Source organism: Georgenia sp. X1117, from assembly GCF_057784635.1.
In genome coordinates, this window is the sequence record NZ_CM173492.1 from 3,067,762 (window position 1) to 3,125,061 (window position 57,300).

Here is a 57,300-nt window from a genome sequence, read left to right on the forward strand (position 1 = left end):
CTTCGGTGAGGACGACATGGCGGTCTGCGACGCCGCCGGGATCCGCCCGGTCGTCCCCGTCGACGCCGGCGGGCGCTTCACCTCCGAGATCCCCGACTACGCCGGGCAGCAGGTCTTCGACGCCAACAGGGCGATCATCACCGACCTGCGCGACGGGACCGGGCCCCTGGCGGCGCGCCCCGACGCCGAGCGGGCGCTGCTCGTGCGCCGCGCCTCCTACGTGCACTCCTACCCGCACTGCTGGCGCTGCCGGCAGCCGCTCATCTACAAGGCCGTGACCAGCTGGTTCGTGCGGGTCACCGAGTTCCGCGACCGGATGGTCGAGCTCAACCAGGACATCACCTGGGTGCCCGAGCACATCAAGGACGGCATCTTCGGCAACTGGCTCGCCGGCGCCCGCGACTGGTCGATCTCCCGCAACCGCTACTGGGGCACGCCCATCCCCGTGTGGGTGAGCGACGACCCCGCCCACCCCCGCATCGACGTCTACGGCTCGCTCGCCGAGCTCGAGGCCGACTTCGGGCGCCTGCCGGTGGGCCCGGACGGGCAGCCGAACCTGCACCGGCCCTACATCGACGAGCTCACCCGCCCCAACCCCGACGACCCGAGCGGGGCGTCGACGATGCGGCGCATCCCCGACATCCTCGACGTCTGGTTCGACTCCGGGTCGATGCCCTTCGCCCAGGTGCACTACCCGTTCGAGAACGCCGAGTGGTTCGAGCACCACTACCCGGGCGACTTCATCGTGGAGTACATCGGGCAGACGCGCGGCTGGTTCTACACCCTGCACGTGCTGGCCACGGCGCTGTTCGACCGGCCCGCCTTCCGCACCTCGGTCAGCCACGGCATCGTGCTCGGCTCCGACGGGCGCAAGATGAGCAAGTCGCTGCGCAACTACCCCGACGTGTCCGAGGTGCTCGACCGCGACGGGGCCGACGCGATGCGCTGGTTCCTCATGGCCTCCCCGATCCTGCGCGGCGGCAACCTCGTGGTTACCGAGGAGGGCATCCGCGAGGTGGTGCGGCACGTGCACCTGCCGCTGTGGAACGCCTGGTACTTCTACGCGCTCTACGCGGGGACGGTCGACGGTGGGGCGGGCTACGTGTCCGACGGCGTGGACCTCGACGACCCGGCGGCGGTGGCGCGGTTGGACGTCATGGACCGCTACCTGCTGGCGCGGACCGGGACGCTGGCCGACGAGGTCGGCGCGGCGCTGGACGACTACGACGTCCCGCGCTCGTGCCAGCTCGTGCGCGAGCACCTCGACCTGCTGACCAACTGGTACGTGCGCACCTCGCGCGACCGGTTCTGGGCCGAGGACCGCGGCGCGTTCGACACGTTGCGCACCGCGCTCGAGGTGCTTACCCGGGTGATGGCGCCGCTCGCGCCGATGGTCGCCGAGGAGGTCTGGCGGGGCCTGACCGGCGGACGTTCGGTGCACCTCACCGACTGGCCGGAGCTGGGTGAGGCGGTCGCGGCGCCGGAGATCGTCGCGGCGATGGACGCCGTGCGGGAGGCGGTCTCTGCCGCGCACGCGCTGCGCAAGGCGGCGTCGATCCGCGTGCGTCAGCCGCTGCGCACGCTCACCGTGGCGGTGGCGGACCCGGGTGCGCTGGCGCCCTACGAGGCGCTCATCGCGCAGGAGGTCAACGTGCGCTCCGTCGAGCTCGTCGCGCCGGAGCAGACGGCGCTGCGGGTGCGTACCGAGCTGGCGGTCCTGCCGCGCGAGCTCCCGAAGGAGCTGCGCCGGCTCACCTCCCAGCTCTTCGCCGCGGCGAAGGCGGGTCAGTGGGACGAGGGCGAGTCCGATGGCGTGAGCTTCCCGGGCGTGGTGGTCCCGGACGGCCTTGAGGGTGCCGGGGAGCCCGTCGCGCTCGCGGCGCACCAGGTCGAGCGCACGACGACGGTCGACGTCGCCGAGGGTGCGGCCGGGGAGGTGGCCGCCGCCGTCCTGCCGGGCGGCGGGTTCGTCGCCCTCGACACGACGGTCGACGACGAGCTGGCGGCCGAGGGGTACGCCCGTGACGTCGTGCGCGCCGTCCAGGACGAGCGCAAGAACGCCGGCCTGCACGTGTCGGACCGGATCGCGCTGGACCTCGCCGTGCCGGAGTCGCGGGTGGCGGCGGTCGAGGCGCACCGCGAGCTCGTCATGGACGAGACGCTCTCGCTCGAGCTGACCGTGTCCGCCGGTGAGGGCGACGCGATCGTCCCGCAGGTGCGCAAGATCGGGTAGCGCCGGCGGCGGCCTCCGGGTCAGACCGTCAGGTCCAGGCCGATGTCGAGGACCGGTGCCGAGTGGGTCAGCCAGCCGGCTGACACCAGATCCACGCCGCTGGCGGCGACCGCCGGCGCGGTCTCGGCGGTGAGGCGACCGGAGGCTTCGGTGACCATCCGGCCGTCCACGAGCCCGACCGCCTCCGCCAGCTGGGCGGGCGTCATGTTGTCGAGCAGGACGGCGTCGACCGGCGTGGTGAGCAGCTCGCGGAGCTGATCGAGGGTGTCCACCTCCACCTCGATCGGCACGAGGTGGCCGGCCGCCTCGCGCACCCGGGCGACGGCGGCGCCGACGCCACCGGCCAGCGCGACGTGGTTGTCCTTGATGAGCACGGCGTCGTCCAGCCCTAAGCGGTGGTTGACGCCCCCGCCCGCGACCACGGCGTGCTTCTCCACCGTCCGCAGACCCGGGGTGGTCTTGCGGGTGCAGCACACCCGCGTGCCGGTCCCGTCGATCGCCTGGGCGATCTGGGCGGTCGCCGTCGCGACGCCGGAGAGGTGACCGAGGAAGTTCAGCGCCACCCGCTCGGCGGTCAGCAGCGCGCGGGCGGGACCGGTCACCGTGGCGATGCGGTCGCCGGGCGCGACGGCGGTCCCGTCGAGCCGCTCGACGTCGACGCTCACCCGCGGGTCGAGCAGACCGAAGGCGAGCACGACGATGTCTGTGCCGGCGACGACGCCGGGGTCGCGCGCCACGAGCTCCGCGGTGGCGACCCGGTCGGCGGGCACGACCCAGTCGGTGGTGACGTCGCCGGCGCGACCGAGGTCCTCGCGCAGGGCGTCGCGGACGAGCGGTTCGATCATCACGGTCGGCAGGTGCCTCATGCGGTGCTCCGTTCCAGGGCGTGGTCGTACGCGTCGGCCAGGGTGAGGTCCTGGTGGGCCGCCCGCGCGGGGGAGGGGTGATCGGTGCGGTGGTGCGCCCCGCGGCTCTCCTCGCGCCGCAGCGCGCCGGTGACGAGCAGGAGGGCGACGAGCGTGTCGTCGTCGGCGGGATCGGCGAGGTGGGCCGCGCGCAGCCGGTCCCGGGCGGCGGTCAGGGTAGGACCGTCCCGCACGACGCCGACGGCGGAGGACACGAGGTCGCGCACCTTCGCGAGACCGAGCGCGTCGGGAGTGTGCCGCACCGGTCCGCGATGCCCGAGATGGGGCGCGGTGAGCGGGAGTGTGGACGCCGGGCCCTCGATTCCCTCGGCAGGGGCGTGGTCGTTCCGGCCGGCACGGACCCGCGGATCCGCGCGTTCGCCACGGCTGCGCGCGACGTCGTCGGCCACCCAGCTCGAGCACACCGCCGCCTCGAGGAGCGAGTTCGAGGCGAGCCGGTTGGCGCCGTGCAGGCCGGTGCTCGCCACCTCACCGACCGCCCACAGCCCCGGCACCGTGCTGCGCCCGTGCTCGTCGACCGCGACGCCGCCCATCTGATAGTGCGCGGCAGGCCTGACGGGAAGCAGGTCGCGCGCCGGGTCGATCCCCGCCGCCCGGCACGCGGCGGTGACAGTCGGGAAGCGCTCGGCGACCTCCGGGACGTCGCGGGCGTCGAGGAAGACGCGCCGGCCTGCGGCCACGTGCGTCCACACCCGGCGAGCGACGACGTCGCGTGCGGCGAGCGGGTCTCCCGGCAGATCGCGGCCGGAGGCATCGACCAGGCGGGCTCCTGCGCCACGGAGCGCCTCGCTGACCAGAGGCATCGGACGGAGCTCGACGTCGAGCGCGGTGGGGTGGAACTGGACCATCTCCAGGTCCCGCAGCACCGCGCCGGCCCGCGCCGCGAGCGCGAGGCCCTGGCCGCGTGAGGAGGAGGGGTTGGTCGAGTGCGCGAACAGGCCGCCGATCCCACCGGTGGCGATGACGACCCGGTCGGTCGGGAGGATGGTGCGGCCACCGTCCCGCTCGATCTCGACGCCGCGGACGGCGCCGTCCTCGACGACGACCCGGATCGCCCGCGCGTGCTTGAGCACCGTGACCGAGGGGGCGTGGCGAACGGCGGCCGTCGCGGCCCGCAGCAGCTCGCGCCCGGTGGCGTCGCCGCCCGCGTGCGCGATGCGATGACGACTGTGGGCCCCCTCCAGGCCGAGCAGCAAGGCGCCGTCGTCGTCCCGGTCGAACGCGGCGCCGAGCCCCACGAGGTAGGTGAGGGCCTCGGCGGCCCCGACCGTCACGCGCTCGACGGCATCCCGCTCGCCGAGGCCCGTGCCCGCAGCCAGGGTGTCGAGGGCGTGGAGCGCCGGCGAGTCACCGGGCGCCACGGCCGCGGCGATCCCGCCCTGGGCGAGTCCGGTCGAGCTGTCCGCACCGAGCGGCCCGGCGCTGAGGACGAGGCACGGCGTCGGGGCCAGGCGCAGCGCGGTGAGAAGACCGGCGAGCCCGGCGCCGACGATGACCGGCCGGTCGCCGCTCCGTAGCCATTCGTCGCTCATCGGACCGCGAGCATGCGGTCGACGGCGGCGCGGGCGCGCACGGCGACGTCGGGGTCGATCGTCACCTCGTGGCGCATCTCCTCCAGGGCGAGGCGGATGTTGCCGAGGTTGTTGCGCTTCATGTGCGGGCACAGGTTGCACGGGCGGACGAACTCCACGCCGGGGGAGGCGGCCGCGATGTTGTCGCTCATCGAGCACTCGGTGATGAGCGCGACCTGGCGGGGGCGGCGGTCCTGGACGAAGTCGATCATCTGGGCGGTGGAGCCGGACATGTCGGAGACGTCGACGACGTCGGGCGGGCACTCCGGGTGGCTGACCACGACGACGCCGGGGTGGTCGCGGCGGACCTGGGCGATGTCGCCGGGCGTGAAACGCTCGTGGACCTCGCAGCGGCCGGCCCAGGTGATGACCTCGACGCCGGTCTGGCGGGCGATGTTCTGGGCGAGATACTCGTCGGGGATCATGATCACCCGGTCCACGCCGAGGGACTCGATGACCTTCACGGCGTTGCCGGACGTGCAGCAGATGTCGGACTCGGCCTTCACGTCCGCCGAGGTGTTGACGTAGGTGACGACGGGGACGCCCGGGTGCTGGGCCCGCAGGCTGCGGACGTCGGCGGCGGTGATGGACTCGGCCAGCGAGCAACCGGCGCGCAGGTCGGGCACGAGCACGGTCCGGGACGGGTTGAGCAGCTTCGCCGTCTCGGCCATGAAGTGGACGCCGGCCAGCACGATGACGTCGGCGTCGACGTCCTGCGCCTCCCGCGCCAGGGCGAGGGAGTCCCCGACGATGTCGGCCACCCCGTGGAAGATCTCCGGGGTCTGGTAGTTGTGCGCGAGGATCACCGCGTTGCGCTCGGCCTTGAGCCGCCAGATCGCCGCGACGTCGTCCTCCATCGTCGCCCACTCCACGCGCGGCACGGATCCACGGACCCGCTCGTAGAGGGCGTCGGTGCTGATGCTGACCGTCGTCATCGTGTCTTCCCTGCCTGGTCGTCGGTGACCGCTAGTGATGCTCGTGCTGAGCATAAGTGATGCTCACGATGAGCATAAAGAATGCTCGCGCTGAGCACAACTAGCGGGGCGGTGAGGGCACGTCCGCGTGAAGCGGCGCGGCGGGACGCTGCGGCAGCGAAGCTGTGGAGCGTGGGTGCTGTCGGGCGCCGGTGCGGGGTGGCGGCGTCGCCGGGCGTCAGCGCGAACGGACGATCGGGAGCTTCGTCCCCGCGGCCTCGCGCTCGTCGAGGACCGCGCGACGGAACCGGAACAGCTTCGCCGGGCGGCCGCCTGTGGAGTGGTCCAGCTGTCCGGTCTCCTCGACCAGCTCCTGGTGCTCGACGAGACGGCGGAAGTTCTGCTTGTGCAGATGGTGTCCGGCCACCGCCTCGACGGTGGCCTGCAGCCGACCGAGCGTGAACGACTCCGGGACGAGCTCGAAGATCACCGGCCGGTACTGGATCTTCGCGCGCAGCCGCCCGATCCCGGTGGCGAGGATGCGGCGGTGGTCGCGCTCCATCGCCCGCCCGGTCACCTCGGGGTCGGCGTCCGCCCCGGCCTCGGGGACCAGCCCGACCTCGTAGAGCAGCTCGTAGCGCTGGAGTGCCATCCCCGGCAGCCACGGCTGACCGTCCAGGCCGAAGGTGACGGCGCACCGCAGTCGCCGTCGCTCGGCCAGCTCCGGGTCCGCCGGCTCATCGGCCCAGCGGCCCAGCAGGGGTGCGAGGTGGTCCTCGACGAGGTCGGCTTCCGCGCGACGGTCCTCCCAGGGGAAGTACGCCAGCCAGCTCACCCACGCGTCGGTGGGGGAGGCGACCGTCGTGAGCCCGAGGTAGGAGATCTCCAGGGCCGGGTGGGGCGCGCGCCGACGGTCGGCGAACGTGTAGAGCTGCTCGACGTACCCGAGGTCGTGCCCGGTCTGCCGGGTCACCCACGAGCGCATCCCGGCCTGCATCGACCGGTGCTCGGTCTGCAGCGGTCCCGACGGCAGCCGTCGCCCGCCCTCGGTGGTCAGGGCCAGTGGTTCGCCGTCGTGGACCGCCGTGATGACGGCGACCAGCTCGGCCTCCACCTGCTCGGCCACCTCGGCCATGGACCCTCCCTTCTCGGACCAGGACCATCATGCCGCGTCACGCGACCGGGCCGTGGTGCTCCAGGCCTGGTCCTGCGCCGGTCGGCGGCGATCGGCGACGAACGACGTGCGCGCCGGGTGGGTGACGCCTCCCGAGAAGTCGCGGGTGGTCGCCACGACGCCCTGATCAGGGCAGAGTGACCTCATGAGCGACTGGAGCGAGCACGCGATCTGGTGGCATGTGTACCCGCTCGGGTTCACCGGTGCCCCGGTGCGGCCCACCGAGGACGAGCGCGCCGCCGTCGAGGCCGAGCCGGACCACCGCCTGGGGCACCTGACCGCCTGGCTGGACCACGTCGTCGGGCTCGGGGCGAACGGCCTGCTGCTGGGGCCGATCTTCGAGTCCGAGACCCACGGCTACGACACCCTCGACCACCTCCGTATCGACCCGCGCCTCGGGGACGACGCCGACCTCGACCACCTGGTGGCCGAGTGCCGCACGCGCGGGATCCGGGTCCTCCTCGACGGCGTGTTCAACCACGTCGGGGCCGGGCACCCGCTCTACCGCGCCGCGCTCGAGGGCGGGCCCGACAGCCCGGAGGCCGCCTACTTCCGCATCGACTACTCCGGGGAGGAGCCCGTCGCGGAGGACTTCGAGGGGCACGGCTCGCTCGTGGCGCTCGACCACGGGGCGCCGGAGGTCGAGGAGCTCGTCGTCGAGGTGATGTGCCACTGGCTCGAGCGCGGCGTGGACGGCTGGCGCCTCGACGCCGCCTACGCCGTCCCGATCGAGTTCTGGGCGCGCGTCCTGCCCCGCGTGCGCGAGCGGTTCCCGCAGGCCTGGTTCCTCGGGGAGGTCATCCACGGCGACTACGCCGAGATCGTCCGCGCCGGCACGCTCGACACCGTCACCGAGTACGAGCTGTGGAAGGCGACCTGGAGCTCGATCAAGGAGGCCAACTTCTTCGAGCTCGACTGGACGGTGCAGCGGCACAACGCGTTCCTCGACGCGTTCGTCCCGCAGACCTTCGTCGGCAACCACGACACCACCCGCATCGCCACGCAGGTCGGGGCCGACAGGGCGGCGCTCGCAGCTGTCGTGCTCCTCACCGTCGGCGGGATCCCCTCGATCTACGCCGGCGACGAGTACGCGTGGGAGGGGCTCAAGGAGGAAAGGCTCGGCGGCGACGACGAGGTGCGCCCGATCTTCCCGCCGACGCCGCCCGCGCCGGAGTCGCTGGAGCCTGCTGCTGCGGAGATGCTTCGGCTCCACCAGGACCTCATCGCGCTGCGCCGCCGGCACGCCTGGCTGACGCGCGCACGCACGGAGACGGTCGAGCTGACGAACACCCGCTACGTCTACGACGCCGTCGGGGAGGAGGGGCAGCGCCTGCGGGTCGAGCTCGACCTCGACGGCGAGCCGAGCGCCGTCGTGCGTGCGGGTGCCGGCGACGACGGCGGTAGCGGTGAGGTGCTGCTCGCCGTCGGGCTGTGACGGTCGGGCAGTGACGAGAGGCGCCAGGCCCCGTCGGGTGCGTCCCCGGCGCTCGCGTCAGGCGTCGGCGCTGCCCTCGCGGTAGATCTTCGCCCGGGAGATCCGCCCGGCGACCAGGTCGAACACGCTGACCAGGGCGGCGGTCTTCTCCTCGCCGTCGTGGGTCCAGGTCTCGATCATCTCGACGGCGACGGCATGTCCGCCGTCGATGATGCGGGTGAGCGTCAGGTGCGGGCGCAGCGAGCGCATCGCCTCCTCGAAGAACGGGCGCAGCTCGTGGCTGGGCACCGAGTACTCGCCGGTGACCCAGGTGGCCTCGGGGGCGAAGTCCGCGAGCAGGGCGTCGGCGTCGCCGCTGTTGAACGCCTCGACGTGGCGGCGGACGAGATCCTCGGCGATGCTCATCGACCCATCGTGCCGCAGCCCGGCCGTGGGCGGAACCGGCCTCCCCGCTCTCCCACGTGCTCGGCGGATCTGGGGGTGTGGGCGGGGCGTGGGAGGATCGGGAGGTGAGCACCCCCGGCGGAACACAGAGCCCCGACGACGCCGAGTCCGGCGACGACCCGGCCCTCGGCGCGTCCTTCCCGACGCTCGACGAGGCCATCGCCGCCGCCGACGAGCAGACTGACCCGGAGCTCGCCGAGCGGCTCGAGGTGGCCCGCGCGGAGGACGAGGAGCGCGAGTCCGACCTGCAGACCGTGCTCCGCTCGGGGCTGTTCGGCGGCCCGGACGACGACGTCGTGCGCGAGATCGCCGGCGAGGCCGGCCGCGACGCGGAGTTCGACGACGACTACGAGGAGCTCTTCGTCAGCGACGACGAGCGCATCGACCCTGACGGCGACCCCCGCGACCCCGACGATCTCGGCCGCGTCGACAGCGACCTCGACGACCTCGACCAGCCCGCCACCGACCCCTCCGGCCGCGGCACCGACGAGGAGGAGGCGGCGCTGGCCGAGCTCACCGCGCAGATCGTCGCGCGCGCCCCCGAGCACGACGTCCAGCCCAGCCTCGATCGCGTCGTCGAGGCCCTCGACCTGCTCGGCAACCCGCAGGACGCCTACCCGGTCATCCACCTCACCGGCACCAACGGCAAGTCCTCGACCGCCCGCATGATCGAGGCCCTCCTGCGCGAGCGCGGCCTGCGCACCGGCCGCTTCACCTCCCCGCACCTGCACACGATCCGCGAGCGCATCTCCGTCGACGGCGCCCCCATCAGGACGCCCGACTTCCTCGCCGGCTACCACGAGGTCGCCCCGTACATCGACCTCATCGACGAGCGGCACGTCGAGGCCGGCGGCAAGCGGCTCAGCTTCTTCGAGCTCCTCACCGTGCTCGGCTTCGCGGCCTTCGCGGACGCCCCGGTCGACGCCGCCGTCGTCGAGGTCGGGCTCGGCGGCCGGTGGGACGCCACCAACGTCGCCCGCGGCCAGGTCGCCGTCCTCACCACCGTCGAGCGCGACCACACCCGATGGCTCGGCAGCACGCTCGAGGAGATCGCCAACGAGAAGGTGGGGATCATCGAGGAGGGCGCCACCGTCGTCGCGGCGCGGCAGCACGAGGAGGTCGAGGGCATCCTCCTCAGCGCCGCGGCCGCCGCGGGTGCGCGCCTCGTCCGCGAGGGCGTCGACCTCGAGGTGATGGACCGCGAGCTCGCCGTCGGCGGGCAGGTCCTCACCCTGCGCACACCCGCCGGCGTCTACGAGGGACTCTTCCTGCCCCTGCACGGCGCCCACCAGGCGCGGAACGCGCTGCTCGCCCTGGCGGCGACCGAGTCCTTCTTCGGCGGCGGGGCGCTCGCCGGCGACGTCGTCGAGCAGGCCTTCGCAGGCGTCACCTCGCCCGGACGCCTCGACGTCGTGCGGGCCTCCCCGCTAGTCATCGTCGACGCCGCGCACAACCCCGCCGGCGTCGAGGCCTTCCGTGAGGGCCTGGCGGAGGCCTTCGACCTCGAGCACGTCGTCGGCGTCGTCGGGGTGATGTACGACAAGGAGGTCGAGGCGATCCTCGGCGAGCTCGAGCCGGTGCTCGACGAGATCGTCGTCACCGACGCCGGCACCGATCGGGCGATGCCCGCCGAGGAGCTGGCCGAGGTCGCCCGCGAGGTCTTCGGCGAGGACCGCGTGCACCTCGTACCCCGGCTGGACGAGGCCATCGACCGGGCCGCGACCCTGGCGGAGGCTGACCACGAGGAGCTGGTGACGAGGACCGCGGTCGTCGTCGTCGGGTCCGTCGTGCTCGCTGGACGTGCCCGCGAGGTCACCGGCCACACCCGCGGCTGAGAATCCGTCCACCGCGGGCGGACGGGCGTGACGCCGGACACCGCAGGCGGCAGGATGGTGCCACCAGCCATCGAGGGAGATGCCATGAAGAAGTTCCTCAACGACCCCGCCAGCTTCGTCGACGAGTCCGTCCAGGCCTTCGGCCTCGCCCACTCGGACATCCTCACCGTCAACGCGGACCCGCTGTACGTGGTGCGCCGCGACGCCCCGGTCGCCGGCCGGGTCGGTGTCATCTCCGGCGGCGGCTCGGGCCACGAGCCCATGCACGCCGGTTTCGTCGGTGAGGGTCTTCTCGACGCCGCCGTTCCCGGCCCCGTGTTCACCTCGCCCTCGCCGGACCCCATCGAGGCCGCCAGCCGGGCCGTCGACTCCGGCGCCGGGGTGCTGCACATCGTCAAGAACTACACCGGCGACGTGCTCAACTTCGAGACCGCCGCCGAGCTGGCCGACGACGTGGAGATCGCCACCGTCCTGGTCAACGACGACGTCGCCGTCGAGGACTCCCTCTACACCGCCGGGCGACGCGGGGTCGCCGGCACGATCCTCGTGGAGAAGATCGCCGGGGCCTCCGCGGCCCGCGGCGACGACCTCGCCACCGTCACCGCACTCGCCCAGCGCGCCGCCGACAACGTCCGCTCGATGGGCCTGGCCCTGGACTCCCCGGTCTCGCCGAGCACCGGTGAGCATTCCTTCGACCTGGGCGAGGACGAGGTTGAGATCGGCATCGGCATCCACGGCGAGCCGGGCCGCCGCCGCATCCCCATGACCACCTCCGACGAGCTCACCGACCAGCTTCTCGACCCGGTCGTGGAGGACCTGGGCCTGACCGGCGGCGAGAAGGTCGTCCTGCTCGTCAACGGCATGGGCGCCACCCCGGACTCCGAGCTCTACCTCATCTACGGTCGCGCCCGCGCGCGCCTCGAGGCGGCCGGCGTCGAGGTCGCCCGCTCGAAGGTGGGCAGCCTCGTGACCAGCCTGGACATGGCGGGCGCCTCCGTCACCGTCCTCCGGCTCGACGACGAGCTGCTCGGCCTGTACGACGCCCCGGCCCGCAGCGCGGCCTGGACGCAGGGCTGAGCGGGCCCGGAGCCCCCCGCACGCGAGAACCGATCGGACAAGGAGCACCATGAGCACGCTGGGTACGAGCTGGGCGCTGGACTGGGTGAGCAGGGCGGCGGCGACCATCGCCGAGCACCGCATCGAGCTCATCGACCTCGACCGGGCCATCGGCGACGCCGACCACGGCGAGAACCTCGACCGTGGGTTCTCGGCGATCGCCCCGCGCTTCGAGGCCACGCCGCCGACCACCGTCCCCGAGGTCCTCAAGGGGGTGGCCAGCACGCTGATGTCGGTCGTCGGCGGGGCGGCCGGCCCGCTGTACGGCACCGCGTTCCTCCGCGGCTCCAAGCAGATCGGTGAGGAGGTCGACGCCGCGGGCGTGGCCGCCTTCCTGCAGGCCGCCGTCGAGGGCGTCACCGCGCGTGGCCGGGCCACGCCGGGGGAGAAGACCATGGTCGACGCCCTCACCCCGGCGGTCGAGGCCGCACGGAAGGTCGCCGACGACGGCGGGGACGCCACCGCCGCGCTCGAGGCCGCCGCCACCGCCGCGCAGGAGGGGGCCGAGGCCACGGTCGAGCTCGTGGCCACCAAGGGGCGCGCCTCCTACCTGGGCGAGCGTTCGGCCGGGCACATGGACCCCGGCGCCCGCTCCACCGCGCTCATCCTCCGAGCCGCCGCCGACGCGGCCACCTCCCAGGGGTCCTGATGGGCAGGGTCGCGATCCTCGTCGTCTCCCACTCCGCCCGGCTCGCCGCCGGGCTCGTCGAGCTCGCCGGCCAGATGGCCGCCGACGTGCGCATCGAGGGCGTCGGCGGCACCGAGGACGGGCGCATCGGCACCAGCTTCGACGGTGTCGAGGCCGCCCTGACCGGCCTGCTCGCCGAGGACGGGGTCGACGGGGTCGTGCTCGTGGCCGACCTCGGCTCCGCGGCGATGACGATCGACTCCGTGCTCGAGCTGCACGACGACGAGCCCGTCCGGCACGCCGAGGGGCCGCTCGTGGAGGGCGTCGTCGCGGCCGCGGTCGCGGCCCAGGGCGGCGACGGTCTCGAGGACGTCGCCGCGGCCGTCACCGGGGCCGCGCGCAACCTCGCCGAGGCCGCCGTCGAGCCGGTCGGGACCGCGGTCCCGGTCCGGGGCGACGAGGCCGAGGCCGCCCCGGCGGAGACCGGGGCCGGCCAGGGTGGGCCGAGCGAGCGGCGCACGGTCGTCATCGACGACCCCATGGGTCTGCACGCCCGACCGGCGGCGAAGGTCGCCGGCGTCGCGGCGGGATTCACGGCGGCGGTGACGATCAACGGCGTCGACGCGCGCAGCGTGCTGGCGCTCATGGCGAAGAACTTTGGTGCCGGCTCCGAGCTGACCGTCGAGGCGTCCGGCGCCGACGCCGCCGAGGCGGTCGCCGCCGTGGTGGCCGAGATCGCCGCGGCGAAGGGCTGAGCACGAGGCCGTGACCGTCCCTGCACTCGTCGCCTTCGACCTCGACGACACCCTGGCCCCCTCCAAGCAGCCGCTGCCCGACGAGGTCGTCGCGGCCCTGGGCGGGCTGCTCGCCCGGGTGCCCGTGTGCGTGATCTCCGGCGGCGACGTCGGGCAGTTCCGCACCCAGGTCGTCGAGCGCATGACGGGCCTCGACCTCGCCGACCTGCACCTCATGCCCACCTGCGGGACCCGGTACCTGCGGGTCGTCGGCGGCGAGCTCGTCCAGTCCTACGCCCACGAGCTCTCCGCCGAGGACCGTGCGGCGGCGGCCGCCTCCCTCGAGCGGCGGGCCCGCGAGCTCGGCCTGTGGGAGAGCGAGACCTGGGGCGAGATCATCGAGGACCGCGGCACCCAGGTGACGTTCTCGGCCCTGGGGCAGCAGGCTCCCGTGGACGCGAAGAAGGCCTGGGACCCGACGGCGCAGAAGAAGGAGCGCCTGCGCGCCGCGGTGGCCGCCGACCTGCCGGGCCTCGAGGTGCGCTCGGGCGGCTCGACCTCGGTGGACATCACGGCCCCGGGCATCGACAAGGCCTACGGCATGCGCCGGCTCGCCGAGCAGACGGGGATCGACATGGCAGACATGCTTTTCGTCGGCGACCGCCTCGACGAGGGCGGCAACGACCGGCCCGTCCTCGACATGGGGGTGGCCTGCCGCGCGGTGGCCGGCTGGGAGGAGACCGCCGCCCTGGTCGGCGGCATCGTCGAGGAGATCGACGCCGCGCGGGCGACCGAGGCCTGAGCGCTACACCCCTCCCCGCGCGACGCCGGCCGCCCGACCACCTACCGTGGAGGGTCCTCGACCGGGAGGGGTGGCATGACCAGCACCGTCCGCACGACCCACCGCATCACCCGCCGCGCCGCAGCCGCCGCACTGGCCGCGACGCTCGCCCTGGCCGCCTGCGGCACCGCGAGCGACGAACCGGACACCGGAGGGACCGGCGACGGGAGCGAGGCACCGGAGGGCGGCGGCGACGCGCCCTCGAGCATCGCGCCCACCTCCTCGCTGGTGCTCGAGGGGGAGGGGACCGCCCGCTCGGTGGCGGCCTCGCAGACCTTCTTCGACTCCTCCCCGGTGGTCGTCCTCGCGCCCGACGGCGGACCTCGGGCCGTCGAGGCGGCCTCGGCCGGGGTGCATCTCGGCGTCCCGGTCATCGTCGACGGCGACGACGCCGCGGAGGCCGACGAGCTCGAACGCCTCGGTGCGGGCACCGTCGTGGCCGTCGGCGCGGTGAGCGTGCCAGCCGACGTCGAGGCCGAGGTCGCCGCGCCCGCCGACGCCGACGAGCTGGCCGGCCTCCTGGGCGGGGTCCAGCTCGCGCAGACCGACGGCGGCGACGCGCTGGCGGCGGTGACCTCCGGGGGTGAGGGGCTCGTCGTCGGGGACGTGGGCGAGACCGACGACGCGGCCGGCGGCGAGGCCGACGAATCGGCCTCCGCCGAGCCCGGGACCGGCGACGCAGGGGCTGCCGAGGCCGGGACCGGCGGGGCCGACCCCGCCGAGTCGTCCTCGCAGGACGCCGGCGCGGGCGATCCGGGCGATCCGGGCGGCACGAGCTACCCGGACGGCATGAGCCCGAGCGACGGCCCGGCGGACACCGGCGGGCACGAGGTCGTCACCGAGCTGCCGGAGACCGGCACGCCGGATCCGGCGGCGTCGTCGACCCTCGCGCTCGGCGGCGGCACGCCCGACGAGCTCGCGCCCGGGGCGACGGCCCGCGCGGCGGGGGCGACCGTCGTCGTCGCGAGCGGGGGAGACCCGCGCGCGAGCGCCGCGGGCGTCGAGGCCGTCCACCGCCTCGCGACCGACCTCGGCCTCGTGGCGGACGAGACAGCCACCGACGGTCCGGACAGCGGGGCCGCCACCGACGGCGCGGACGAGGAGTCCTCCTCCGACGGCGCCGGGAGCGCCGAGGCCGGCCTCGTCGTCGTCGGGCTCTCGCCCGATCTCGGCGACGCCGACCAGCTGACCAGCCGCGTCTCCTCCGCCACGACGGGCGCCCAGCTCCCGGCCGGCGGGCAGCTCGTCCTGCCCGAGGCCGACGGCGAGCAGGCCGGCGCCACCTACGTGGCCATGTACGGCAGCCCCGACTCACCGGCGCTGGGCGTGCTCGGTGAGCAGGGACCGGAGGACACGGTCGCGCGCGCCGAGTCGATCGCCGCCGAGTACGAGGGGCTGACGGACACGACCGTCGTGCCGACGCTGGAGATCATCGCCACCGTCGCCTCGGGCGCGCCGGGCGACGACGGCAACTACTCCAACGAGGCACCCGTCGAACGGATCCGGCCGCTCGTGGATCTGGCCGCCGAGCACGGCATGTACGTCATCCTCGACCTCCAGCCCGGCCGCTCCGACTTCGTCAGCCAGGCGCAGATCTACGAGGAGCTGCTGCTCGAGCCGCACGTCGGTCTCGCGCTCGACCCCGAGTGGCGGCTGGCCGAGGACCAGGTCCACCTCACCCAGATCGGGCAGGTCCCGGTCGAGGAGGTCAACGAGGTCGTCACCTACCTCGCCGACCTCACGGCCGAGCACTCCCTGCCGCAGAAGATGCTCGTGCTGCACATGTTCCAGGTGCGGATGATCCCGGGCGTGGACGACGTCGACCAGTCCCGCGACGAGGTGCGCGTGCTCATCCACGCCGACGGCCAGGGCGGGCAGGGCGACAAGCAGGCGACCTGGCGGACGCTGCTGGCCAACGCGCCGTCGGTGACCGCGTGGGGCTGGAAGAACTTCTACGACGAGGACACGCCGATGCTCGACCCCGCCGGCACGATGGCGGTCGACCCGGTGCCGGACCTCATCACCTATCAGTAGCCGCGCGGCCCACCACCGGGAGGCCACCGCCCGCCCGCGAGGAGTGGCTCAGACCGCGCCGTGCCCCTCCGTGACCTCCTCGCCCGCGGCCACCGGCCCCGGGGGAGTGCCGTCGCCGAACGGGCGACCGCCGAGCGCCTCGCGGCCGTGCGGCGTCAGCCAGCTCCACAGGTCCGGACCCTTCGGCACGATGCCGGACGGGTTGATGTCCGAGTGCACCACGTAGTAGTGCTCCTTGATCTGCACGAAGTCGATCGTGTCGCCGAAGCCCGGGGTCTGGAAGAGGTCGCGCGCGTAGCCCCAGAGCGCCGGCATCTCGCGCAGCAGGTTGCGGTTGCACTTGAAGTGCCCGTGGTAGACGGCGTCGAACCGCGCCAGGGTGGTGAACAGGCGGACGTCGGCCTCGGTGATCGTGTCGCCGACGAGGAAGCGCTGCTCGGTCAGCCGGTCCTCCAGCCAGTCCAGCGCGGTCCACAGCCGGTCGTAGGCGTCGTCGTAGGCCTGCTGGCTGCCGGCGAACCCGGCCCGGTACACGCCGTTGTTGACCTCGGTGTACACGCGGCGGGCGACGGCGTCGATCTCCTCGCGCAGGTGCTCGGGGTAGAGCTCGGGCGCACCCTCGCGGTGCAACGCGGTCCACTCGGTGGACAGGTCGAGGGTGAGGGTGGCGAAGTCGTTGGTCACCACCGCGCCGGTGGTCTCGTCGACCATCGCCGGGACGGTGATGCCGCGCGGGTAGTCGGGGTCGCGGCGGAGGTAGGCGTCCTTGAGGCGGGGGATGCCGAGCACCGGGTCGACGCCGCCGGGGTCGAGGTCGAAGGTCCACGAGTCGGCGTCGTGGGTGGGGCCGGGCTGGCCGAGCGAGATGACGCCCTCGAGGCCGAGGAGGCGCCGCACGATGACGGCCCGGTTGGCCCAGGGGCAGGCGCGCGCGGCGACGAGCCGGTAGCGGCCCGGCTCGACGGGGAAGTCGCCCGAGCCCGGCTCGGGGTCCGCGACGATGCGGGTGGAGATGTAGTTCGTGTCGCGGGAGAACTCCTTGCCCTTGACGGAGTACACGCCTCCGGTGGAGTGCTCGTCGCGCTGTTGGTCGGTGCCTGACTCGTCCATGGGCCGATGCTTCCAGGCCGCGCGGCCGTCGACCAGCCGCGACGGCGCTGCACCACCGCTGCCGGCAACCTCCCTGGGACGATTCATCGCCACTGTTTCTGGTACCCGCCACTCTTCCGGAGTCCAGGCAACCTGGGGACGTTGGTGCCACGAGTCGCCGTCACGTGGGGTGGGGGTCGGGCAGTCGACAGGAGCGGTGGTAGGTGGCGGGTTGGGCGATCCGGACGTCGAGCTAACGGGCCGCGATCTGCGCGGCCAGGTGCCCGGCACCGTACCCGTTGTCGATGTTGACGACGGCGACCCCGGGGGAGCAGGCGTTGAGCATGGCCAGCAGCGCGGCGACGCCGCCGAAGGCCGCGCCGTAGCCGACGGAGGTCGGCACGGCGACGACGGGGCAGGACACGAGCCCGGCGACGACGCTGGGCAGCGCCCCGTCCATGCCGGCCGCCACGACGATCGCGGCGGCCGAGCGGAGCAGCTCGAGACGACCGAGCACCCGGTGCAGGCCCGCCACACCGACGTCGACGACCAGCTCGGTGGGGCGGCCGAGGTACCGGGCCGTCAGCCGGGCCTCGAGGGCGACCGGCAGGTCCGAGGTGCCGGCGCTGAGCACGACGACCGTCCCGCCGGCCGGCTGGGGGGGATCGGGCGGCCAGGCCAGCAGGCCCGCCTGTTCGTGGTGGGCGGCGACGGGCAGTGCGTCGAGCACGGCGCGGGCGTGCTCGCGCCCGGCGCGGGTGAACAGGGTGGGGGCGCCGGCGCGGCCGACCTCGGCGGCGATCGCGCCGACCTGCTCCGGGGTCTTCGGCCCGCACAGGACGGCCTCGGGGTAGCCGCGCCGGGTGGTTCGGTCGTGGTCGAGGTGGGCGAGGGCCTCGAGCTCGGGGCCCGGCCGCCACTCGTCCCGCGGTCCGGTGCCCGCCTGCGGCTCACCGGGCACGAGAGGCCTCGACGAGGGGGAGGGTGAAGGCGCCGGACTGGATGCCGCGCAGGTCGAGCGCGGCGAACCGGAAGCCCGCGGCGGTGATCGCGGCGTGGACCTGCTCGGCCAGCCCGGCCGCGCGCACGATGTCCTCGGCGGGGAGCTCGATGCGGGCGACCTCTCCGTGGTGGCGCACGCGGCAGTCGCCGAAGCCGAGGGAGCGCAGGGCGCTCTCGGCGGTGTCGACCTGGCCGAGCTTGGTCGGGGTGACCTCCTCGAAGTGCGGGATCCGCGAGGCCAAGCATGGGGCGGCCGGCTTGTCGGCCACGGCGAGGCCGAGGTCGCGGGCGACGGCACGGACCGTCGCCTTGGTCATCGCGGCCTCGGCCAGGGGGCGCAGCACGCGGTGGTCGGTCGCAGCGCGGGCGCCGGGCCGGTCGGGGCGCAGCGCGTCGTCGGCGTTCTCGCCGTAGGCGACCGCCGCCAGACCCAGCTCGGCGACGAGGTGATCGTCGATCCGGGTGAACAACTCGTCCTTGCAGTGGAAGCACCGGTCGGGGCCGTTGGCGCGGTAGGCGGGGGAGTCGCCCTCGTGGGTCTCGATCTCGACGACCCGCGCCCCGATCTGGGCCGCGGTGGCGTGTGCGGCCGCCCGTTCGTCGCGCGCCAGGGAAGGAGAGACCCCGAGGATGGCCACGACGTCGTCGGCTCCCAGGGCGCGCACCGCGAGGGCGAGCAGCGTCGCGGAGTCCACCCCGCCGGAGTAGGCCACGCCGAGCGGCGCGTGCCCGGCGAGCAGCCCGGTGACCCGGGCGGCGGCCCGCTCGACCTGCCCGGGTGTGGCCAGGTCCACCGGGACCGCTCGCGTCGTCGTTCCACTGGTCATCTGGACTCTCCCTCGCAGGTTGTGCGCGGCCCTCGTCGACCGGTCACCTGTGGCCCATCGTGCGTCGTGACGCGGCGGACCGGGTGCTCGTTGCCACGGGTTGCCGTCGACGCTACCGGTAGCGTGGGGCCATGGGACCCCAGGAGCAGGCGCCCCGGATCCCCACGATCTACGACGTCGCCAAGGCGGCCGGCGTGTCGCCGTCGACGGTGTCGAGGGCACTGGCCCGCCCGGGGCGGGTCAGTGCGGAGACGGCCGAGCGTGTCCGTCAGGTCGCCGCCGAGATCGGCTACCGGCGGTCCGTGGTGGCTCCCGCGCTGGGAAACGTGCCGAGCAAGCTGTTGGCGATGGTGGTCGCCGACATCGGCAACCCGCTGTTCGTCGACGTCTTCCATGGCGCGGAGGCGGCCGCGCAGGACGCCGGCTACACGCTGCTGCTCTTCGACGCGCGCGAGGAGGAGTCGAGGGAGCGCGGAGCGGCGGAGAAGTTCCTCGACTTCGTCGAGGGCCTCATCCTGGCCAGCCCCCGGATGTCGGACTCGGGGCTGCTCAAGCTGGCCAAGCAGCGGCCGGTGGTCGTGCTCAACCGGGTGGTCAGCGGGCTGCCGAGCGTGCTCACCGACGGTGCGCGGGGCGTGCGTCGGGTCGCCGAGCACCTCGGCGAGCTCGGGCACCGCGAGGTGGCCTACATCGGCGGGCCGGAGGCGTCCTGGGCCGACGGCGTGCGGTGGCGCGGTCTGCAGGAGGCGGGGGAGGAGCTCGCGCTCAAGGTGCGCCGCGTCGGCCCCAACGAGCCGACCGTCAGCGGCGGCGAGTTCGCCGCCGGACGGTGGATCCGCACGCCCATGACGGCGGCCGTGGCCTTCAACGACATCATGGCGATCGGCTTCGTGCGAGGTCTGCGCGCCCGCGGGCTCTCGGTGCCCGGCGACGTCAGCGTGGTGGGTTTCGACAACAGCCGCACCGGGGCGCTCGCCACCCCGGCGCTGACCTCGGTGGCCTCCCCGCTGGCCCTGCAGGGCTCGACGGCGGTCGGCAACCTGCTGGCGATCGTGCGCGGGGCCCGGCCGCCGGAGCGGCCCGTGCTGCTGCCGGTGCGGCTCGTGCGCCGGGCGTCGACCGGTCCGGCGGCGCCGCGGCGCCCGCGGGCCTGACGGCTCGTCGTCCGGCGAGGGGTCGCCCACCGGTCGCCGGGTGGCGACCGGTACGTGGCAACAGGTGGCCACCCGTCACACCCGCGCCACCGATTGCCCATACTTGGCACAGGAACGTCACCCGGCAGTCGATGAAGGGACCTACGCATGCCGAACGAGAAGTCCACCGACCTGGCCCAGATCGGGGTGATCGGGCTCGCCGTCATGGGCAGCAACCTGGCCCGCAACCTCGCGCGCAACGGCTTCGCCGTGGCCCTCTACAACCGCACGACGGCGAAGACCGAGGCCCTGGTCGCCGAGCACAGCTCCGACGGGACCTTCCTGCCCTCGACCACCCTCGAGGAGTTCGTGGCCAGCCTCGAGCGGCCGCGGAAGATGATCATCATGGTCCAGGCCGGTGCCGGCACGGACGCGGTCATCGACTCCCTGGTCCCCCTCCTCGAGGAGGGTGACATCGTCGTCGACGGCGGCAACGCGCACTACGCCGACACCCGCCGCCGCGAGGCAGCGCTGCGCGAGGTCGGCCTGCACTTCGTCGGCGCCGGCATCTCCGGCGGCGAGGAGGGCGCGCTCAACGGCCCCAGCATCATGCCCGGCGGCCCGGCGGAGTCCTACGTCACGCTCGGCCCGATCCTCGAGGCGATCTCCGCCAAGGTCGACGGGGAGCCGTGCTGCGTGCACATCGGCCCCGACGGTGCCGGCCACTTCGTCAAGATGGTCCACAACGGCATCGAGTACGCCGACATGCAGTTCATCGCCGAGGCCTACGACCTGCTCCGTTCGGCCGGCATGGAGCCCGGCGAGATCGCCGAGGTCTTCCGCACCTGGAACACCGGTGACCTGGACTCCTACCTCATCGAGATCACCGCCGAGGTCCTCGGCCACGTCGACGCCGCCACCGGCGCCCCCTTCGTCGACGTCGTCGCCGACGCCGCCGGCCAGAAGGGCACCGGTCGCTGGACCGTGCAGATCGCCCTTGAGCTGGGCGTGCCGGTCAACACCATCGCCGAGTCGGTCTTCGCCCGATCGACCTCCGGGCACGCCCCGCTGCGCGCGGCCGCGCAGAAGGCGCTGACCGGACCGGAGCGCACCGCCGTCCCCGCGCAGGAGCGCGAGGCCTTCGTCGAGCATGTCCGTCAGGCCCTGTGGTCGGCGAAGGTCGTGGCCTACGCCCAGGGCCTGGACCAGATCCGCACCGCCTCGGAGGAGTTCGGCTGGGACATCGACATCGCCGAGGTCGCCAAGATCTGGCGTGGCGGCTGCATCATCCGCGCCAAGCTGCTCGAGCGGATTCGCTCGGAGTACGCCGCCGGCAACCTCACCACCCTGCTCGAGGCCCCCTCCGTGGCCGCCGGGCTGGCGGAGAGCCAGGACGGGTGGCGCGCGGCCGTGGCGCACGGCGCGCTCGGCGGCGTGCCGGTGCCCGGCTTCTCCGCGGCCCTGGCCTACTACGACACGGTGCGCGCCGAGCGGCTGCCCGCCGCTCTCGTGCAGGGCCAGCGCGACTTCTTCGGCGCGCACACCTACCACCGCACCGACCGCGAGGGCGTCTTCCACACCGAGTGGTCCGGCGACCGCAGCGAGACCCGGCAGAGCTGACCGCCCAGGGCTGAGCGACCGCGTCCGTTCCGCCCGGGACCGATCGGGGCGGGACGGTCGGCCGGGTCGCTCCGTGTGTCCGCCGCCTCCCGCGGCGGCCGACGACGGCCTTCGTCGTCCCTGCACGGTCGGAGATATCCGGACGGTGCGGTCGCGAACCGGACGCTCGGTCCGCCGTCGCCGACCTCGTGCCCTCCCGGCGTAGCTCGCGCGCCGGCTCGAGACGGCCGACCGAGGAACCCCGTCGCACCCGTGGTGCGGCGGGGTTCGTCGTGTTCGCCCAGGTCAGAGCCCCTAGGCTGACCGTCGAGCGCACGGGTCGGAGCGCCGTCCTACCAGCGGTACAGGCGCGAGGACGCCGGGTCGCCGAGCGCCTCGCCGCCGAGGAGCTTGCCCCTGTCCTGCCGCTCACCGAGCAGTGCCTCGAAGTCGGCGTCCATCTGGGCCCTCTGCTCGGCGGGCAGTGCCTGGTTGGCGGCCAGGTGGTCGCCGGTCGGGTGGCCCCAGGGCTCGGGGTTGGAGTGGATGAGGATCACCTACTTCATGGTCGGACCTCCTGCTCGTGGGCCGCCTCTCGGCCCGTCGACAGGTACATCGAGGCAGCGACCTGGTCTTCGACACGATACGGAGGATCCGACGGCGAACCGCACCCACGAGGAGCGAGCGGCTTCTCGCCGGGTCGAGCAGGAAACCGCTCACTCGCCAGGCAGGAAAGCGGGCGGGTCCAGGGGGTGGTTGCAATACTCGTGGATTGGGGTGTTGGCAGGTACGGGCAGGCGGTGCGGGTCAGGAGTGGCGCTCGTGGGTGGCGCGCTGCTCGAGCTTCTCGCGCGTGGACCACAGGCCGGCGGACGGCGTGGAGATGAAAAAGACGCGCTCGCCGTCGGGCATGGTGTTCCAGCCGTCCTTCATCACCGCCGGGTCGTAGCGCCGCAGCGCCTCCTCGACGTCCATGTACTCATACCCGACCCCCTCGATCTCCTCGCGGGTGAGGTGCCCCGGCGCGTAGGTGATGGTGAACCGCCCCTCGGACGAGCCGTGGGGGAGGTGCGCGGTGCCGTGCGGGATGTCCTGCATGTCGGCCTGGTCCTGGTAGAGCCGCACCGCCTCGTCCTGCGAGATGTAGCCGTACTTCCGGATGAGGGCGTCGACCTCGGGCTGCTCGCCGAACCGCTCCACGCCCGGCGCGATGACGAGCAGCTCCCCGCCGTCGGCGATGGCCATCCGCGTGCGGTACACGGCCTTGTTGGCGACCCACGTGGCCCGGAACTCGTCGGCCTGCATGACGGCGACGATCTTGTCCACCGGCTCGTCGAAGACGGTGATGTTCTGCTCCCGCGAGGCACGTGCGGCGTCGAGGTAGGTCTCCAGGTCGTCGCCGACGTAGACCCCGGTGTGGCGCAGCGCGCCGTCGTCGTCGTAGTCCATGACGACCTGCAGGTAGACGTCGGGCAGGTCGGCGAGGAAGTGCTCCTCGGCGTAGTTGAAGCAGGCGCGCACCGGGGTGAGCAGGTTGCCGAGGTTGTTCTCGATGCCGTAGACGGCCGAGGCCATGTGCGAGGCGCCCAGCAGCCGCTTGCCGCCCAGCCCGATGAAGTAGTTCTTGTTGTGGTTGGCGAACCCGAGCACCTCGTGGGGCACCACGTGGCCGACGTTGACGACGAGGTCCCACTGCTCGGTGACCAGCATGGTGTTGAGGTCGACCGGCATCTCCCAGTCGACCGCCCCGCCGGTGGCCTCACGGACGAACTCCGCGGGCACGGTGCCGACGTTGGTCACCCCGCCCTTCCAGTCGTGGGCGTGGATCCGCTCCTCGGGGATCGACCCGAACATCCACCGGTTCTCCTCCTCGGTGTGCGGGACGTGCTGGCCGAGGGTGGGGATGACGTGCACCTCGGCGCCGGCCTCGTCGAGGCGCTGGTAGAGGTACTCGGTCATCCAGCCGGTGCCGGAGTGCGCGCGGGTGAGGTCGGGCGGCAGCAGCAGCACGCGCCGGTAGGCGGCGATGCCGAGGCGCTCACGGGCCTCCTCGAGCATCTGGTCGCACAGCTGCTCGATGCGCTCGCGGGAGATGAACCGGGCTTCTTCGCTGAACCACGTCATGGCAGAAGGGTGGCGTGAACAGGCCCTGAAGATCCAGTGGTTGGCAAGGGTTGGCAACGTTGTTGCCCTCCTCGGGTGCCCTGGGGACCATGTCGTCATGAGCGACGACGCCACCGCACCCCTCGACGTGCACCCCGACCGGCTCCTGCCCGCGCAGCCCGAGCTGCGCGACGTGGCGCGTCGGATCTACGCGGGCACCAAGGACCTGCCCATCATCTCACCGCACAGCCACGTCCCGCCGCAGTGGCTCGTCGACGACGCACCGTTCCCCGACCCGGCCTCGCTGCTCATCGTCCCCGACCACTACGTGCTGCGCCTGCTGCACGCCGACGGGGTCGAGCTCAGCGACCTGGGGCGCGGCCCCGACGGCCCCCTCGAGCTCGACGAGGCCGCGGCCCGCAAGGCCTGGCGGATCCTGTGCGAGCGGTACCACCTCTTCCGGGGCACCCCGGTGAAGTACTGGTTCGACACCACCTTCGCGGAGGTCTTCGGCATCACCGAGGCCCCCTCGGCGCGCACCGCCGACGCCCTGTACGACCAGGTCGCCGAGGCCCTCGCCACCCCCGAGTTCCGCCCGCGCGCCCTGTTCGACCGCTTCGGCATCGAGGTGCTGGCCACCACCGACGACCCGCTGGACGACCTGTCCGCCCACCGCACCCTGGCCGAGGACCCCACCTTCACCGGCCGCGTCGTGCCGACCTTCCGCCCCGACCGGTTCCTCGAGCTCGCCCGGCCCGGCTGGGCGGGCCTCGCGCGGTCGCTCGGGGAGGCGGCAGACGTCGACACCGGCGACTACGCCGGGTACGTCGAGGCCATCGAGACCCGCCGCCGCTACTTCAAGGAGCACGGCGCGGTGTCCTCGGACCACTCCCACCTCGACCTGGGCACCGAGCCGATCGGCCGCAGCGAGGCCGAGCGCATCTACACCGCCGCCCTGCGCGGGGAGGTCACCGCCGAGGAGGCCACCGCCTTCCGCCGCCACATGATGAGCGAGACCGCCCGGATGGCTACCGAGGACGGGCTCGTGATGACGCTGCACCCGGCCGTGCGCCGCGACCACGACCCGCTCAACCTCGAGAGCTACGGCCACGACGTCGGCTCGGACATCCCGCTGGCCGTCGAGGCCACCGACGCCCTGCGCCCGCTGCTGGGCCGCTTCGGCAACCACGAGAACTTCCGGCTCGTCGTGTTCACCATGGACGAGACGATCTACTCCCGCGAGCTGGCGCCGCTGGCCGGGTACTACCGGTCGATGTACGTGGGTGTGCCGTGGTGGTTCATCGACGCCCCCGAGGCGATTCGCCGCTTCCGCGGTGCCGTGACCGAGACCGCCGGCTTCTACCGGACGTCCGGCTTCATCGACGACACCCGGGCCTTCCTGTCGATCCCCACCCGGCACGACATGTCGCGCCGCCTCGACGCCGCCTACCTCGCCGAGCTCGTCGGCACCCACCGGCTGACCGAGGACGAGGCGATCGCCACCGCCCACGACCTCGTCGCCACCATCCCGAAGCAGGTGTTCGGGCTGTGAGCGCACGACTGACCCGCGACGCCGCCACCCCGCCGCCTCCCGTGCGGCTCCTGCACGTCGGGCTCGGCAACTTCTTCCGCGCCCACCAGGCCTGGTACACCCACCACAGCCCCGACGCCGCCGACTGGGGCTACGCCGCGTTCACCGGCCGCAGCGCCCGGGCCGCCGAGGAGCTCGCGCCCCAGGGCGGGCTGTACGCCCTGCTCACACGGGGCCCCGAGGCCGACGAGATCGAGGTCGTCTCCTCGGTCAGCGCCGTCCACGCCGCCGACGAGCACGAGGCGTGGCTGGACCACATGCGCGACCCCGCCGTCGCGGTGGTCACCCTCACCGTGACCGAGGGCGGCTACCTGCGCGGCGACGACGGCGGGCTCGACCTCGCCCGCGAGGACGTCGACGCCGACATCCGGGCCCTGCGCGCCGACCCCACGGCCCCGGTGACCACCACGCCCGGCCGCCTCGTGGCCGGGCTGCTCGCCCGCCACGCGGCCGGCGCCGGACCGATCACGCTCCTGTCCTGCGACAACCTCTCCGCCAACGGGGAGGTCCTCGAGCGCGTGGTCCGCGACATGGCCGGTGCCGTCGACGCCAAGCTCCAGCGCCGCCTGGACACCGACGTCGACTTCGCCTCGTCGATGGTCGACCGCATCACCCCGGCCGCCACCGCGGATGACGCCGCGACCGTCGAGCGGGAGCTCGGCGTGCGCGACGCCTCCCCGGTGACGACCGAGCCGTTCAGCGAGTGGGTGATCGCCGGCCGCTTCCCCGCCGGGCGCCCGCGCTGGGAGGACGCCGGGGCGACGATCGTCGACGACGTCGAGCCCTACGAGCGGCGCAAGCTCCTCCTGCTCAACGGGGCGCACTCGCTCATGGCCTACCTCGGCCCGCTGCTCGGGCACGAGACCGTCGACTCGGCGTTCGCCGACGAGCGCGTGCGCGCCCGCGTCGAGGAGCTGTGGGACGACGCCGCCCCCGTCCTCGACGTCCCCGACGACGACGTGGCCGCCTACCGCTCGGCGCTCGCCGAGCGCTTCGCGAACCCCCGCATGCGCGACCGGCTGGCCCGCATCGCCGCCGACGGCTCGCAGAAGCTGCCCGTGCGGCACGTCCCCGTGCTGCGCGCCGCCCGCACGGCCGGCCGCCTGCCCGGCGGTGCCGTCGTCGCGGTGGCCGCCTGGATCGCGCACCTGCGCGGCCACGGCGTGCCCGTCAACGACGTCCAGGGCGAGCGCTGGCAGGGCCTGGCCGCCGGGACGCCCGAGGAGGCCGTGGCCGCCGTGCTCGCCGAGCTGTGCCCCGACCTGGGCGAGGACACCGAACTCGTCGACGCGCTCACCGACGAGCTGCGCGCGCTCACCGGCGCCGAGGAGGACTGAGACCGATGGGGGCGGTCCTCGGGCTCGACGTCGGGACGACGACGACGAAGGTCGTCGCCGCCGAGCCTGGCTCGACCTGGCGCGCGGCCGCCACCCGGGAGTACCGGCTGCGCGCGCCCGGGCCGCGCGAGCAGGTGCAGTCCCCGGCCACGGTGCTCGCCGCCGTCGACGAGGCCCTCGCCGAGGTCGCGGCCGCGCTCGAGGGGCGCGGCGTCGACGTGCTCGGCGTCGGCTCGGCGATGCACGGGCTGGTCGGGCTGGATGCGGACCTGCGGCCCGTCACCGACATCATCACCTGGGCGGACACCCGCGCCCACGCCGAGGCGGCCGAGCTGCGCGCCGAGGGGCGGGCCGCCGAGCTGCTGCGCCGCTCCGGCACCCCCGTGCACCCGATGAGCCCGCTGACCAAGCTCATGTGGTTCGACCGCCACGACCGCGCCGCCCTGCGCGGGGCCCGCTGGTGGGTCGGGCTCAAGGACCTCGTGCTGCTGCACCTGACCGGCCGCCTGGTCACCGAGCTGTCCACCGCGTCGGCCTCGGGCCTGCTCGACCTCTCCACGCGCACATGGTCCCCGGACAGCCTGGACCTCGCCGGGGTGCGGCGCGAGCAGCTGCCCGAGGTGCTGCCCACCACGGCGGTGCTCGAGCTGGCGCCGGAGGTCGCCGCGCGCACCGGTCTGCCGGCCGGTACGCCGGTCAACGTCGGGGCCACCGACGGCCCGCTGGGCAACCTCGGCACCGGCGCGGTCGCGCCCGGCGTGGCGGGTATGTCGATCGGCACGAGCGGGGCGGTGCGCACCGTGGTGCCGGCACCGGCCACCGACCCCGGCGGCCGGCTGTTCTGCTACGCGCTGACCGACGACGCCTGGGTGGTCGGCGGGGCGATCAGCAACGGGGGAGTGGTCATGCGCTGGGCGGCGGAGACCTTCCTCCCGAACGCCGACGGCACCGCCCGCGACGCCGAGGCGCTCGCCCTGGCGGCACGCGCCCCGGCCGGCAGCGAGGGGCTGGTCATGCTGCCCTTCCTGCTCGGGGAGCGCGCCCCGCTGTGGGACCCCGACCTCACCGGCTCCTTCCTCGGGGTGCGGCACGGCCACGGCCGCGAGCACTTCATGCGGGCGGCTATGGAGGGCGTGTGCCTGCAGATGGCGGGGCTCGTCGACCTCCTCGACCAGGTCTCGCCGGTCGACGAGGTGCGGTGCACCGGCGGGGTGTTCCGCTCCGATCTGTGGCGGACGGTCATGGCGGCCACGCTCGGGCGCCGGCTCGTACCCACCGACGACTCCGAGGGGTCGGCGCTGGGCTCGGTGGTGCTGGCGATGCTGGCCACCGGCGCGGTGGACACCCTCGAGGAGGGCCTGGCCCAGGTCACGCCGCCGGCCATCGAGGTCGCCCCGGTGCCCGTGACCGACGCGGACCGGCGCACCTACGCCGAGCTGCGGGGCCGCTCGCGCACGCTGCTGCGCGCCTACGACGAGCTGCGCGCCCACCTCGAGGACCAGTCCGCGCCCGCGGGCTGAGTGCGCGGAGGTCAGCCGGCGAAGCGCTCGGCGCGCTCGACGACCCCGCCGCCGGCGGTGTACACCTCGCGGCCGGCGATGAAGGTGCGCTCGACCCGGGAGGTCGTGTCCAGCGGGTCCCCGCTCCACACGACGACGTCGCCGTCGAGCCCGGGCGCCAGCGAACCGACCCGGTCGTCCAGGCGGAGAAAGGCGGCCGGGTTGGTGGTCAGCGCCTCGACGGCGGTGCGCCGGTCAAGGCCCTCCTTGACGGCGAGGCTGGCCTGGAGGACGAGGTGCTCGATCGGCACCACAGGATGATCTGTCGTGATCGCGACGCGCACGCCGGCCTCGGCGATCTGCACGAGGTGCGGCACGTCGCGGTCGGCGACCTCGACCTTGGAGCGGCTGACGATCATCGGCCCGTAGATCACCGGGATGTCGCGCTCGGCGAGCACGTCGGCGATCTTGTGCGCGTCGGTGCCGTGGTTGAGCACGAGGCGGTAGCCGAACTCGTCGGCCAGGCGCAGCGCGGTGGCGAGGTCGTCGTGGCGGTGGGAGTGCTGGTCCCAGGCCAGGGTGCCCTCGAGGACGGCGACGAGGGGCTCGAGGCTGAGGTCGCGCTCGATGGGCTTGCCCTCGGTGGCCGCGTGCGCTCGCTTGGCCGCATAGTCCTGCGCGGCGGTGAAGGCCTCCCGGATGATCTTGGCGACGCCGAGGCGGGTCGACGGGGTGACCTTCTTCTCGCCGTAGACGCGCTTGGGGTTCTCCCCGAGCGCCGACTTCACCGAGACGGCCGCGGAGAGGACCTGCTCGTCGACGGTGCGCCCGCCCCAGGTCTTGATCGCCACGGTCTGCCCGCCGATGGGGTTGCCCGAGCCGGGCTTGACGACGGCGGTGGTCACGCCGCCGGACAGGGCGTCGCGGAAGCCCTCCTCGTCGATGTCGATGGCGTCGATCGCGCGCACGGCGGCCTGGTTGGGGCCGGTCATCTCGTTGACGTCCTGCCCGGCCCAGCCGCGGCCCTCCTCGGAGACGCCGAGGTGGGCGTGCGACTCGATGAAGCCCGGCAGCACGACCTGCCCGGTGGTGTCGACCTGCGGCACGCCGTCGGGGATCTCCACCTCGCCGACCGCGCCGACGGCGGTGATGACCCCGTCGGTGACGAGCACGACGCCGGCGTCGAGGTCCGGCGCGGCGACGGGCCGGACGAGGCCGCCGACCAGGGCGACGGTGGCGCCGGGGCGCTCGGGCGTGGGGACGGGGGAGAAGACGCTGCTCATGGACCGATCATCGCACCGACGGCGGTGCTGCTCAGGGCTGGGGCACCGGCCAGAGGGCGACCGGGGTGTTGGTGTCCATGTTGCGGCGGTAGTCGCCGAGCATCTTGCGCACGGCCCGGGCCCGGTCCAGCCCCGCCTGCTCGTAGGCCCCCACGGCGGCCACCTGCCAGGAGGCCCCGTTCTGCCGGCGCTCGACGCGCTGGGAGATGATCCCCAGGTAGTGGTCGGCGACGTCCCGGTCGACCCCCAGGTGGGTGAGCCCGCGGGCCGCCATCGGCAGCAGGGTCTGCTCGATGAGGCTGAGGCCGTCGATCTCGAGCTCGCCGGGCCAGCTGAGCCGGGCGTCGATGCCGTTCCGGGCGGCGGCCTCGAAGTTGTCCCGCGCGGCCGAGAAGGGCATCCGCGTCCAGGTGGGGCGCTCCTCGCGGACGAGGGCCTCGACGGCGCCGTAGAAGAAGGCGGCGTTGGCGACGGTGTCGACGACCGTCGGCCCGGCGGGCAGCACGCGGTTCTCCACCCGCAGGTGGGGCCGGCCGCCCGTGACGGCGTAGATCGGCCGGTTCCAGCGGTAGACGGTGCCGTTGTGCAGCGTGAGCTCGTCGAGGGTGGGTGTGCCGCCGGCGGCGAGGACCTCGAAGGGGTCGTCGTCGGAGGTCACGGGCAGCAGCGCAGGGTAGAAGCGGACGTTCTCCTCGAACAGGTCGAAGATCGAGGTGATCCAGCGCTCGCCGAACGTGACGATCGGGCGCACCCCCTGGTGGCGCAGCTCGGGCGCGCGGGTGTCGGTGGCCTGGAGGAAGACGACGGGCCGGGTCTCGGCCCACAGCCGGTGGCCGAACAGCAGCGGCGAGTTCGCGCCGAGCACGAGCTGTGGACCGGCCAGCAGCTGGGCGGAGTTCCAGTACCTCGCGAACTGCTCGGGGCGGACCTGGAGGTGGAGCTGGGTCGAGGTGCACACCGACTCCACGGCGATGGACTCGAAGGTGTGGGCGAGCGGCTCGGGGCCGGCGATCTCCAGGGAGATGTCCTCGTGGCGGGCGGTGCGGATGGCGGCGTCGAGCGCGAGGTAGCGGTCGTCGTCGGAGATCCAGTCCTTCTCGGCGTGCTCGGGCATGAGGGTGGGCAGGATCCCGGTCATGACGATGTCTGTGCCCAGGGCGCGGGCACGGTCGCGCGCGTGGTTGAGGGTGGCGCGAAGGTCGGACTCGAGGTCGGCGAGCGCGGAGCCGGAGAGCACCCGTGGCTCGACGTTGAGCTCGATCGTGTAGCGGCCGAGCTCGCTCTGGTAGGCGGGGTCGGCGATCTCGGCGAGCACCTCGCTGTTGGTGCTGGCGGGGCTGCCGTCGCCCTCGACCAGGGCGAGCTCGATCTCCAGCCCCGTGCTGGCGACGTCCTCGGCGAAGTGCCCGCGCGCGAGCATCACCTCGAGCGCGTCGAGGCACTGGGCCACCTTGGCGCGGTAGCGGGCCCGGTCGGCGCCGGTGTACGTCGTCAGCGAGATCTCGCGTCCCATGGCGGAATGCTCCCACCGGTGGGCCGCCCGCGCGCGGGTGGGCACCATGCCGGATGCCGTGCGCCCTAGACTGCAGCGATGACTTCCCGGGACCTGGACGGCGTCCGCCCTGGTCCCGACGACGACGAGACGCCCGAGGACGGAGCTCCAGGCGTCACGCGACGGGTGATGCCGTGGTGGCTCGTCGCCGTCGTGGTCGTGCTCGTGGCGGTCGGCTCCGCGGTCGTGGGGATCGCCACGGCGCACGTGACCACCACCGTGGGACCGCACCGCGCCGAGGTGGCGGTGACCCTGGACTCGGAGGTGACGATCGACCTCGGGCCGGCGGGCAACGTCGTGCTGGACTCGCCCCTCCCGGCGTCGGTGGGGGTGCTGGCCGTCGTCAAGGAGCTCCCCGCGGACACCACGGCGGGCGAGAACGGTCTCGTCCCGGGACTGTTGGCCGACGCCGACTCCTACGCCCGGATGCTGGCCTACCCCGACGCAGCCTTCGCCGAACCCACCCGCGCCCTGGTCGACGACGCGCTGGCCCGCGCCACCCTCACCGCGACCGTCGTCCTGACGGTGATCGCCGCCGCCCATGCGGCCCTGCACGGGACCTGGTCGCGGTCGCTGCGCCTGGTGACCGACCGGCCGGTCGTCGTCGCGCTCACGGCGGGCGCCCTCGTCGTCGGGCTGACCTCGGTCATCGTGCCGGCCACCCGCAACGAGAATCCCGAGGGGGTGACGATCGCGTCCTTCCGGCAGACCCCGCTGGAGGAGGCGCGGGTCTCCGGCCGGCTCGGCGACCTCCTCAACGCCTACGGCCCGACGATCCGCCTCTTCTACGACGGCAACACCGCCTTCGCGGAGGAGGCCCGGGGCGCGCTGACTGCCGCCCTGGACGAGCAGGGCCGGTGGTCGACCGGGCCCGGTGGGGAGCAGCCCGAGGGCGTGACCACGGCGATGTTCTACACCGACGTGCACTGCAACGTCGGGGCGGCGGAGGTCGTCGGCCTCGCCGCGCAGGAGGTGGGCGCCGACATGGTCCTCGACGGCGGGGACACGACCATCGCCGGCACCGCCCTGGAGCAGTTCTGCGTCGACGCGATCGACACCTCGATGCCGGACGAGGCGACCTACGTCGTCGCGGCCGGCAACCACGACTCGCTCGTGACGGTGGACCAGATGCGCCGGGCAGGCTGGACCGTGCTCGACGGGTCCGTGGTCGAGGTCGCCGGGGTGCGGATCATCGGCGACACGGACCCGCGTATCACCACCCTGGACCAGCCGACCGTGCAGGAGCGCGCCGAGACCTGGGAGGAGACGGCGATGCGGATCGGTGAGGACTCCTGCGAGCTGCTCGCGCAGGACGATGCCGTGGACCTCGCCATGGTGCACGACGCCTTCGGGGGGCGCCGGGTGGCCTGGACGGGCTGCGTGCCGCTCACCCTCTCGGGCCACATCCACACCCACGTGGGGCCGGAGATCGACGGGCTGGGCGTGCGCTGGGTCGAGGGGGCGGCCGGTGGGCAGGGCCAGGGCTTCCCCACGCTGGGCGCCGTCGTCGAGCCCGCCCCCTTCGGGCAGATCGAGTTCGACAGTGACACCGGCGAGGCCTTGCGCTTCCGGCGCTTCGAGCTCATGCCGGATGCGAGCGTGTCGATCGGGGAGTGGCAGGACATGCCCGAGGCGCTGCCCATCCCCAAGGTCGGGACCGACGGCGAGGAGCTCGTCGACGAGGAGAGCCGCAGCGGCGGGCCGGGGGAGAGCCCGAGCGGCTTCGGCGACGAGGTGCCCTCCGAGGGGCCAGAGGCGACCGAGGACGCCGAGGCGCCGACCGGCACCGGGTGACGGGCGCGCCCGCAGCAGAGGGGTCCGAGCCGACCCACGACGCCGAGGCGCCGACCGGCACCGGGTGGCGCGCCCCCAGTGAAGGGGCCGGGGCGTTCATACTGACCCCGTGAACGGACGCACCCCCCGCCGTCGCCACGGCGACGCCGTCGCCCCGACCGATCCCGTCACGGGGCGGACCGACGAGCCGGACGAGGCCGACGCCCTCGACGACGACCTGCCGGGCGACGACTCCCTCGACGAGGAGGTCGCCGACCGCGCCGCCCCGAGCCCGCACCAGCGGGCCGGGGGCGCGCCCCGCGAGCTGGCCGTCCTGCTGACCGTGGCCGGGGTGCTCGGGCTGTGGGCGTCGATCGAGCTCGTCCTCGCCGAGCTGCTCGTGGCCGCCGACCCGGGGGCCGCGCTGGCGTGCGACATCAATCCGCTCATCGGCTGCGGCACCTTCATCACGACCTGGCAGGCCCACGCCCTGGGGATCTCGAACGCGGTCCTGGGCACGGCGGCCTTCGGTGCGCTGCTGGCCACCGGCCTCATCCTGCTCTCCGGCGGGCGCCTGGGCCGATGGTTCTGGTGGCTGCTCACCGCGGGCGCCGCCTTCGCGCTGGTCGCGCTGGCCTTCTTCGTCTACACCGCGTTCTACGAGATCCGCGCGCTGTGCCCCTACTGCCTCGTGGTGTGGCTGGTGGTCGTGCCCGTCGTCGTGCACGTCCCGGCCCGGGCGGCGCAGGCGGGGATGCTGCGGCTGCCCGAGAAGCTCACGCGCACCCTGGTCCTCGACCGGTGGCTCATCACCGGTGCGCTCTACGCCGTCATCGTGCTGTGGGCGCTGGTCCACTTCTGGGACCAGTGGATGCTCATGGTCCGCTGAGCGTGCGCTGACTGACGAGCCTGAGCGCGTGCTCGTCGGCGGGCCGGAGGCCGGAGGCCGGGGCGCTGAGCAGGCCTGGCGCCCTGTCGGCCGCCTGACCCTCGCCGGCCGGCCGGCCGGCCAGGCGGGGCGGTTGGTCAGGCAGGGGCGGCCGAGGAGACGTCGGGCGGGACGTTGGCCGGGAAGCCGGTCTCGCGCAGGGCGGCGCGCAGCCGTTCGGCGGCGGCGTCCATCTCCTCGTTGGGCACGTCTGATCGCGCGACGGCCGGGTCGAGGACCTTCTCGTCCCAGGCGGGGTAGACGTGCACGTGCAGGTGGGGCACCTCGAAGCCGGCGACGACGACCATCGCCCGCGGCGCGCCCGTGGCCTGCCGCTGGGCGGCGCCGATCCGCCGCGCCACGACGGCGAGGTGGGCCACCAGCTCGTCCTCGGCGTCGGTGAGGTTGTCGACCTCCGCGCGCGGCACCACGAGGGTGTGTCCCTCGGTGTGCGGGCCCACGCTGAGGAAGCCGACGCACAGCTCGTCGGTCCAGACGAAGCGACCGGGCAGCTCGCCGTCGATGATCCGCGTGAACAGAGTGCTCATGTCCGCCAGGCTAGGGGCACCGGGGCCGGCCCGCAGGCCGCGGACCGTGGCGGTCGGTCGGCTAGTGTCCGTTGGCGGACGGAGGGAGGGAACGACCATGGCAGGGACGTCGCAGGAGGGGAAGCGCTCGGGCGGGGATGTGCCCCCGCGGACCGGGATGGGACTGACGAGCTCGACGTGGGAGGCGCTGCTGCGCGCCGAGGTCACGCTCATGCGCGGCTACGAGGCCGCCGACGACTTCTCCCCGCTGTCCAAGACCGAGTACGACGTGCTGTTCATCCTCGCCGGCGCGCCCGGCCGCACCATGCGCATGCGCGAGCTCAACGACCAGGTGCTCATGGCGCAGCCGAGCCTGAGCCGCATGGCCGACCGGCTCGCGGACAAGGGGCTGGTGCGGCGCACGCCCGCGGTCAACGACGCCCGCGGCACCAACCTCGTGCTCACCGAGGACGGTGCGCGCGTCCAGCAGCAGGTGGGCAGGCGGCACGTCCGCTCCATCCACAAGGCGATGTCCGTGCTGGACGAGGAGGAGCTGCGCACCCTGCGGGACCTGCTCCGGCGGCTGCGCGAGGGGGCGCCCGCACCGCGGCCGCGGGGACGCCGTCGGAGCGGTGGGTCGGGGTCGTGACCAGGGGAGGCCGTCGGGCGTGAGCCGGTACCGCCGTCGATCCCAGGCCCACCGGCCGCCGTCGGCGTGAACCGGTGCCGCGGTCGAGCCCAAGCCCACCGGCCGCCGTCGGGCATGACATCCACGGGGACCGTCCGGCGGGCCGGTGATACCATGCCCGGCATGGCTTTCGTGCTGCTCCTTACCGGGCCGCGCTGAGGACCCCACCGCCCATCACGGGCCGGTGACCCGGCGCGGCGGACCTCCCCTGATCGGGAGGTTTTTTTCTGCCCGGAGAGTGAGCGACACCCGGAGACGAGCTGAGGGACATGACGACCGAGACCACCGCACCGACCGCCGACGACGCCATCCCGCCCCACCGGTACACCGCGGCGCTCGCCGGTGAGATCGAGCAACGCTGGCAGGAGCGGTGGGCGGCCGAGGGCACGTTCCACGCGCACAACCCCACCGGCGACCTGGCCGGGCCGCGCGCCGAGCGGCCGCGGTTCTACCTGCTCGACATGTTCCCCTACCCCTCGGGCAAGGGCCTGCACGTGGGCCACCCGCTGGGGTACATCGCCACCGACGTCGTGGGCCGCTTCCGGCGCATGCGCGGGGACAACGTGCTGCACACCCTGGGCTACGACGCCTTCGGCCTACCGGCCGAGCAGTTCGCCGTGCAGACCGGCCAGCACCCGCGGATCACCACCGAGGAGAACATCGCCACGATGCGCCGCCAGCTGCGGCGCCTGGGCCTGGGCCACGACGAGCGGCGCTCGGTGGCGACCACGGACCCCGACTACGTGCGCTGGACGCAGTGGATCTTCACGCAGATCTTCAACTCCTGGTACGACCCCGAGGCCGTCCGCCCCGACGGCGGGCGCGGCTCGGCGCGGCCCATCGCCGAGCTGGTGGCCGCCTTCGAGGACGGCAGCCGCGAGGTCCCCGGCGGCCGGTCCTGGGCGGAGCTGGACGAGGTGGCACGCGCCGAGGTGGTGGCCGGCTACCGCCTGGCCTACGTCTCCGAGCAGCCGGTCAACTGGTGCCCGGGCCTGGGCACGGTGCTGGCCAACGAGGAGGTCACCTCCGAGGGCCGGTCCGAGCGCGGCAACTTCCCCGTGTTCACCCGCAACCTGTCGCAGTGGACGATGCGGATCACCGCCTACGGCGACCGCCTGCTCGAGGGCCTGGACGGCATCGACTGGCCCGAGAAGGTCAAGACGATGCAGCGCAACTGGATCGGCCGGTCAGCCGGTGCCCGCGTGCGCTTCCAGGTGGCGGGGCACGGCGACCTGGAGGTCTTCACCACCCGGCCCGACACCCTGTTCGGGGCGACCTTCATGGTGGTCTCCCCGGAGCACCCGCTGCTGGCCGGCGCGCTGCCGGCCACCTGGCCCGAGGGCACCCGCGAGGCGTGGACGGGCGGGGCCGCGGACCCGGCCGTCGCCGTCGCGCAGTACCAGGCGCAGGCGGCCGCCCGCACCGACGAGGAGCGCACCGACGACGCGCGGGCCAAGACCGGCGTCTTCACCGGCCTGCACGCCACCAACCCGGTCAACGGCGAGCAGGTGCCGGTCTTCACCGCCGACTACGTGCTCATGGGCTACGGCACCGGCGCGATCATGGCCGTCCCCGGCGGCGACGAGCGCGACTTCGCCTTCGCCGAGCGCTACGAGCTGCCGGTGGTGCACACCGTCGAGCCGCCCGCGGACCACGAGGGCGGGGCCTGGTCGGGCGACGGTCTCGTCGTCGCCTCGAGCAACGCGGAGCTCTCCCTGGACGGGATGACGGTCGCCGACGCGAAGGCCGCCATGACCGAGTGGCTGGCGGGCGAGGGGTATGGCGAGGCGGCCGTGACCTACCGGCTGCGCGACTGGCTGTTCTCGCGGCAGCGCTACTGGGGCGAGCCGTTCCCGGTGGTCTACGACGAGGCCGGTGTCGCGCACACGCTGCCCGACGAGATGCTGCCCGTCGACCTGCCCGAGGTGGCGGACTACTCCCCGCGCACCTTCGACCCCGACGACGCCGGCTCCACCCCGGAGGCACCGCTCGGCCGGGTGCGGGACTGGGTGGAGGTCGACCTCGACCTGGGGGACGGCCGCGGCGTGCAGCGCTACCGGCGCGACACCAACACCATGCCGCAGTGGGCCGGCTCGTGCTGGTACGAGCTGCGCTACCTGGACCCGCACAACTCCGAGCGCTTCGTCGACCCGGAGATCGAGGCGTACTGGATGGGCGCCCGCGAGGCGGGCGGGGTCGGTGGCACCGACCTGTACGTCGGCGGCGTGGAGCACGCGGTGCTGCACCTGCTGTACTCCCGGTTCTGGCACAAGGTGCTGTTCGACCTGGGGCACGTCTCCAGCTCCGAGCCCTACCACCGCCTGTTCAACCAGGGGTACATCCAGGCCTACGCCTACGTCGACGAGCGCGGCCAGCACGTCCCGGCCGACGAGGTCGACGGGGACGAGGCCGCCGGCTTCACCTGGCAGGGCCGGCCCGTCACCCAGGAGTACGGGAAGATGGGCAAGTCGCTGAAGAACGCGGTGACGCCCGACGAGATGTACGCCGAGTACGGCGCCGACACCTTCCGGGTCTACGAGATGTCGATGGGGCCGCTGGCCGACTCCCGGCCGTGGGACACGCGCGCCGTCGTCGGCTCGCTGAGGTTCCTGCAGCGGCTGTGGCGCAACGTCGTCGACGAGAACACCGGCGAGGTGACGGTCCACGACGAGGCGATGGACGAGGAGACCGCGCGCCTCGTGGCCCGCACGATCGCCGACGTGACCGAGGAGTACGAGGGGATGCGGATGAACACCGCGGTCGCCCGGCTCATCGTGCTCAACAACCACCTCACGGCGCTGGGCCGGGTGCCGCGCGCGGCGGTCGAGCCGCTGGTGCAGATGCTCGCGCCCATGGCCCCGCACGTGGCCGAGGAGCTGTGGCAGCGCCTCGGGCACACCGCGTCCCTGACCTACGAGCCCTTCCCGGTGGCGGACCCCGACCTGCTGGTCGCCGAGACCGTCACCGCGGTGGTCCAGGTCAAGGGCAAGGTGCGGGCCAAGCTCGAGGTCGACGCCGGGATCGGGGAGGACGAGCTGCGCGAGCTGGCCCTGGCCGCCCCGCCGGTGGTCAAGCACCTCGACGGCGCCGAGCCGCGTCGCGTCATCGTGCGCGCCCCGAACCTGGTCAACGTCGTCCCGTAGCCGCAGCGGCTCGGGCAGGTCGAGGTCTCGGCAGGCCCGGACGACCAGCCGCGGGGTCCACCTCGGGTGGGCCCCGCCGTCGTCGTGCCGGGCCGGACGCGTCGGCCCGGGACGCCTACCGGCGGCGCCGGTTGCCGAAGATGGAGCGGACCACGGAGTTGCCGGCGGTGCGGACCATCGAGGTGAGGATCGAGTCTCGCTGACGTGCGCGCCGGTCGGCCTCGCGCTCGGCCCTTCGACGGGCGTCCGCGGCCTCCTTCTCCTCCCGACGGCGGTCGGCCTCGATCTGCTTCTCCAGCTCCTTGCGGCGCTTCTCCTCGGCCTTGGCCTCCTCCTTCGCGCGGGCGGCGCGCTCGGCCGCGAGCCGCTCCGCCTCGGCCGCGGCGGCGGCCTCCCGGGCAGCCTCCTCGATCTGGGCGGCGAGCATCTCGGTGGCCGACTCGGGGTCGACCCGCTCGGCGTAGCGCGCGGTCAGGGGCGAGGCGGCCATCGCGGCCGCCGCGGCGGACTCCTCCGCGGCCCCCATGACGGCGGCCGGTGCGAGCACGCGGGTGGCGGCCACCGGGGTGGGCGCGCCCTCCTCGGACAGGACGGTGACGACGGCCTCGCCGGTGCCCAGCGAGGTGAGCACCTCGGTGAGGTCGTAGGGGGAGGTGGGGAAGGTGGAGACGGCCTCCTTGAGCATCCGGGCGTCCTTGGGCGTGTGGGCGCGCAGCGCGTGCTGCACCCGGCCGCCCAGCTGGGCCAGGACGGCCTCGGGCACGTCGGTGGGCGACTGGGTGACGAACACGACGCCGACGCCCTTGGACCGGATGAGGCGCACCGTCTGCACGACCTGGGCGAGGAACTCCTTCGACGCGCCGGTGAACAGCAGGTGGGCCTCGTCGAAGAAGAAGACCAGGCGCGGCTTGTCGGCGTCGCCGACCTCCGGCAGCGAGCCGAACAGGTCGGCCAGCAGCCACATGACGAAGGTCGAGAGCAGGTCGGGGCGGTCCTGCAGGTCGGGCAGGCGCAGCACGGACAGCACGCCGCGGCCGTCGGCGGCGAGCCGCATGAGGTCGGCGGTGTCGAAGGCGGGCTCGCCGAAGAACTCCTCGGCCCCCTGGGCCGCCAGGGCGGCGACCTCGCGCAGGATGACCCCGGCCGTCGAGGACGCCACGCCGCCGATGGAGCGGAGCTCCTCCTTGCCGGCGTCGGAGGTGAGGTGGTCGACCACCGAGCGCAGGTCGCCGAGGTCGACGAGCGCGAGGCCCTCGGTGTCGGCCCAGTGGAAGATGAGCTGGAGGGCGGACTCCTGGGTCTCGTTGAGGCCGAGGACCTTGGCGAGCAGGAGCGGCCCGAAGTCGCTGACGGTGGTGCGCACGGGGACGGCGCCCGGACCCTCGCCCACGCGGAGGAGCTCGACGGGGAAGCCGGTGCCGACCCAGTCCTGCCCGAGGGCGGCGGTGCGCTCGAGCAGCTTGGGGCTGGCCGTACCGGGCTGGAGCAGACCAGTGAGGTCGCCCTTGACGTCCGTGACCAGCGCGGGCACGCCGGCCGCGGACAGGCCCTCGGCCATGAGCTGCAGCGTGCGGGTCTTGCCGGTGCCGGTGGCCCCGGCGACGAGGGCGTGCCGGTTGAGCGTGGCGAGCGGCAGACCGACGCGCACGGCCGGGACCGGCTCGCCGTCCTCGAGCAGGACGCCGATCGGCAGCAGGGCACCCTCGGCGGCGTAGCCGTCCCGGATGGTGGCGGCGTGCTCGGAGAGCGCGTCCGACGAGGCGGCGGCCGTGGCGCCGCTGGTGTCAGGGGTGCTGCTGCTGGCGACGCTCGAGTCCGTGGTGTCGGCGGCGTCAGCACTGGTGTCCGTGGCGCTGCCTGCGTCGGCGCTCGCGTCCGTGCTCCCCTCCGCGGCGAGGGCGGCGTCGAGCGCCGCCTGTGCGGCTACTGCGCGTGCCTCGGCGGCCTCGGCCGCAGCGGCCGCCGCCTCGGCCTTGAGGCGGGCGATCTCGGACGAGCTGGCGTTCGCAGGTTCCGTCACGGCGTCGATCCTATGGGTGGGCGCTCGAGGGCAGGCAGGTACTGGCCGGCCGATCGCCACCCGCGCCCCACAGGTCCTGCCCCGCACCGCCCGCCCACAGGCACCGGTGCGCGGCGCACGCGTCGAGGACGGGCCCGCCTAGCGTCGCGGTCATGGACCAGCCACGGAGCGCCGCCTCGCAGCGCCTGCGGGACCTCACCCGTGTGGCGTACACGGCTGCCGCGGGTCATCTCGAGGTCGACCCCGAGGAGGGGGAGGAGCGAGCGGTCCGCGCGTGGCCGGTGCGGCGCGCGGTCGTGGCGGTCCTGGTCGTGCTCGCCGTGGTCGTCGGCCTCCTCGCGGCCCGCTACCTCATCGCCCGGCCCGGCCCGGGGGAGGAGATCGTGCCCGGTGGGGAGGGCACGCTCGCCGCCGCGACCCAGCCCGACGGCGCGGCGGCCCCGCCCGACGCCGGACAGGCGGCCGGCGAGGACGTCGAGCAGGCGGACGGAGGGACGGGGAGCGCCGCCGACGGCGGGGGATCGAGCGAGGAGAGTCCCGCGGCCCACGGTTCCGCGCCCGACGCGCAGCCCGGCGACGAGAACCCCTCGGGCGGCCCGGCCGCGGGGGACTCGGACTCCGTCGTCGTGCACGTGGCCGGCGCCGTCTCCCGCCCCGGCCTGGTGGCGCTGGCCCCGGGTGCGCGGGTGGGGGACGCGGTGGACGCCAGCGGGGGAGCGGCGCCCGAGGCCGACCTCGCGCAGGTCAACCTCGCCCGGCCCCTCGTCGACGGTGAGCAGGTGTACGTGCCCGTCGTCGGCGAGGAACCCCGGGAGCCGCCGGACGGACCGGCGGCGGGCAGCACGGGCGCCGCGCCGGGTACCGATGGCGGCGACGGGGCGGACGCGACCGGCGCGTCGGGAGAGTCCCCAGGGCTGGTCGACCTCAACACGGCCGGCGCCGGCGAGCTGGAGACCCTGCCGGGGATCGGGCCGGCGATCGCGGGGCGGATCGTCGCCCACCGGGAGGAGGTGGGCGGCTTCACCTCGGTCGACGAGCTCGACGACGTCTCCGGCATCGGGCCCGTGCTCATGGAGCAGCTCCGCGACCTCGTCACGGTCTGAGGGCAGGGACCGTGCCACGGCAGCGCCCACCCGCGCGCACGGAGCAGACGGCAGGCGGCCCGGCCACCGCACCGGGCGATCCAGCCTCTTCCCCGGCCGGAACAACCGCGGCCCCGCCGATGCGCGCCACCGCCCCGCCGACGCGCGCCACCGACCCGGTCGGTGCCGCCACCGACGAGGCCGAGCGCCGACCGCCCGACCCGCACGACGTCCGGCTCGTCCCCGCTGCGCTGGCGACCTGGCTGGCCGTCGGGATCGGCCTGGGGACGCCGACGTGGGTCGGTGCCGTGGCCGCCGGGGTCTCCGGCGTCGGCGCCGTCCTTGCCGTGCGCGGGGCTCGGGTGACCGCCCGGCCCGTCGGCGTCCTGCTGCAGCTCGCGCTCGTCATGGGAGGCATCGCCGCGGGGGCAGCGGTGGTCACCCTGCACCACCTCGAGCGCAGCGACCAGCCCCTGTCGGTCCTCGCGGCGGACGGGTCGACCGTCGTCGTGCAGGGCACGGTCCTCACCGACCCCGACGACGCGCTGCGTGGCCATGTCCGCGTGCGCATCGACCTGATCGCCGCCGGCCCCCAGGACGAGGCTGCGCCGGCACCGGCCCGCGGGACGGTCATGGTCACCGCACCGCCCGGCGACGGGCGCCTGCGCATCGGTGAACGCATCGAGACCCACGGCGACGCCGTCGAGACCGGCCGCGCCGAGGAGGACCTGGCGATGATCTACGCCGACGAGCCCCCGGTGACCCTCGCCGCCCCCACCGGGGTGCTCGGCGCGATCGACGGGCTGCGCGAGGGACTGCGCACGGCGACGGCACCGCTGGACGCGCAGGCCCGCGGCCTGGTCCCCGGGATCGCGCTGGGCGACGACCGCGCGATGCCACCAGACCTTGAGGACGCCGCCCGCGTCACGGGCCTCACCCACCTCACCGCCGTCTCCGGGGCCCACGTGTCGCTCGTCCTGGCGGGGGTGATCGCCGTCGTCGGACGCGGGCGCCCGCGGCTGGCGGCGGTCGCCGGGGTGGCCGTCGTGCTCGCCCTGGTCGTCCTTGTGCGCCCCGAGCCCTCGGTGCTCCGCGCCGGAGCCACGGGCGCCGTCGTGCTCCTGGCCGGGCTGCTGGGGCGCCCCGCGCGGGCCCTGCCGGCGCTGTCGGTCGCCGTCGTCGTGCTCCTGCTGTCCGAACCGACCCTGGCCCGCTCCTACGGGCTCGTCCTGTCGGCCGCCGCCACGGCGGCGATCGTCGTGGGCGCCGAGCCGGTGGCGCGGATGTTCTCCCGCGGGGTGCCCCGGTGGCTCGCCCGCGGGCTCGCGGTGCCGGCCGTCGCCCAGCTCGCCTGCGGACCGGTGCTGGTCCTGCTCGACGCCCGCCTGGCCCTCACCGCGGTCCCTGCCAACCTGCTGGCCGGACCGGCCGTGCCCGGTGCGACGATGCTCGGCCTGGGGGCCGCGCTGGCCGCCCCCGTCTCGCCGGAGCTCGCCGAGCTGCTGGTGCGCGTGGCCTCCTGGCACACGGCCTGGATCGCCTGGGTGGCCCGCACGCTCGCCGCCGCCCCGGCGGCCACCGTGCCGTGGCCGGCCGGAGCCGTCGGGTTGGCGCTCATGGTCGCCGCGACCGTCGTCGTCGCCCTGCTGGCCGCCCGCTGGGTGACCACGGCCGTGCGCGTGCGGGCGCTCGTCGTCGTGGCGCTGCTGCCCGGCGCGGTGGGCGCGGTCCCTGTCCCGGTCGGCACCGGCTCGCCGCAGGGCTGGGCGGTGCTGCAGTGCGACGTCGGGCAGGCCTCGGCGCTGCTCGTGCGCACGGGGGAGACGTCCGCGGTGCTCGTCGACGCCGGCGAGGTCGACGGCCGGGCGGCGGTCTGCTTGCAGGAGGCGGGGATCGAGACCCTCGACGCGGTGGTCCTCACGCACGACCACGCCGACCACACCGGCGGGTTCGCGGCCGTCCTGGCCGTGGCGGAGGTGCGTGAGGTGGTGGTCCCTGCCGTCGAGGGGCCGAGCCCCGCAGAGGACGCCGCGGCGGCGCTCGCCGCGCACGGCGGTGACGCCCAGGTGCGGGAGGTGGTCGCCGGTCAGCGGCTGGACTGGCCCGGGGTGGGTGCCACGGTGCTGCACCCGCGCGCGGGCGCCCGGGCCTCGCCGGACAGCTCCTCCTCCGTGAACGAGAGCTCGGTCGCCCTGCTCATCGAGGTACCCCGGGGCGAGGAGGTACTCACGGTCCTCGTGGCCGGCGACCTCGAGGAGGCCGGGCAGCGGCGTCTCACGCGCGCGCTCGGCCAGCACGGGGCCGCCTCGGACGGCGTCGACGTCGTCGTGGTGCCGCACCACGGCTCGGGCAACCTCCACCCGGGGCTCGCGACCGCGACCCGGCCCGCCGTGGCCCTGGTGTCCGCGGGGCAGGACAACGACCACGGGCACCCGGCCCCGCGGACGCTCGAGCTCTGGTCCGGGACCGGGGCACGGGTGGCGCGCGCCGACGAGTGCGGGCACATCTGGCTCGTGCCCGGACGCGGGGGCGCGCTCACGCTCGTGGGCTGCGACTGAGCCCGGGCAGGACGGGGGAGCGCTGTCCACCGCGCACCGGGCGGGTCCCGTGGCCCCGCGGATAACGTGGACGCACGCACCGGAGCGGGAGCGGTCGAGCGAGAACCCCGAGGGGGCCCAGATGACACGGACGCAGACGGCAGCCGCCGCGGCGGTCGGTGCTCTCCTGGCCGTCCTCGTGCTCCTCGGCCTGGTCACCGGGGCCGTCGGTCACCGCATCGGCATCGACCTCACCTCGGGTGCCCACCTGCCCGACGCCGACCCGCCCGGCACCGCACCCGGCGAGCGTGACGACACCTCCGCCCCCACCGGGCCGCAGGACGCCCCCGACCCCGAGGTCTTCGACCACGGCGACGGCGCCCCGGGCATCTTCACCGGCGCCCCCGGGGAGTGCCTGGTCGACCCCTCCGACACGCGGGTCGTGCCCTGCGACCACCCCCACCGGGCGGAGATCTACTACACCTTCACGCTCGAGGGCGACGAGTACCCGGGCGAGGACGGCATGGACACAGACCTGTGCCTCGAGATGTTCGGCGCCTACGTCGGCACCACCCCCGAGGCGAGCGGCTACGGGCTGACCTGGCTCGTCCCGAGCGAGAGCTCGTGGTCCGAGGCCGGGGACCGCGAGGTCATCTGCCTGCTCACCACCGAGGAGCCCGCCACCGGTTCCGCCTATCGCTCGGCGCAGCTCATCGCCTGATCACCGGTGCCGTCGATACCGTCGATCCCGCATGATGGCGGTCCAGAACGGCGTCGGGGAGATCTCACGGGGGAGGACTTCCCTCCGCGTCGCCGCGGGATTCGCGACAGATCCCGCTAACGTCTCGCTGCAGCACCGCCCCCCGGTGCGGTGGCCGAACGGCTTCATCCAACGAAAGTGGAGGACACCATGAAGCGCACGAACACTCTCGCCAGCCGCAAGCTCGCGGCCGTCGCGACGCTCCCCTTCCTCGCGCTCGGACTGGCCGCGTGCGGCGAGGACGAGCCGATCGCCCCGGAGGAGGGCGAGACCACGGAGACCCCGCCGGAGGACGGGTCGGACGACGACACCGACACCGACGGCGGTACCGGCACCGACGGCGACACCGACACCGAGGGCGGCGACACCGAGACCGACGGTGGCGACGAGACCGACGGTGGCGACGAGACCGACGGTGGTACGGACACCGACACCGACACCGAGGGTGAGGACGGCGCGACCGGCGGCGGCGCGGGTGGCGACCTCTCGGAGTTCGACAACGGCGAGGGTGCGCCCGGCGTGTTCACCGCCAACCCCGGCGAGTGCCTCGACAGCACCGTCGCGGACGAGATCATCAACTGCGACGAGGAGCACGACCTCGAGGTCTTCTACACCTTCAACATCGAGGGTGACGAGTTCCCGGGTGAGGAGGCCATCCAGGAGGAGATCACGGTCTGCGAGGAGCAGTTCGAGGCCTACGTCGGGGCCCCCGCGTCCGGGTCGGAGTACGGGCTCTACGCGCTCTACCCCTCGCAGTCGACCTGGGACCAGGCCGGCGACACCGAGGTGATCTGCATGCTCGAGTCCACCTCCCCGGTCACCGGCAGCGGCTACCAGAGCGGCAGCTGAGCCGGCGGGACCACGTCCCGCGGCAGCGACCCGGGCCTCGCCCGGCGGTAAAGGACCGGGGACCTGTCCCGTCGCAACAACCGGGGCTGCGGCATCCCGGCCGCAGCAGCACGACGACGAAGGGCCGGCGCATCGCGCCGGCCCTTCGGCGTGCCCGGGTCAGGTGGGCCATGCCCGGGTCAGGAGTTTCGTGCCCGGGGCAGGCGTCCTGGAGCGGGCTCTCATCACCGTCTCACCGTCCGGGCGGAACAGTGTTCGTACTGTCCCGGCACGGCGCCGCGTAACCTGTCACGCCGACGCCGGAGCCGCCGGCCGACGAAGGGACTCTCGATGCCTCGATCTTCCGCACGGATGCGGCGCCGTCGCGTGGGTGCGACGAGCGCGCTCGTGCTCGCCGGACTGGCCCTCGCGGCGTGCGGGCGGACGACGGACGACGGCGCCGGGTCCTCCGGCAGCGACGGCACGGAGGACGTGACGATCGCTCCGGTGGAGACACCCAGCGCGGAGACGCCCACCGCCCAGGATGACTCCGAGCAGGAGAGCAGCACCGGTCTGCCCACGCGCGAGCCCGAGGTCGACCTCTCCGACTTCGACACCGGCCGGCCCGTCGAGGGATCGGACGGGGTGTTCACGGCCGACCCCGGCCAGTGCCTCGAGGACCCCGAACCGGGCCCGCGCGTGTCCTGCGACGAGGAGCACGGTGCCGAGGTCTTCTACACCTTCAACCTCCCCGACGGGGACTACCCGGGCGACGACGTCGTCTCGGACGAGGCCACCTCGCGGTGCGGGTCCCAGCTCGAGGCCTACCTCGGTGGACCGGCCGCCGAGGGCGGGTTCACCGTCGAGGCGCTGACCCCCTCCGAGGAGACCTGGGACGACGACGGCGACACCGAGGTCCTGTGCCTCATCGTCGGCGGGGACGAGGAGGAGTCGGCCTTCCAGTCGCTGTCCTGACCGGGCCGGTGGACCGGCTCGGCGCACCGTCACCGGCCCGTGGCAGGCTGGGCCCGTGCCCGCCCGCCGCTCCGCCGCCCCCACCTGGGAGACCGTCGGACCCGCCGCCGTCGTGCTCGTCCGCGGGCCGGAGGCCGTGCTCGCCGAACGGGCCGAGCAGTCCGTCGTCAGCCAGGTCCGCGAGCGGGACCCCGACGTCGAGATCACCCGGATCGAGGCGGCCGCCTACGAGAAGGGCCGCCTCGCCCTGCTGACGAGCGCCTCCCTGTTCGGGGAGCCGCGGCTCGTGCACGTCGAGCACCTCGAGGCGATGACGGACGCCCTCCTCGAGGACGCGCTGGCCTACCTCGAGGACCCGGCCGACGACGTCGTGCTGCTGCTGCGCCACCAGAGCGGGACCCGGGGAAAGAAGCTGCTCGACGCCGTGGAGAAGGCCGGGTACCCCGTCGTGCGGTGCGAGGCGCTCAAGCGGGACTCGGACAAGGCCGAGCTCGTGCGGGCGGACGTGCGGCGGGCGCGCGGGCGCATCGAGCCGGCCGCGGTCACCGACCTGGTCGACGCGCTGGGCTCCGACGTCGCCGAGCTGGCCTCCTCCGTCGCGCAGCTGCTCGCCGACTCGGGCGGGGAGATCACGGCCGACCAGGTCCGCCGCTTCCACGCCGGACGCGTCGAGGCGACCGGCTTCGAGGTGGCCGACGCCGCGATCGCCGGCCGGCACGGACAGGCCGTGGCGCTGCTGAGGCACGCGGTCGCCACCGGCACCGGGCCGGTGCCCGTCGTGGCGGCCCTGGCCAGCAAGCTGCGGACCATGGCGATCGTCTCGGCCTCCCGTGGCGGCGGGGCGCCCAAGGGACTGGCGCCCTGGCAGGTCGACCGGGCCCGGCGCGACCTCACGGCGTGGACGCCGCACGGCCTGGCGGCCGCGATCGGTGCCGTGGCCGCGGCCGACGCCGAGGTCAAGGGTCTGTCCCGGGACCCCGTCTTCGCCACCGAGCGCGCGATCCACCGCATCGTCCGGGCGCGCAACCACTAGCTGTTCTGTCCACGGACGTTAGGTACGGCGTGGCTGCTAGACGATGACGAAGACCTCCGGGTGAGGTGTGAAGCGACCAAGCATTCGCATCTCACAAACCGGAGGCCTTCGTGTCCCACGCTAACGCTCGATTAACCCCTGCTGGTCGGTTGCGACTGGCCCAGCTCGTCGTTGACAAGGGATGGACGCTGGCCCGTGCTGCCGAGCGGTGGAACTGCTCGGTGACCACGGCCAGGAGGTGGGCCGATCGGTACCTGGCCGAGGGCCGCGCCGGCTTGGTAGATCGATCCTCCCGGCCGGCTCTCTCGCCCCATCGGACCGCGACCCGTGTCGAGCGGCGCGTGATCGGGCTGCGGGTCTCGCGGCGCTGGGGGCCGGCTCGGATCGCCTACCGATTGCGGATGGCGGTTTCCACGGTGCACAAGATCCTGCGCCGCTACGCCTGCCCGCCGCTGGCCTGGACCGACCCGGCCACCGGGGTCCGGATCAAGTGGTCCCGGCGCAAGGTCAACAGCTATGTCCACGACGCGCCCGGCGACCTGGTCCATGTCGACATCAAGAAGCTCGGCAAGATCCCCGACGGCGGCGGCCACAGGGTGCTGGGCAGGGCAGTCGGACGGAAGAACACCAAGCGCGGCAAGATCGGCTACTGGTACATCCACAACGCCGTCGACGACCACAGCCGGCTCGGCTACAGCGAGCTGCTCACCGACGAACGCAAGGAGACCGCCGCCGCATTCTGGCAGCGTGCCAACGCCTACTTCGCCTCGGTCGGGGTCACCGTCCAGCGGGTACTGACCGACAACGGCGCCTGCTACCGCTCCCGGACCTTCGCCAACGCCCTCGGCGAGACCATCGCGCACAAACGAACCCGGCCCTACCGCCCCCAGACCAACGGGAAGGTGGAGAGGTTCAACCGCACCCTCCTCGAGGAATGGGCCTACGTCAGGCCCTACTCCTCCGAGTCAGACCGTGCTGGAAGCTTCACCGACTGGCTCCACACCTACAATCACCACCGCGGTCACACCGCACTCGGCGGCAGATCACCAGCCGACCTCGTACCCAACCTGCGTGGACACAACAACTAGCCGTTCATGTCGTGGCGGCACGCGGGCCGGCCCCGACGCACCGAGTAGGTTGACCCGGCATGTCCATCGACGACGCACCACGAAGGGACGCCCGATGACCGACTCCAGCGCGGGAGGGTCCGGCCCCGGGGACGGCTCCAGCGGCACCCTGACCCGCTCCGAGCGGCTGGACCGGCTGCCGTTCACCCGTCGGCACGGTCGCCTGCTCACCGGTTCGGGCATCGGCTGGGCGCTGGACGCGATGGACGTCGGGATGATCTCCTTCGTCATCGCCGCCCTGGCCCGCGAGTGGGACCTGAGCGACGGCCAGATCAGCCTGGCGATCTCCATGGGCTTCGCCGGGATGGCCGTCGGCGCCTCCTTCGGCGGACTGCTGGCCGACAAGATCGGCCGGCGCACGGTCTTCGCCCTCACGCTGCTCGTCTACGGGCTGGCCACCGGGGCCTCGGCCCTGGCGACGTCCCTGGCGCTGTTCGTGGTGCTGCGCTTCATCGTCGGGCTGGGGCTCGGCTCGGAGCTGCCCGTGGCCTCGACCCTGGTCTCCGAGTACTCCCCGGCGCGCATCCGGGGCCGCGTCATCGTCATCCTCGAGGCCTTCTGGGCCGTGGGCTGGCTCCTGGCCGCAGTCATCGGCTACCTGGTCGTCGCCGACCAGGAGGGCGGGTGGCGCTGGGCGCTGGCACTGGGCGCGGTCCCGGCGGTGTTCGCCCTGTACGTGCGGGCCCGCATCCCCGAGTCGGTGCGCTACCTCGAGTCGCGCGGGCGCCACGGGGCGGCCGAGCGCGCCGTCCGAGCCTTCGAGAGCTCGCCGCCGCTCGGCGGGGGCGGGACCGGGCAGGTGCGGGCCTCGGCCGCCATCGTCGAGCCCGAGGCGAGCCCGGAGGACGAGCAGCTCCGGCCCGGCGTGGCCTCGCTGTTCGTGGGCCGGCTCCGGCGTCGGACGATCGGCCTGTGGATGGCATGGTTCTTCCTCAACTTCGCCTACTACGGCGCCTTCACCTGGCTGCCGACGATCCTCAGCGCCGACGGCGGCTCGCTGACGAGGTCCTTCGGGTACGTCGTCATCATCACCCTCGCCCAGCTCCCCGGGTACGCAGTGGCGGCCGTCCTCATCGAGGTCTGGGGCCGCCGGGCGACGCTGGCCTCCTTCCTCGTCGGCTCGGGCGTGGCCGCGGGCCTGTTCGCGCTCGCCGAGGAGCCGTGGGAGATCATCGCCGCCGGCTGCGTGCTGTCCTTCTTCTGCCTGGGCGCCTGGGGCGCGCTGTACGCGGTCACCCCGGAGATGTACCCCACCGTGGTGCGTGGCTCGGGGGCGGGCTGGGCGGCCGGCTTCGGACGCATCGCCTCCATCGTCGCCCCCTTCGCCGTACCGTTGTTCCTCAGGGCCGGCGGCGCCCCGCTGGCGTTCGCCGTCTTCGCGGCGGCCTTCGCGCTCGCCGCGGTCGGGGCACTGCTGCTGACGGAGAAGCGCGGCCAGGCCCTGGAGTAGACCGCGAGGACAAGGAGGTGGGCGTGCCGGAGGCCGACGATCCGGTCGGCGGGGAGCGCTCCCCGCGCGATGCACGCGACGTTCACCCGTCGGACACCAGAATCGGGGGTGTGCGCAGCCGACCGGTCACCCGTGGTGGCGATCGTGGCCCGATGCGCGTCGCGATCGTCACCGAGTCGTTCATCCCGTCGACCAACGGCGTGACGAACTCCGTGCTGCGGGTCCTGGACCACCTCCGCCTGCGCGGCCACGAGGCGATCGTGGTCTGCCCCGGTCCGGCGCCGCGCCAGTACAACGGGTTCCCCGTCGTCACCGTCCCCTCCTTCAAGTACGGCGGGCTGCAGGTGGGGCTCGTCTCCTCCTCGATCTCGCGGATCCTCGACGCCTTCGACCCGCACGTCCTGCACGCCGCCGCCCCCTTCGGCCTGGGCGCGCAGGCGGTCACCGAGGCGCGCTGGCGGGGGATCCCCACCGTGGCGATCTTCCAGACTGACGTCGCCGGCTTCGCCCGCAAGCACGGGCTGGCCGCGACCTCGCCGGCCATCTGGCGGTGGCTGCGCACCGTGCACAACATGGCCGACGTGACGCTGGCCCCCTCGCAGCCCACGATCAGGGACCTCGAGGACAACGGCATCGAGCGGGTCCGGGAGTGGAGCCGGGGCGTCGACGCCGTCCTGTACCACCCCCGCCGCCGCACGACCGCGCAGGTCGGGGCGCTGCGGGCGCGCCTGCTCGACGGCGCGCCGGAGGGTGCCGCGGTCGTGGGCTACATCGGCCGGCTGGCATCGGAGAAGCGCGTCGAGCGGCTCGCCGCCCTGGCCGGTCGGCGCGACGTGCGCCTGCTCATCGTCGGCGACGGCCCCTCGCGACCCTCGCTCGAGCGGGCCCTCGGCGACTCCGCGCTGTTCACCGGGCGACTCTCGGGCGACGAGCTGGCCGACGCGTACGCCGCCCTGGACGTCTTCGTCCACACGGGCATCCACGAGACCTTCGGGCAGACGCTGCAGGAGGCCATGGCCAGCGGCGTCCCGGTCGTCGCGCCGGCCTCCGGTGGGCCGCTCGACATCGTCGCGGTGGGGGAGACCGGCTACCTCTACGGGGCCGAGGACGACGCCGGGCTCGTGGCGCACGTGGCCCGGCTCGCGGCGGACCCCGCGCTGCGCGCCCGGATGGGCGAGGCGGGCCGGCGTCGGGTGCTGCCGCGCTCGTGGGAGGCGCTCGGCGACCAGCTGCTCGGGCACTACGCCGACGCCGTCGACGGGCACATGCAGGCGCCGCGCCAGTCGCGACGCCTGGCCGATCTGTTCCGCTAGGCGCGCCGGCAGCCGCCACCGGTGCCAGCTGCCGGGAACGACGAAAGGGCCCCCGTCAGGGGGCCCTTGTCGACCGTCGTCACGCCGCCCGGCGGCGGGAGCGGCTCAGAGAGCGGAGACCTGCTTGGCGAGCTTCGACTTGCGGTTCGCGGCCTGGTTGGCGTGGATGACGCCCTTCGAGGCGGCCTTGTCGAGCTTGCGACCGGCCACGGCGAGGGTGGCGCCGGCCTGGTCCTTGTCGCCCGCGGCGATGGCCTCACGGACGCGACGCACGTGGGTGCGGAGCTCGGCCTTGACGGCCTTGTTGCGGGCGCGGGCCTTCTCGTTGGTGAGGTTGCGCTTCTTCTGCGACTTGATGTTCGCCACGGATGAGATCCTTCGGTCGATGTGGTGCGTGCCCGCCGCGGCGGGAGTACTGACGATCGGTCGGGGCGCCACGGGCACCGGGGTGCCGCTCGGAGCGCCGGTCGGCACCACGGGGTGGTCCCGACACAGCGGTCCAGGCTACCAGCGGGGCGCCACCGAGTCAGCGGTGCTCAGTACCTCGACTCAAGGGCATCGGTCACACGTCCGAAGTGCTCGCGGTCCAGCGCGGCGCCCTCGCGGCGCACCGAACCGTCGGGCAGCCGCAGCAGCCGGTCGAGGCGGACCTCGGACTCCCGGCCCTGGGAGTCCCAGTCGCCCGTGCCGACGTCGATCCACGACCGGCCGTGCCGGTCGGTGTGGACGCCGCCGTCGGCGCGGTCCTTGGAGGTCATCTGCGCGCCGAGCACGCCGCCGTCGAGCCGGGCCAGGACGAGCACCGGCCGGTCCTTGCCCTGTCCGTCGTCCTCGTCGTAGGGCACCCACGCCCACACGACCTCGCCGGGGTCGGGACGCTCGTCCTCCCGCGGGGAGTAGGTCAGCTCGGGGAGGCCGGCCGAGGTGTCGAACTCGGTGACGACGTCGAGCCGGCGCTGCTCGGCCCGCCCGACGTCGAGGGGGCTCGGGTGCCCGCCACCGCTGTGCCGCCCGCCGTCGGGACCGGACCCGGACCGGGTCGACCCGCCCTGCCGACCGGAGCCGCGGGAGCGGTCGGACGAGCCCCCGCGCAGGGCGTCCCGGACGCCGGACTGGAGGCGGCGGCGCCCCTGGCGGGTGACGTCGGAGACGACCGAGCGGGCGAGACGTCCGAGACGGTTGACGATGCTCATGACCCCAGACGATACGGGCGCGGGCACGCGCTGCACCTACGATCGCAGCATGAGCGACCTCTTCGACGGCTACCCACCGGGCCTCGCCTGGGACGAGATGATCGCCGACGGTCAGGTCAACGCCCCGTACCGCCCCGTGCACGAGGCGCTGACCGGGCTCAGCGCCGAGGAGCTCGCCGCCCGCGCGGACTCCCTGGCCCGCAGCTACCTCGCCCAGGGCATCACCTTCGACGTCGGGGGCGAGGAGCGGCCCTTCCCGCTGGACGCGGTGCCGCGCGTGGTGGCCGCCGACGAGTGGGACCGGCTGGCCCCCGGGGTGGCGCAGCGCGTCAAGGCGCTGGAGTCCTTCCTCGACGACGTCTACACCGACCAGCGGGTGATCGACGAGGGCGTGATCCCGCGCCGCGTCGTGGTCACCTCCGAGCACTTCGCCCGGGCCGCCATGGGCTTCCGTCCGCCCGGCGGGGTGCGGGTGCACGTCTCCGGCGTCGACGTCGTGCGGGACTCCGCCGAGGGCTGGCGCGTGCTCGAGGACAACGTGCGGGTGCCGTCCGGGGTGAGCTACGTGCTGTCGAACCGGCGGGCGATGACGCAGTCCTTCCCCGAGCTGTTCGCCTCGCTGCGCGTGCGCCCGGTGGTCGACTATCCGCGGCGCCTGCTCGGTGCGCTCACCGCAACGGCGCCCGAGGGCGTCGACGACCCCACCGTCGTGGTGCTCACGCCGGGCGTGTACAACTCCGCCTACTTCGAGCACTCCCTGCTGGCCCGGCTCATGGGCGTCGAGCTGGTGGAGGGGCGCGACCTGTTCGTCGCCGGCGGCAGGGTCTACATGCGCACGACCTCGGGGCGCCGACGGGTCGACGTCATCTACCGGCGCGTGGACGACGACTTCCTCGACCCGGTCGCCTTCCGCTCGGACTCGCTGCTGGGCTGCCCGGGGATCATGTCCGTGGCGCGGGCCGGGCACGTCACCGTCGCCAACGCGGTGGGCAACGGCGTCGCCGACGACAAGCTCGTCTACACCTACATGCCCGACCTCATCCGCTTCTACCTGGGCGAGGAGCCGCTGCTGAAGAACGTCGACACCTGGCGGCTGGAGGAGCCCGAGTCGCTGGCCGAGGTGCTCGACCGCCTCGACGAGCTCGTCGTCAAGCCCGTCGACGGCTCGGGCGGCAAGGGCATCATCATCGGCCCCCAGGCCACGCGCGAGGAGATCGACGCCGCACGGCGCCGGCTGCGGGCCGACCCGCGCGGCTGGATCGCGCAGCCGGTCGTCCAGCTCTCCACCGTGCCCACGCTCGTGGACGGCCGGGCCCGGCCGCGGCACGTGGACCTGCGGCCCTTCGCGGTGCACGACGGCGAGGAGGTCTTCGTCCTGCCGGGCGGGCTCACGCGGGTGGCACTGCAGGAGGGCCAGCTCGTCGTCAACTCCTCCCAGGGCGGCGGCTCGAAGGACACCTGGGTGGTGGGGAAGCGCCCCCGGACGGTGCGGCCGGCGCCCGACGTCGATGCCGACGAGCCCGAGGTGCGTCCCGTGCCGCAGGGCGTCCCGCTCGCCTCGGACCGGGAGAGCGCCGTGCGCGTCCAGCACGAGCAGCAGCAGCAGAGCGCGGCCCGGCCGGGCGGCGGGGGCGACGGCCGGACAGGCGACGTCGGCCGAAGAGGCGACGGCCGGAGAGGCGACGGCCGGAGAGGCGACGACGGCGCACCCCCCGCCGCCCCGGACGCCGACGAGGCCGAGGAGGTGGCCACGTGCTGAGCCGCATCGCCGAGTCGCTGTTCTGGATCGGCCGCTACGTCGAGCGGGGCGACGCGACCGCCCGCCTGCTCGACACGCACCTGCAGCTGCTGCTCGAGGACCCGTGGGTCGACGAGGACACCGCCTGCCGGGCGCTCCTGGCGATCATGGGGCAGACCACCGACCCGGACGAGGAGATCGCGCGTCGCGACGTCCTCGACCGCCTCGCCTACGACCGGACCTCGCCGGCCTCGATCGCCGGGACCGTCTGGTCCGCGCGCGAGAGCGCGAGGCGGGCGCGCGAGACCGTCTCCTCGGAGCTGTGGGAGGTCCTCAACCACACGCACAACTCCCAGCGCGACATGGCGCTGCTGCGCTCGGCGCACGACTACTTCGCCTGGGTGCGCCAGCGCAGCGCGATCGTCGCCGGCCTCGTCGACTCGACGATGAGCCGCGGCGAGACGTGGAGCTTCCTCGTCCTGGGCCGCTCGCTCGAGCGCGCCGACATGACCGCGCGGCTGGTGGCCTCCCGGGCCGTGACCACGGCGGGCGCGCCGGACTGGACCACGCTGCTGCGCTCGACGGGCGCCTTCGAGGCGTTCCTGCGCTCCACCCGCGGGCGTGCCGGCGACCGGCAGGCCGCGCAGTTCCTGCTCATCGACCGGCTCTTCCCGCGCTCCGTCGTGCACTCCCTGGACCAGGCCGAACGGTGCCTGGTCGAGCTGCGCAGCACGATCGGCGAGCAGGTGGCCGTGCCCGACGAGGCGGGCCGGATCCTCGGCCGGGCGCGCTCGCGCATCGAGTACATGGCGATGAGCGACCTGCAGGACAACCTCCTCGAGGAGATGGAGGAGGTCCAGGTGGCCTGCCAGCGGGCGGCGGACGCCGTGCGGTCGAAGTTCTTCGTCGGCGAGCCCGCCGCCTGGAAGGGGGAGAGCGCATGAGCGTCATCCGCGTCGTCCACCGCACGACCTTCACCTACGACCACCCGGTCATGGCGTCCTACAACGAGGTGCGCATGCGGCCGGCCGCGCTCCCGGGGCAGCGCGTGCTCGACACCGAGCTGCACGTCGCCGCGGCGACCCACATGTCGAGCTACACCGACTACTTCGGCACGCTCGTCGACGTCGTCGAGGTGCTCTCCCCGCACGACATGCTCACGGTGCGCGCCGAGTGCGTCGTCGAGCGCGACCCGGTCCAGATGTTCGACGGCGCCGGGTGGGACGAGGTGCGGCGCCCCGAGGTCGTCGACGAGCTCGGGGAGTGGCTCCAGCCCGCGCCCGTCACCGACCCGCCCGAGGACCTGGCGCGGTTCGCGAGCGAGGTCGCGGCGTCGACCGACCCGCAGTCCGCGGCGATCGCCGTCTGCCAGCACATCGGCGACCGGGTGGAGTACCAGGGCGGGGTGACCTCCGTGCACGGGTACGCGGCGGACGCGTGGCGGGAGGGCAAGGGCGTGTGCCAGGACATCACGCACCTGGCCGTCGGCGCGCTGCGCTCCATCGGCATCCCGGCGCGGTACGTGTCGGGCTACATCCATCCCGCCGACGCCCCCGCGGGCGAGCCCGTGCTGGGGGAGTCGCACGCCTGGGTGGAGTTCTCCACCGGGCGGTGGACGCAGTACGACCCGACGAACCGGACCGAGGTCGGGGAGCTGCACGTGCGGGTCGCGCACGGACGCAGCTACGCCGACGTCTCACCGCTGCGCGGCGTCTACTCCGGCGGAGGGACCTCGAAGCAGTCCGTCGAGGTGCGCACGACCCGCGAGGCGTAGCCGGCGGCCGGGTGCGGCGGTTGCGCAGCGCGGAGTGACCGGGGCCCGCCCGGGGTGACCGGGGCCCGCCCGGGGTGACCGGGGCGGGCGCGGGACGGACCCGCTCCGGCCGGCCGGCCCTCGCCGCGGCGACGGCGTGCGGCTACGAGGCGGCCTCGGAGGAGGACTCGCCGGAGCCGGTGTCGTCGGAGACCGAGCAGTCGGCGACGACGTCGACCTCGGCGTCCTCGATCGGGGTCTGGGTGAGCCCGTCGAACCCGCCGATGGGTCCGGTGACGGTCCAGATGCCGCCGTCGGAGACCGCGGTCGCGGTCAGCTCCTCGCCCTGGCCCGAGCTGGTCATCCACATGATGGGGCCGCCGTCGTCGGGCGACTCCGTGGACTGGACGACGACGGAGGTGAGCTCCCCGCTCTCGAACGAGAGGACGGCCGAGAGGTCGCCGTGGTCGGGAGACGTGCCGGCCAGGGAGACGACGAGGCCCTGCTCGTTGCCGAGGCACTCGACGCTGACCTCGCCCTCGGTCTCGGCGGTGCCGGCGGCGATCCGGTTGGCCGAGGAGGTGTTGGTGACGTGCTCGACGCCCTCGGGCAGCTCGGCCTCGGAGTTGGGCGGGATCGCGCCGTCGGTGGGGACCTCGGGCCGCTCGGTCGCCGATGACGACTCCGAGGATCTCTCCTCCTGCTCCGCACTCGTGGTCGACTCCTCGTCACCGCCGCCGCAGGCGGCCAGGAGGGTGGTGAGCGCGACGGCGGCGGTGAGCGCCGTGGCCCGGCGGCGGAAGGTGACGGTGTGCACCAGGACTCCTTGCGGTAGGGGAGGCGACGGATCCGGTTCGGGTGCCTCCGACCTGACGACGCTACACACCCGAGGTGTCCGGGACGGGAACGGCGGGCGGCGCCCGGGATGGGGCGCCGCCCGCGACGAGCCGGCGGTGCGGCCGGCTGTGGGTCAGGCCTTCTGCACGGTGATGGTCCAGGCGGCGTCGCCCACCCGGTCGAAGTGCGTGACGGGGTAGCCGTTCTCCGCGGCCCACCGCGGGTTGGCGTCGGTCGCCTGGGTGCAGTCGAAGTTGATGGTGAGGTGGTCGCCGTCGTCCAGGCCGGCGATGGCCTGCTTGGCCTCGACCAGCGGGAACGGGCAGACCTGGCCGTCGGTCTCGAGTGTGATCGGCATGAGCTGTCTCCTTGCTGTCGTTCGGATGTGTGCTGTTTCGGATGAGTGGTGTCGTGCGGGTCGTTGCTGTCGTCGTTGTCGTTCGCGACGGTGGTGTCGTGCGCGACGGGGTTGTCGTGCGGATCGGTGGTGACGGGGCGACGTCGACGCGTGGGCGTCAGGCGTCGGTGAGGACCTGCTCGGTGGTGGTGGACCTCGCCGTCGAGCGGTGGCGCAGGATGAAGATGTGCGTCGCGGCGCCGGTGCCGAGCACCATGAAGCCGAAGGACAGCCACCCCTGGTAGGAGAACTGCGCGGTGTTGACCATGGCGTTGCCGATGGTGCAGCCGCCGGCCAG

Annotated in this window: 48 protein-coding genes (2 of these 48 cut by a window edge); 29 read left to right on the forward strand and 19 right to left on the reverse strand. The window is 73.9% G+C overall.

Annotated elements, in window-relative coordinates; genetic code table 11:
* Nucleotides 1-2,233 carry the 3' portion of an isoleucine--tRNA ligase gene (gene ileS, locus AC3D3D_RS14220; RefSeq protein WP_463663246.1) on the forward strand. 1,052 nt of this gene lie to the left of the window's left edge, so the window shows 2,233 of its 3,285 coding nt (coding positions 1,053-3,285); its start codon lies off the left edge, out of view; its stop codon occupies nt 2,231-2,233.
* Between the two features lie 20 nt (nt 2,234-2,253).
* Here ileS and nadC read toward each other — a convergent pair whose 3' ends face one another.
* The 4 genes from nadC to AC3D3D_RS14240 all read right to left on the reverse strand — a co-directional run bounded on the left by nadC (nt 2,254) and on the right by AC3D3D_RS14240 (nt 6,779).
* Entirely contained in the window at nt 2,254-3,099 is an 846-nt protein-coding gene (gene nadC, locus AC3D3D_RS14225) for a carboxylating nicotinate-nucleotide diphosphorylase (protein ID WP_463663247.1), read from the reverse strand.
* On the reverse strand, nt 3,096-4,691 hold the full coding sequence (locus AC3D3D_RS14230; protein ID WP_463663248.1) for an L-aspartate oxidase: 1,596 nt from the start codon (nt 4,689-4,691) through the stop codon (nt 3,096-3,098). The genes nadC and AC3D3D_RS14230 overlap by 4 nt, the downstream gene beginning before the upstream one ends.
* Entirely contained in the window at nt 4,688-5,665 is a 978-nt protein-coding gene (gene nadA / locus AC3D3D_RS14235; protein ID WP_463663249.1) for a quinolinate synthase NadA, read from the reverse strand. Before nadA ends, AC3D3D_RS14230 begins: the two co-directional genes overlap by 4 nt.
* A 217-nt stretch (nt 5,666-5,882) precedes the next feature.
* Nucleotides 5,883-6,779 (reverse strand): NUDIX hydrolase, encoded by an 897-nt coding sequence (locus AC3D3D_RS14240; RefSeq protein ID WP_463663250.1) that lies wholly within the window; start codon nt 6,777-6,779, stop codon nt 5,883-5,885.
* Between the two features lie 184 nt (nt 6,780-6,963).
* Between AC3D3D_RS14240 and AC3D3D_RS14245 the strand changes: the two genes are divergently transcribed.
* Entirely contained in the window at nt 6,964-8,253 is a 1,290-nt protein-coding gene (locus tag AC3D3D_RS14245; protein ID WP_463663251.1) for an alpha-amylase family protein, read from the forward strand.
* A 57-nt stretch (nt 8,254-8,310) separates the two neighbouring features.
* Here AC3D3D_RS14245 and AC3D3D_RS14250 read toward each other — a convergent pair whose 3' ends face one another.
* The gene (locus AC3D3D_RS14250; protein ID WP_463663252.1) at nt 8,311-8,658 is read right to left on the reverse strand and encodes a nuclear transport factor 2 family protein; all 348 of its coding nucleotides are present in this window, start codon (nt 8,656-8,658) and stop codon (nt 8,311-8,313) included.
* A gap of 104 nt (nt 8,659-8,762) precedes the next feature.
* Between AC3D3D_RS14250 and AC3D3D_RS14255 the strand changes: the two genes are divergently transcribed.
* The 6 genes from AC3D3D_RS14255 (at nt 8,763) to AC3D3D_RS14280 (ending at nt 15,885) form a co-directional block, all read left to right on the forward strand.
* On the forward strand, nt 8,763-10,532 hold the full coding sequence (locus AC3D3D_RS14255; protein WP_463663253.1) for a bifunctional folylpolyglutamate synthase/dihydrofolate synthase: 1,770 nt from the start codon (nt 8,763-8,765) through the stop codon (nt 10,530-10,532).
* A gap of 84 nt (nt 10,533-10,616) precedes the next feature.
* Nucleotides 10,617-11,609, forward strand: a complete 993-nt coding sequence (gene dhaK / locus AC3D3D_RS14260; RefSeq protein WP_463663254.1) for a dihydroxyacetone kinase subunit DhaK — start codon at nt 10,617-10,619, stop codon at nt 11,607-11,609.
* Nucleotides 11,610-11,658: 49 nt separating this feature from the next.
* On the forward strand, nt 11,659-12,297 hold the full coding sequence (dhaL, locus tag AC3D3D_RS14265; protein WP_463663255.1) for a dihydroxyacetone kinase subunit DhaL: 639 nt from the start codon (nt 11,659-11,661) through the stop codon (nt 12,295-12,297).
* Nucleotides 12,297-13,031 (forward strand): dihydroxyacetone kinase phosphoryl donor subunit DhaM, encoded by a 735-nt coding sequence (gene dhaM, locus AC3D3D_RS14270; RefSeq protein ID WP_463663256.1) that lies wholly within the window; start codon nt 12,297-12,299, stop codon nt 13,029-13,031. The genes dhaL and dhaM overlap by 1 nt, the downstream gene beginning before the upstream one ends.
* Before the next feature lie 10 nt (nt 13,032-13,041).
* Entirely contained in the window at nt 13,042-13,812 is a 771-nt protein-coding gene (locus AC3D3D_RS14275; RefSeq protein WP_463663257.1) for an HAD-IIB family hydrolase, read from the forward strand.
* Between the two features lie 75 nt (nt 13,813-13,887).
* Complete coding sequence (locus AC3D3D_RS14280) at nt 13,888-15,885, forward strand: hypothetical protein (protein WP_463663258.1); 1,998 nt, start codon at nt 13,888-13,890, stop codon at nt 15,883-15,885.
* 48 nt (nt 15,886-15,933) lie between these two features.
* Here AC3D3D_RS14280 and AC3D3D_RS14285 read toward each other — a convergent pair whose 3' ends face one another.
* The 3 genes from AC3D3D_RS14285 to larE form a co-directional block, all read right to left on the reverse strand.
* Nucleotides 15,934-16,995 carry a glutathione S-transferase family protein gene (locus AC3D3D_RS14285; protein WP_463663259.1) on the reverse strand — a complete coding sequence of 354 codons (1,062 nt, stop codon included), beginning with the start codon at nt 16,993-16,995 and terminating at the stop codon, nt 15,934-15,936.
* A 232-nt stretch (nt 16,996-17,227) separates the two neighbouring features.
* On the reverse strand, nt 17,228-17,935 hold the full coding sequence (gene larB, locus AC3D3D_RS14290) for a nickel pincer cofactor biosynthesis protein LarB (RefSeq protein WP_463663260.1): 708 nt from the start codon (nt 17,933-17,935) through the stop codon (nt 17,228-17,230).
* Nucleotides 17,925-18,803, reverse strand: coding sequence for an ATP-dependent sacrificial sulfur transferase LarE (gene larE / locus AC3D3D_RS14295; protein WP_463663261.1), 879 nt, complete (start codon nt 18,801-18,803; stop codon nt 17,925-17,927). The genes larB and larE overlap by 11 nt, the downstream gene beginning before the upstream one ends.
* A 131-nt stretch (nt 18,804-18,934) precedes the next feature.
* Between larE and AC3D3D_RS14300 the strand changes: the two genes are divergently transcribed.
* Both AC3D3D_RS14300 and gndA read left to right on the forward strand, forming a co-directional pair.
* On the forward strand, nt 18,935-19,957 hold the full coding sequence (locus AC3D3D_RS14300; protein ID WP_463663262.1) for a LacI family DNA-binding transcriptional regulator: 1,023 nt from the start codon (nt 18,935-18,937) through the stop codon (nt 19,955-19,957).
* A 147-nt stretch (nt 19,958-20,104) separates the two neighbouring features.
* On the forward strand, nt 20,105-21,556 hold the full coding sequence (gndA, locus tag AC3D3D_RS14305; RefSeq protein WP_463663263.1) for an NADP-dependent phosphogluconate dehydrogenase: 1,452 nt from the start codon (nt 20,105-20,107) through the stop codon (nt 21,554-21,556).
* 332 nt (nt 21,557-21,888) lie between these two features.
* On the opposite strand, the gene AC3D3D_RS14310 is transcribed toward gndA, so the two are convergent.
* Both AC3D3D_RS14310 and AC3D3D_RS14315 read right to left on the reverse strand, forming a co-directional pair.
* Nucleotides 21,889-22,092, reverse strand: a complete 204-nt coding sequence (locus AC3D3D_RS14310; protein WP_463663264.1) for a hypothetical protein — start codon at nt 22,090-22,092, stop codon at nt 21,889-21,891.
* A gap of 250 nt (nt 22,093-22,342) precedes the next feature.
* A complete protein-coding gene (locus AC3D3D_RS14315) occupies nt 22,343-23,659 on the reverse strand; it encodes a nickel-dependent putative hexonate epimerase (protein ID WP_463663265.1) in 1,317 nt (438 codons plus the stop codon).
* 97 nt (nt 23,660-23,756) lie between these two features.
* On the opposite strand from AC3D3D_RS14315, the gene uxaC reads away from it, so the two are divergent.
* From uxaC to AC3D3D_RS14330, 3 genes are read left to right on the forward strand one after another with little or no spacing between them, the layout of a single operon-like run.
* Nucleotides 23,757-25,190, forward strand: coding sequence for a glucuronate isomerase (gene uxaC / locus AC3D3D_RS14320; RefSeq protein WP_463663266.1), 1,434 nt, complete (start codon nt 23,757-23,759; stop codon nt 25,188-25,190).
* Nucleotides 25,187-26,566 carry a mannitol dehydrogenase family protein gene (locus AC3D3D_RS14325; protein ID WP_463663267.1) on the forward strand — a complete coding sequence of 460 codons (1,380 nt, stop codon included), beginning with the start codon at nt 25,187-25,189 and terminating at the stop codon, nt 26,564-26,566. Before uxaC ends, AC3D3D_RS14325 begins: the two co-directional genes overlap by 4 nt.
* A 5-nt stretch (nt 26,567-26,571) precedes the next feature.
* Nucleotides 26,572-28,086 carry a gluconokinase gene (locus tag AC3D3D_RS14330; RefSeq protein ID WP_463663268.1) on the forward strand — a complete coding sequence of 505 codons (1,515 nt, stop codon included), beginning with the start codon at nt 26,572-26,574 and terminating at the stop codon, nt 28,084-28,086.
* Nucleotides 28,087-28,097: 11 nt separating this feature from the next.
* Here the strand turns inward: AC3D3D_RS14330 and AC3D3D_RS14335 are convergent, their stop codons facing one another.
* Nucleotides 28,098-29,348, reverse strand: a complete 1,251-nt coding sequence (locus AC3D3D_RS14335; protein WP_463663269.1) for an amidohydrolase — start codon at nt 29,346-29,348, stop codon at nt 28,098-28,100.
* Nucleotides 29,349-29,379: 31 nt separating this feature from the next.
* Nucleotides 29,380-30,861, reverse strand: coding sequence for a glutamate-cysteine ligase family protein (locus AC3D3D_RS14340; RefSeq protein ID WP_463663270.1), 1,482 nt, complete (start codon nt 30,859-30,861; stop codon nt 29,380-29,382).
* Between the two features lie 78 nt (nt 30,862-30,939).
* Here AC3D3D_RS14340 and AC3D3D_RS14345 point away from each other — a divergent pair, with 78 nt between their 5' ends.
* Both AC3D3D_RS14345 and AC3D3D_RS14350 read left to right on the forward strand, forming a co-directional pair.
* Nucleotides 30,940-32,694 (forward strand): metallophosphoesterase family protein, encoded by a 1,755-nt coding sequence (locus AC3D3D_RS14345; protein ID WP_463663271.1) that lies wholly within the window; start codon nt 30,940-30,942, stop codon nt 32,692-32,694.
* A gap of 109 nt (nt 32,695-32,803) precedes the next feature.
* Nucleotides 32,804-33,562: a vitamin K epoxide reductase family protein gene (locus AC3D3D_RS14350; RefSeq protein ID WP_463663272.1), complete on the forward strand. Its 759-nt coding sequence runs from the start codon at nt 32,804-32,806 to the stop codon at nt 33,560-33,562.
* A gap of 137 nt (nt 33,563-33,699) precedes the next feature.
* On the opposite strand, the gene AC3D3D_RS14355 is transcribed toward AC3D3D_RS14350, so the two are convergent.
* Nucleotides 33,700-34,149 carry an HIT family protein gene (locus AC3D3D_RS14355; RefSeq protein WP_463663273.1) on the reverse strand — a complete coding sequence of 150 codons (450 nt, stop codon included), beginning with the start codon at nt 34,147-34,149 and terminating at the stop codon, nt 33,700-33,702.
* A 97-nt stretch (nt 34,150-34,246) separates the two neighbouring features.
* Here AC3D3D_RS14355 and AC3D3D_RS14360 point away from each other — a divergent pair, with 97 nt between their 5' ends.
* The gene (locus AC3D3D_RS14360) at nt 34,247-34,777 is read left to right on the forward strand and encodes a MarR family winged helix-turn-helix transcriptional regulator (RefSeq protein ID WP_463663274.1); all 531 of its coding nucleotides are present in this window, start codon (nt 34,247-34,249) and stop codon (nt 34,775-34,777) included.
* Nucleotides 34,778-35,085: 308 nt separating this feature from the next.
* Nucleotides 35,086-37,959, forward strand: a complete 2,874-nt coding sequence (gene leuS / locus AC3D3D_RS14365) for a leucine--tRNA ligase (protein WP_463663275.1) — start codon at nt 35,086-35,088, stop codon at nt 37,957-37,959.
* A 115-nt stretch (nt 37,960-38,074) separates the two neighbouring features.
* Here the strand turns inward: leuS and AC3D3D_RS14370 are convergent, their stop codons facing one another.
* A complete protein-coding gene (locus tag AC3D3D_RS14370) occupies nt 38,075-39,979 on the reverse strand; it encodes a helicase HerA-like domain-containing protein (RefSeq protein WP_463663276.1) in 1,905 nt (634 codons plus the stop codon).
* A gap of 152 nt (nt 39,980-40,131) precedes the next feature.
* On the opposite strand from AC3D3D_RS14370, the gene AC3D3D_RS14375 reads away from it, so the two are divergent.
* From AC3D3D_RS14375 to AC3D3D_RS14415, 9 genes are all read left to right on the forward strand, one after another.
* Nucleotides 40,132-41,082: a ComEA family DNA-binding protein gene (locus AC3D3D_RS14375; RefSeq protein WP_463663277.1), complete on the forward strand. Its 951-nt coding sequence runs from the start codon at nt 40,132-40,134 to the stop codon at nt 41,080-41,082.
* A gap of 119 nt (nt 41,083-41,201) precedes the next feature.
* On the forward strand, nt 41,202-43,619 hold the full coding sequence (locus tag AC3D3D_RS14380; protein ID WP_463663278.1) for a ComEC/Rec2 family competence protein: 2,418 nt from the start codon (nt 41,202-41,204) through the stop codon (nt 43,617-43,619).
* Between the two features lie 121 nt (nt 43,620-43,740).
* A complete protein-coding gene (locus AC3D3D_RS14385; RefSeq protein WP_463663279.1) occupies nt 43,741-44,319 on the forward strand; it encodes a septum formation family protein in 579 nt (192 codons plus the stop codon).
* Between the two features lie 189 nt (nt 44,320-44,508).
* Entirely contained in the window at nt 44,509-45,207 is a 699-nt protein-coding gene (locus AC3D3D_RS14390; protein ID WP_463663280.1) for a septum formation family protein, read from the forward strand.
* A gap of 330 nt (nt 45,208-45,537) precedes the next feature.
* Entirely contained in the window at nt 45,538-46,161 is a 624-nt protein-coding gene (locus AC3D3D_RS14395; protein ID WP_463663281.1) for a septum formation family protein, read from the forward strand.
* Nucleotides 46,162-46,216: 55 nt separating this feature from the next.
* On the forward strand, nt 46,217-47,194 hold the full coding sequence (holA, locus tag AC3D3D_RS14400; RefSeq protein ID WP_463663282.1) for a DNA polymerase III subunit delta: 978 nt from the start codon (nt 46,217-46,219) through the stop codon (nt 47,192-47,194).
* Nucleotides 47,195-47,304: 110 nt separating this feature from the next.
* Nucleotides 47,305-48,282 carry an IS481 family transposase gene (locus AC3D3D_RS14405; protein ID WP_488511924.1) on the forward strand — a complete coding sequence of 326 codons (978 nt, stop codon included), beginning with the start codon at nt 47,305-47,307 and terminating at the stop codon, nt 48,280-48,282.
* 94 nt (nt 48,283-48,376) lie between these two features.
* Nucleotides 48,377-49,771 (forward strand): MFS transporter, encoded by a 1,395-nt coding sequence (locus AC3D3D_RS14410; protein WP_463662503.1) that lies wholly within the window; start codon nt 48,377-48,379, stop codon nt 49,769-49,771.
* A gap of 152 nt (nt 49,772-49,923) precedes the next feature.
* Nucleotides 49,924-51,084, forward strand: coding sequence for a glycosyltransferase family 4 protein (locus AC3D3D_RS14415; protein WP_463662502.1), 1,161 nt, complete (start codon nt 49,924-49,926; stop codon nt 51,082-51,084).
* 105 nt (nt 51,085-51,189) lie between these two features.
* On the opposite strand, the gene rpsT is transcribed toward AC3D3D_RS14415, so the two are convergent.
* Both rpsT and AC3D3D_RS14425 read right to left on the reverse strand, forming a co-directional pair.
* Nucleotides 51,190-51,450, reverse strand: coding sequence for a 30S ribosomal protein S20 (gene rpsT, locus AC3D3D_RS14420; RefSeq protein WP_463662501.1), 261 nt, complete (start codon nt 51,448-51,450; stop codon nt 51,190-51,192).
* 170 nt (nt 51,451-51,620) lie between these two features.
* Nucleotides 51,621-52,277 carry a type II toxin-antitoxin system PemK/MazF family toxin gene (locus tag AC3D3D_RS14425; RefSeq protein ID WP_463662500.1) on the reverse strand — a complete coding sequence of 219 codons (657 nt, stop codon included), beginning with the start codon at nt 52,275-52,277 and terminating at the stop codon, nt 51,621-51,623.
* Nucleotides 52,278-52,326: 49 nt separating this feature from the next.
* Here AC3D3D_RS14425 and AC3D3D_RS14430 point away from each other — a divergent pair, with 49 nt between their 5' ends.
* The 3 genes from AC3D3D_RS14430 to AC3D3D_RS14440 are packed head-to-tail and all read left to right on the forward strand — an operon-like array spanning nt 52,327 to nt 55,789.
* Nucleotides 52,327-54,036, forward strand: coding sequence for a circularly permuted type 2 ATP-grasp protein (locus AC3D3D_RS14430; protein ID WP_463662499.1), 1,710 nt, complete (start codon nt 52,327-52,329; stop codon nt 54,034-54,036).
* Complete coding sequence (locus AC3D3D_RS14435) at nt 54,030-54,959, forward strand: alpha-E domain-containing protein (RefSeq protein ID WP_463662498.1); 930 nt, start codon at nt 54,030-54,032, stop codon at nt 54,957-54,959. The genes AC3D3D_RS14430 and AC3D3D_RS14435 overlap by 7 nt, the downstream gene beginning before the upstream one ends.
* On the forward strand, nt 54,956-55,789 hold the full coding sequence (locus AC3D3D_RS14440; protein ID WP_463662497.1) for a transglutaminase family protein: 834 nt from the start codon (nt 54,956-54,958) through the stop codon (nt 55,787-55,789). The genes AC3D3D_RS14435 and AC3D3D_RS14440 overlap by 4 nt, the downstream gene beginning before the upstream one ends.
* A gap of 142 nt (nt 55,790-55,931) precedes the next feature.
* On the opposite strand, the gene AC3D3D_RS14445 is transcribed toward AC3D3D_RS14440, so the two are convergent.
* The 3 genes from AC3D3D_RS14445 to AC3D3D_RS14455 all read right to left on the reverse strand — a co-directional run.
* Entirely contained in the window at nt 55,932-56,585 is a 654-nt protein-coding gene (locus AC3D3D_RS14445; protein ID WP_463662496.1) for a hypothetical protein, read from the reverse strand.
* Between the two features lie 153 nt (nt 56,586-56,738).
* Nucleotides 56,739-56,963 carry a sulfurtransferase TusA family protein gene (locus tag AC3D3D_RS14450; protein ID WP_463662495.1) on the reverse strand — a complete coding sequence of 75 codons (225 nt, stop codon included), beginning with the start codon at nt 56,961-56,963 and terminating at the stop codon, nt 56,739-56,741.
* A 157-nt stretch (nt 56,964-57,120) separates the two neighbouring features.
* Nucleotides 57,121-57,300: the final stretch of a YeeE/YedE family protein gene (locus tag AC3D3D_RS14455; protein WP_463662494.1), read on the reverse strand. It continues 885 nt past the right edge of the window; only the last 180 of its 1,065 coding nucleotides appear in the window; its start codon lies beyond the right edge, outside the window; its stop codon occupies nt 57,121-57,123.

Coding starts and splice junctions, on each gene's coding strand:
- AC3D3D_RS14240 (WP_463663250.1), bottom strand. CDS start 6,779: ATGGCCGAGGTGGCCGAGCAGGTGGAGGCCGAGCTGGTCGCCGTCATC.
- AC3D3D_RS14280 (WP_463663258.1), top strand. CDS start 13,888: ATGACCAGCACCGTCCGCACGACCCACCGCATCACCCGCCGCGCCGCA.
- AC3D3D_RS14410 (WP_463662503.1), top strand. CDS start 48,377: ATGACCGACTCCAGCGCGGGAGGGTCCGGCCCCGGGGACGGCTCCAGC.
- AC3D3D_RS14340 (WP_463663270.1), bottom strand. CDS start 30,861: ATGGGACGCGAGATCTCGCTGACGACGTACACCGGCGCCGACCGGGCC.
- AC3D3D_RS14375 (WP_463663277.1), top strand. CDS start 40,132: ATGGACCAGCCACGGAGCGCCGCCTCGCAGCGCCTGCGGGACCTCACC.
- dhaM (WP_463663256.1), top strand. CDS start 12,297: ATGGGCAGGGTCGCGATCCTCGTCGTCTCCCACTCCGCCCGGCTCGCC.
- AC3D3D_RS14230 (WP_463663248.1), bottom strand. CDS start 4,691: ATGAGCGACGAATGGCTACGGAGCGGCGACCGGCCGGTCATCGTCGGC.
- AC3D3D_RS14285 (WP_463663259.1), bottom strand. CDS start 16,995: ATGGACGAGTCAGGCACCGACCAACAGCGCGACGAGCACTCCACCGGA.
- AC3D3D_RS14250 (WP_463663252.1), bottom strand. CDS start 8,658: ATGAGCATCGCCGAGGATCTCGTCCGCCGCCACGTCGAGGCGTTCAAC.
- dhaL (WP_463663255.1), top strand. CDS start 11,659: ATGAGCACGCTGGGTACGAGCTGGGCGCTGGACTGGGTGAGCAGGGCG.
- AC3D3D_RS14380 (WP_463663278.1), top strand. CDS start 41,202: ATGCGCGCCACCGCCCCGCCGACGCGCGCCACCGACCCGGTCGGTGCC.
- AC3D3D_RS14345 (WP_463663271.1), top strand. CDS start 30,940: ATGACTTCCCGGGACCTGGACGGCGTCCGCCCTGGTCCCGACGACGAC.
- uxaC (WP_463663266.1), top strand. CDS start 23,757: ATGAGCGACGACGCCACCGCACCCCTCGACGTGCACCCCGACCGGCTC.
- AC3D3D_RS14385 (WP_463663279.1), top strand. CDS start 43,741: ATGACACGGACGCAGACGGCAGCCGCCGCGGCGGTCGGTGCTCTCCTG.
- AC3D3D_RS14440 (WP_463662497.1), top strand. CDS start 54,956: ATGAGCGTCATCCGCGTCGTCCACCGCACGACCTTCACCTACGACCAC.
- nadA (WP_463663249.1), bottom strand. CDS start 5,665: ATGACGACGGTCAGCATCAGCACCGACGCCCTCTACGAGCGGGTCCGT.
- AC3D3D_RS14415 (WP_463662502.1), top strand. CDS start 49,924: ATGCGCGTCGCGATCGTCACCGAGTCGTTCATCCCGTCGACCAACGGC.
- AC3D3D_RS14335 (WP_463663269.1), bottom strand. CDS start 29,348: ATGAGCAGCGTCTTCTCCCCCGTCCCCACGCCCGAGCGCCCCGGCGCC.
- larE (WP_463663261.1), bottom strand. CDS start 18,803: ATGACCAGTGGAACGACGACGCGAGCGGTCCCGGTGGACCTGGCCACA.
- AC3D3D_RS14390 (WP_463663280.1), top strand. CDS start 44,509: ATGAAGCGCACGAACACTCTCGCCAGCCGCAAGCTCGCGGCCGTCGCG.
- AC3D3D_RS14300 (WP_463663262.1), top strand. CDS start 18,935: ATGGGACCCCAGGAGCAGGCGCCCCGGATCCCCACGATCTACGACGTC.
- AC3D3D_RS14430 (WP_463662499.1), top strand. CDS start 52,327: ATGAGCGACCTCTTCGACGGCTACCCACCGGGCCTCGCCTGGGACGAG.
- AC3D3D_RS14360 (WP_463663274.1), top strand. CDS start 34,247: ATGGCAGGGACGTCGCAGGAGGGGAAGCGCTCGGGCGGGGATGTGCCC.
- AC3D3D_RS14245 (WP_463663251.1), top strand. CDS start 6,964: ATGAGCGACTGGAGCGAGCACGCGATCTGGTGGCATGTGTACCCGCTC.
- AC3D3D_RS14450 (WP_463662495.1), bottom strand. CDS start 56,963: ATGCCGATCACACTCGAGACCGACGGCCAGGTCTGCCCGTTCCCGCTG.
- AC3D3D_RS14395 (WP_463663281.1), top strand. CDS start 45,538: ATGCCTCGATCTTCCGCACGGATGCGGCGCCGTCGCGTGGGTGCGACG.
- AC3D3D_RS14425 (WP_463662500.1), bottom strand. CDS start 52,277: ATGAGCATCGTCAACCGTCTCGGACGTCTCGCCCGCTCGGTCGTCTCC.
- AC3D3D_RS14330 (WP_463663268.1), top strand. CDS start 26,572: ATGGGGGCGGTCCTCGGGCTCGACGTCGGGACGACGACGACGAAGGTC.
- gndA (WP_463663263.1), top strand. CDS start 20,105: ATGCCGAACGAGAAGTCCACCGACCTGGCCCAGATCGGGGTGATCGGG.
- dhaK (WP_463663254.1), top strand. CDS start 10,617: ATGAAGAAGTTCCTCAACGACCCCGCCAGCTTCGTCGACGAGTCCGTC.
- leuS (WP_463663275.1), top strand. CDS start 35,086: ATGACGACCGAGACCACCGCACCGACCGCCGACGACGCCATCCCGCCC.
- AC3D3D_RS14355 (WP_463663273.1), bottom strand. CDS start 34,149: ATGAGCACTCTGTTCACGCGGATCATCGACGGCGAGCTGCCCGGTCGC.
- AC3D3D_RS14315 (WP_463663265.1), bottom strand. CDS start 23,659: ATGACGTGGTTCAGCGAAGAAGCCCGGTTCATCTCCCGCGAGCGCATC.
- nadC (WP_463663247.1), bottom strand. CDS start 3,099: ATGAGGCACCTGCCGACCGTGATGATCGAACCGCTCGTCCGCGACGCC.